The 55,648-nt window shown below is 70.8% G+C and carries 48 protein-coding genes and 1 pseudogene (1 of these 49 cut by a window edge); 24 read left to right on the forward strand and 25 right to left on the reverse strand.

Annotated elements, in window-relative coordinates; all coding sequences use genetic code 11:
• Window positions 1-151: 151 nt before the first annotated feature.
• From DFQ15_RS09740 to DFQ15_RS09755, 4 genes are all read right to left on the reverse strand, one after another.
• Entirely contained in the window at window positions 152-1,009 is an 858-nt protein-coding gene (locus DFQ15_RS09740; protein ID WP_110465799.1) for a creatininase family protein, read from the reverse strand.
• Window positions 1,010-1,031: 22 nt separating this feature from the next.
• Window positions 1,032-2,000 (reverse strand): magnesium and cobalt transport protein CorA, encoded by a 969-nt coding sequence (locus tag DFQ15_RS09745; RefSeq protein WP_110465800.1) that lies wholly within the window; start codon window positions 1,998-2,000, stop codon window positions 1,032-1,034.
• An 84-nt stretch (window positions 2,001-2,084) separates the two neighbouring features.
• A complete protein-coding gene (locus DFQ15_RS09750; protein WP_146228713.1) occupies window positions 2,085-2,909 on the reverse strand; it encodes a hypothetical protein in 825 nt (274 codons plus the stop codon).
• Entirely contained in the window at window positions 2,902-4,680 is a 1,779-nt protein-coding gene (locus DFQ15_RS09755) for an FMN-binding glutamate synthase family protein (protein ID WP_110465802.1), read from the reverse strand. Before DFQ15_RS09755 ends, DFQ15_RS09750 begins: the two co-directional genes overlap by 8 nt.
• Window positions 4,681-4,919: 239 nt before the next feature.
• Between DFQ15_RS09755 and DFQ15_RS09760 the strand changes: the two genes are divergently transcribed.
• The gene (locus DFQ15_RS09760; RefSeq protein WP_110465803.1) at window positions 4,920-5,768 is read left to right on the forward strand and encodes a YecA/YgfB family protein; all 849 of its coding nucleotides are present in this window, start codon (window positions 4,920-4,922) and stop codon (window positions 5,766-5,768) included.
• Window positions 5,769-5,868: 100 nt separating this feature from the next.
• Here the strand turns inward: DFQ15_RS09760 and DFQ15_RS09765 are convergent, their stop codons facing one another.
• Complete coding sequence (locus tag DFQ15_RS09765) at window positions 5,869-6,807, reverse strand: alpha/beta fold hydrolase (RefSeq protein ID WP_110465804.1); 939 nt, start codon at window positions 6,805-6,807, stop codon at window positions 5,869-5,871.
• Window positions 6,808-6,899: 92 nt separating this feature from the next.
• Here DFQ15_RS09765 and DFQ15_RS09770 point away from each other — a divergent pair, with 92 nt between their 5' ends.
• The 5 genes from DFQ15_RS09770 (at window position 6,900) to DFQ15_RS09790 (ending at window position 14,989) form a co-directional block, all read left to right on the forward strand.
• Entirely contained in the window at window positions 6,900-7,538 is a 639-nt protein-coding gene (locus DFQ15_RS09770) for a LysE family transporter (RefSeq protein WP_110465805.1), read from the forward strand.
• A 10-nt stretch (window positions 7,539-7,548) separates the two neighbouring features.
• Window positions 7,549-8,802 carry a nucleoside recognition domain-containing protein gene (locus tag DFQ15_RS09775; protein ID WP_110465806.1) on the forward strand — a complete coding sequence of 418 codons (1,254 nt, stop codon included), beginning with the start codon at window positions 7,549-7,551 and terminating at the stop codon, window positions 8,800-8,802.
• A 67-nt stretch (window positions 8,803-8,869) separates the two neighbouring features.
• Entirely contained in the window at window positions 8,870-9,853 is a 984-nt protein-coding gene (locus tag DFQ15_RS09780; RefSeq protein ID WP_110465807.1) for a Bug family tripartite tricarboxylate transporter substrate binding protein, read from the forward strand.
• Between the two features lie 250 nt (window positions 9,854-10,103).
• On the forward strand, window positions 10,104-12,341 hold the full coding sequence (locus DFQ15_RS09785) for a protein-disulfide reductase DsbD family protein (RefSeq protein WP_110465808.1): 2,238 nt from the start codon (window positions 10,104-10,106) through the stop codon (window positions 12,339-12,341).
• 167 nt (window positions 12,342-12,508) lie between these two features.
• Window positions 12,509-14,989, forward strand: a complete 2,481-nt coding sequence (locus tag DFQ15_RS09790; protein ID WP_110465809.1) for a PAS domain-containing protein — start codon at window positions 12,509-12,511, stop codon at window positions 14,987-14,989.
• 60 nt (window positions 14,990-15,049) lie between these two features.
• Here the strand turns inward: DFQ15_RS09790 and DFQ15_RS09795 are convergent, their stop codons facing one another.
• From DFQ15_RS09795 to DFQ15_RS09805, 3 genes are read right to left on the reverse strand one after another with little or no spacing between them, the layout of a single operon-like run.
• Window positions 15,050-16,018 (reverse strand): threo-3-hydroxy-L-aspartate ammonia-lyase, encoded by a 969-nt coding sequence (locus DFQ15_RS09795; protein ID WP_110465810.1) that lies wholly within the window; start codon window positions 16,016-16,018, stop codon window positions 15,050-15,052.
• 49 nt (window positions 16,019-16,067) lie between these two features.
• Entirely contained in the window at window positions 16,068-17,039 is a 972-nt protein-coding gene (locus DFQ15_RS09800; RefSeq protein WP_199399852.1) for an ornithine cyclodeaminase family protein, read from the reverse strand.
• A 7-nt stretch (window positions 17,040-17,046) separates the two neighbouring features.
• The gene (locus tag DFQ15_RS09805) at window positions 17,047-17,682 is read right to left on the reverse strand and encodes a helix-turn-helix transcriptional regulator (RefSeq protein ID WP_110465812.1); all 636 of its coding nucleotides are present in this window, start codon (window positions 17,680-17,682) and stop codon (window positions 17,047-17,049) included.
• 78 nt (window positions 17,683-17,760) lie between these two features.
• On the opposite strand from DFQ15_RS09805, the gene DFQ15_RS09810 reads away from it, so the two are divergent.
• From DFQ15_RS09810 to priA, 4 genes are all read left to right on the forward strand, one after another.
• Entirely contained in the window at window positions 17,761-18,927 is a 1,167-nt protein-coding gene (locus tag DFQ15_RS09810; protein ID WP_110465813.1) for an alanine racemase, read from the forward strand.
• A 67-nt stretch (window positions 18,928-18,994) separates the two neighbouring features.
• Entirely contained in the window at window positions 18,995-20,011 is a 1,017-nt protein-coding gene (locus tag DFQ15_RS09815; RefSeq protein WP_158529045.1) for an asparaginase, read from the forward strand.
• Window positions 20,012-20,164: 153 nt separating this feature from the next.
• Entirely contained in the window at window positions 20,165-21,274 is a 1,110-nt protein-coding gene (hemE, locus tag DFQ15_RS09820) for a uroporphyrinogen decarboxylase (protein WP_110465815.1), read from the forward strand.
• Window positions 21,275-22,365: 1,091 nt separating this feature from the next.
• On the forward strand, window positions 22,366-24,462 hold the full coding sequence (gene priA, locus DFQ15_RS09825) for a replication restart helicase PriA (RefSeq protein ID WP_110465879.1): 2,097 nt from the start codon (window positions 22,366-22,368) through the stop codon (window positions 24,460-24,462).
• A gap of 249 nt (window positions 24,463-24,711) precedes the next feature.
• On the opposite strand, the gene DFQ15_RS09830 is transcribed toward priA, so the two are convergent.
• Window positions 24,712-25,668, reverse strand: coding sequence for an AEC family transporter (locus DFQ15_RS09830; protein WP_110465816.1), 957 nt, complete (start codon window positions 25,666-25,668; stop codon window positions 24,712-24,714).
• A 382-nt stretch (window positions 25,669-26,050) separates the two neighbouring features.
• Between DFQ15_RS09830 and DFQ15_RS09835 the strand changes: the two genes are divergently transcribed.
• The 3 genes from DFQ15_RS09835 to DFQ15_RS09845 all read left to right on the forward strand — a co-directional run bounded on the left by DFQ15_RS09835 (window position 26,051) and on the right by DFQ15_RS09845 (window position 29,872).
• Window positions 26,051-26,929: a DODA-type extradiol aromatic ring-opening family dioxygenase gene (locus DFQ15_RS09835; RefSeq protein ID WP_110465817.1), complete on the forward strand. Its 879-nt coding sequence runs from the start codon at window positions 26,051-26,053 to the stop codon at window positions 26,927-26,929.
• A 56-nt stretch (window positions 26,930-26,985) separates the two neighbouring features.
• Entirely contained in the window at window positions 26,986-28,074 is a 1,089-nt protein-coding gene (locus tag DFQ15_RS09840; RefSeq protein WP_110465818.1) for a pirin family protein, read from the forward strand.
• 178 nt (window positions 28,075-28,252) lie between these two features.
• Window positions 28,253-29,872 carry a methyl-accepting chemotaxis protein gene (locus DFQ15_RS09845; RefSeq protein WP_110465819.1) on the forward strand — a complete coding sequence of 540 codons (1,620 nt, stop codon included), beginning with the start codon at window positions 28,253-28,255 and terminating at the stop codon, window positions 29,870-29,872.
• Between the two features lie 268 nt (window positions 29,873-30,140).
• Here the strand turns inward: DFQ15_RS09845 and DFQ15_RS09850 are convergent, their stop codons facing one another.
• Together DFQ15_RS09850 and yjjJ are read right to left on the reverse strand one after the other, a co-directional pair.
• The gene (locus tag DFQ15_RS09850) at window positions 30,141-32,813 is read right to left on the reverse strand and encodes an outer membrane protein assembly factor BamB family protein (RefSeq protein WP_233504396.1); all 2,673 of its coding nucleotides are present in this window, start codon (window positions 32,811-32,813) and stop codon (window positions 30,141-30,143) included.
• A 289-nt stretch (window positions 32,814-33,102) separates the two neighbouring features.
• Window positions 33,103-34,407 (reverse strand): type II toxin-antitoxin system HipA family toxin YjjJ, encoded by a 1,305-nt coding sequence (gene yjjJ, locus DFQ15_RS09855; protein ID WP_110465821.1) that lies wholly within the window; start codon window positions 34,405-34,407, stop codon window positions 33,103-33,105.
• Between the two features lie 165 nt (window positions 34,408-34,572).
• Between yjjJ and DFQ15_RS09860 the strand changes: the two genes are divergently transcribed.
• From DFQ15_RS09860 to DFQ15_RS09870, 3 genes are all read left to right on the forward strand, one after another.
• Window positions 34,573-35,049 carry an FKBP-type peptidyl-prolyl cis-trans isomerase gene (locus tag DFQ15_RS09860; RefSeq protein ID WP_110465822.1) on the forward strand — a complete coding sequence of 159 codons (477 nt, stop codon included), beginning with the start codon at window positions 34,573-34,575 and terminating at the stop codon, window positions 35,047-35,049.
• 138 nt (window positions 35,050-35,187) lie between these two features.
• Window positions 35,188-35,751 carry an antitoxin Xre/MbcA/ParS toxin-binding domain-containing protein gene (locus DFQ15_RS17830; protein ID WP_233504398.1) on the forward strand — a complete coding sequence of 188 codons (564 nt, stop codon included), beginning with the start codon at window positions 35,188-35,190 and terminating at the stop codon, window positions 35,749-35,751.
• A complete protein-coding gene (locus tag DFQ15_RS09870; protein ID WP_110465823.1) occupies window positions 35,748-36,254 on the forward strand; it encodes an RES family NAD+ phosphorylase in 507 nt (168 codons plus the stop codon). The genes DFQ15_RS17830 and DFQ15_RS09870 overlap by 4 nt, the downstream gene beginning before the upstream one ends.
• A 91-nt stretch (window positions 36,255-36,345) precedes the next feature.
• On the opposite strand, the pseudogene DFQ15_RS17835 reads toward DFQ15_RS09870, so the two are convergent.
• Window positions 36,346-36,522 (reverse strand): annotated as a pseudogene (locus DFQ15_RS17835) (amidohydrolase); the annotation flags it as partial.
• A gap of 100 nt (window positions 36,523-36,622) precedes the next feature.
• On the opposite strand from DFQ15_RS17835, the gene DFQ15_RS09880 reads away from it, so the two are divergent.
• Both DFQ15_RS09880 and DFQ15_RS09885 read left to right on the forward strand, forming a co-directional pair.
• Window positions 36,623-36,988, forward strand: a complete 366-nt coding sequence (locus tag DFQ15_RS09880) for a translation initiation factor Sui1 (RefSeq protein WP_110465824.1) — start codon at window positions 36,623-36,625, stop codon at window positions 36,986-36,988.
• Window positions 36,989-36,990: 2 nt separating this feature from the next.
• On the forward strand, window positions 36,991-37,299 hold the full coding sequence (locus DFQ15_RS09885) for a putative quorum-sensing-regulated virulence factor (protein ID WP_110465825.1): 309 nt from the start codon (window positions 36,991-36,993) through the stop codon (window positions 37,297-37,299).
• On the opposite strand, the gene DFQ15_RS09890 is transcribed toward DFQ15_RS09885, so the two are convergent.
• Together DFQ15_RS09890 and DFQ15_RS09895 are read right to left on the reverse strand one after the other, a co-directional pair.
• A complete protein-coding gene (locus DFQ15_RS09890; RefSeq protein ID WP_110465826.1) occupies window positions 37,218-38,231 on the reverse strand; it encodes a tripartite tricarboxylate transporter substrate binding protein in 1,014 nt (337 codons plus the stop codon). The genes DFQ15_RS09885 and DFQ15_RS09890 overlap by 82 nt on opposite strands.
• Before the next feature lie 79 nt (window positions 38,232-38,310).
• Window positions 38,311-39,408: a tartrate dehydrogenase gene (locus DFQ15_RS09895; protein WP_110465827.1), complete on the reverse strand. Its 1,098-nt coding sequence runs from the start codon at window positions 39,406-39,408 to the stop codon at window positions 38,311-38,313.
• A 127-nt stretch (window positions 39,409-39,535) separates the two neighbouring features.
• Between DFQ15_RS09895 and DFQ15_RS09900 the strand changes: the two genes are divergently transcribed.
• Window positions 39,536-40,459, forward strand: a complete 924-nt coding sequence (locus DFQ15_RS09900) for a LysR substrate-binding domain-containing protein (RefSeq protein ID WP_110465828.1) — start codon at window positions 39,536-39,538, stop codon at window positions 40,457-40,459.
• A 49-nt stretch (window positions 40,460-40,508) separates the two neighbouring features.
• Here the strand turns inward: DFQ15_RS09900 and DFQ15_RS09905 are convergent, their stop codons facing one another.
• The 4 genes from DFQ15_RS09905 to DFQ15_RS09920 form a co-directional block, all read right to left on the reverse strand.
• A complete protein-coding gene (locus tag DFQ15_RS09905; RefSeq protein ID WP_110465829.1) occupies window positions 40,509-42,080 on the reverse strand; it encodes a methyl-accepting chemotaxis protein in 1,572 nt (523 codons plus the stop codon).
• A gap of 258 nt (window positions 42,081-42,338) precedes the next feature.
• Window positions 42,339-43,118 (reverse strand): general secretion pathway protein GspB, encoded by a 780-nt coding sequence (locus tag DFQ15_RS09910; RefSeq protein WP_110465830.1) that lies wholly within the window; start codon window positions 43,116-43,118, stop codon window positions 42,339-42,341.
• A 3-nt stretch (window positions 43,119-43,121) separates the two neighbouring features.
• On the reverse strand, window positions 43,122-45,017 hold the full coding sequence (locus DFQ15_RS09915; RefSeq protein ID WP_110465831.1) for an ExeA family protein: 1,896 nt from the start codon (window positions 45,015-45,017) through the stop codon (window positions 43,122-43,124).
• 380 nt (window positions 45,018-45,397) lie between these two features.
• Window positions 45,398-47,788 carry a catalase gene (locus DFQ15_RS09920; RefSeq protein WP_110465832.1) on the reverse strand — a complete coding sequence of 797 codons (2,391 nt, stop codon included), beginning with the start codon at window positions 47,786-47,788 and terminating at the stop codon, window positions 45,398-45,400.
• A 415-nt stretch (window positions 47,789-48,203) separates the two neighbouring features.
• Between DFQ15_RS09920 and DFQ15_RS09925 the strand changes: the two genes are divergently transcribed.
• Window positions 48,204-48,647, forward strand: coding sequence for a flavin reductase family protein (locus DFQ15_RS09925; protein WP_233504402.1), 444 nt, complete (start codon window positions 48,204-48,206; stop codon window positions 48,645-48,647).
• Window positions 48,648-48,811: 164 nt separating this feature from the next.
• Complete coding sequence (locus DFQ15_RS09930; protein ID WP_110465834.1) at window positions 48,812-49,516, forward strand: glutamine amidotransferase-related protein; 705 nt, start codon at window positions 48,812-48,814, stop codon at window positions 49,514-49,516.
• Window positions 49,517-49,540: 24 nt separating this feature from the next.
• Here the strand turns inward: DFQ15_RS09930 and minE are convergent, their stop codons facing one another.
• From minE to minC, 3 genes are read right to left on the reverse strand one after another with little or no spacing between them, the layout of a single operon-like run.
• The gene (gene minE / locus DFQ15_RS09935; protein WP_110465835.1) at window positions 49,541-49,804 is read right to left on the reverse strand and encodes a cell division topological specificity factor MinE; all 264 of its coding nucleotides are present in this window, start codon (window positions 49,802-49,804) and stop codon (window positions 49,541-49,543) included.
• A 5-nt stretch (window positions 49,805-49,809) separates the two neighbouring features.
• A complete protein-coding gene (gene minD / locus DFQ15_RS09940; RefSeq protein WP_110465836.1) occupies window positions 49,810-50,622 on the reverse strand; it encodes a septum site-determining protein MinD in 813 nt (270 codons plus the stop codon).
• Between the two features lie 52 nt (window positions 50,623-50,674).
• On the reverse strand, window positions 50,675-51,406 hold the full coding sequence (minC, locus tag DFQ15_RS09945; protein ID WP_110465837.1) for a septum site-determining protein MinC: 732 nt from the start codon (window positions 51,404-51,406) through the stop codon (window positions 50,675-50,677).
• A 209-nt stretch (window positions 51,407-51,615) separates the two neighbouring features.
• Here minC and DFQ15_RS09950 point away from each other — a divergent pair, with 209 nt between their 5' ends.
• Both DFQ15_RS09950 and aroQ read left to right on the forward strand, forming a co-directional pair.
• On the forward strand, window positions 51,616-51,834 hold the full coding sequence (locus DFQ15_RS09950) for a hypothetical protein (protein WP_110465838.1): 219 nt from the start codon (window positions 51,616-51,618) through the stop codon (window positions 51,832-51,834).
• A 217-nt stretch (window positions 51,835-52,051) separates the two neighbouring features.
• The gene (gene aroQ / locus DFQ15_RS09955; protein WP_110465839.1) at window positions 52,052-52,498 is read left to right on the forward strand and encodes a type II 3-dehydroquinate dehydratase; all 447 of its coding nucleotides are present in this window, start codon (window positions 52,052-52,054) and stop codon (window positions 52,496-52,498) included.
• Between the two features lie 114 nt (window positions 52,499-52,612).
• Here aroQ and asd read toward each other — a convergent pair whose 3' ends face one another.
• From asd to DFQ15_RS09970, 3 genes are all read right to left on the reverse strand, one after another.
• Window positions 52,613-53,461, reverse strand: coding sequence for an archaetidylserine decarboxylase (gene asd, locus DFQ15_RS09960; protein ID WP_110465840.1), 849 nt, complete (start codon window positions 53,459-53,461; stop codon window positions 52,613-52,615).
• 101 nt (window positions 53,462-53,562) lie between these two features.
• Window positions 53,563-54,060: an SH3 domain-containing protein gene (locus tag DFQ15_RS09965; protein ID WP_233504400.1), complete on the reverse strand. Its 498-nt coding sequence runs from the start codon at window positions 54,058-54,060 to the stop codon at window positions 53,563-53,565.
• Between the two features lie 64 nt (window positions 54,061-54,124).
• The gene (locus DFQ15_RS09970; RefSeq protein WP_110465841.1) at window positions 54,125-54,457 is read right to left on the reverse strand and encodes a hypothetical protein; all 333 of its coding nucleotides are present in this window, start codon (window positions 54,455-54,457) and stop codon (window positions 54,125-54,127) included.
• Between the two features lie 127 nt (window positions 54,458-54,584).
• Between DFQ15_RS09970 and DFQ15_RS09975 the strand changes: the two genes are divergently transcribed.
• Window positions 54,585-55,451 (forward strand): MT-A70 family methyltransferase, encoded by an 867-nt coding sequence (locus DFQ15_RS09975; protein WP_110465842.1) that lies wholly within the window; start codon window positions 54,585-54,587, stop codon window positions 55,449-55,451.
• Here the strand turns inward: DFQ15_RS09975 and DFQ15_RS09980 are convergent.
• Window positions 55,442-55,648: the 3' portion of a BglII/BstYI family type II restriction endonuclease gene (locus DFQ15_RS09980; RefSeq protein WP_110465843.1), read on the reverse strand. 495 nt of this gene lie beyond the right edge of the window; 207 of the gene's 702 nt are visible here — the last part of the coding sequence; its start codon lies off the right edge, out of view; the stop codon is at window positions 55,442-55,444. The genes DFQ15_RS09975 and DFQ15_RS09980 overlap by 10 nt on opposite strands.

Below are 55,648 nucleotides of genomic sequence, written 5' to 3' on the forward strand. Positions count from 1 at the left end.
GGGGGGTGTTGGGGGGGGGTGGGGGGGGGGGGGGGGGGGGGGGGGGGGGGGGGGGGGGGGGGGGGGCCATTCGGTCCCTATGCGGTGGCGGGCCTGCGCCGCGGCATGCGGGTGCCGTCGTTCAGCCGTCCGGGCGCCTGGCAGGCTGGTGTCAGCCTTCGTCGCCGAGGTCGGGCGACGCGACCAGCGTAGACAGCGGCAGCGACGCGATCTCCTGCAGCAGCAGCGCTAGCTGCCAGCCCGCCGCCGCGACCGTCGCCGCGCCCTTTTCGGCCGTCGCCGCCGCCGCGTTGCCCGCCGCCCCCTGGCGGTTGTAGTCCTGCATCTGCCAGCCCAGCTTCGCGCTGCGGCCGTCGCCTAGGATCCGGTGCCGCGCGGCGCGGTCTTCGGAGCTGGAGCGGAAATCGCGGGCCTGCTCCATGGCGACCCGCTCCGGGTGCAGGTGCAGCATCATCGAGGTCTCGATGTCGCCGGCATGGATGCCGAAGCGGTGCTCGTGCGGCGAGAACAGCCCCTGCACCGCATCCGGCAGCGGCAGTGAGAACCAGCTGCTGGAGTAGACGATCAGCCCGCATCGCGCCCGCAAATCGCGCGCCACCAGGTCCATCGCCCCCACCTGCCCCCCGTGGCCGTTGAGCAGCAGCAGCCGGCGGATGCCGGTGCGGGCCACCGCCTCGCCGATCTCGGTCCAGATGCGGATCAGGGTCTCGGCGCTGAAGCTCAGCGTGCCGGGGAATGCCAGGTGCTCGGGGCTGAAGCCGACCGCCTGGGTCGGCAGGAACAGGGCGTGCAGCGTGGGCGGCAGGTGCGGCAGCGACGCGGCGATGACGCCCTCGACCAGCGCGCTGTCGACGCACAGCGGCAGGTGCGGACCGTGCTGCTCGGTGGCCGCCACCGGCAGGACGGCGACCGCCTGCGCCGCGGCGCCGCTGGCCCGCAGGCGTGCGAAGTCGGTGGTGCGCCAGTGGGACCAGTGGCGGGAGGCGGGAAGCGGGGCGGCGACGGTCATGGCGGCATCTTAGCGAGAGACCTCACAGCCACCCGGCCCGCCGGAAGCGGAAGTACAGGTACCCGCACACCACGAAGATCAGCCCCAGCGCCACCGGGTAGCCGTACTGGAATTTCAGCTCCGGCATGTGCTCGAAGTTCATGCCCCAGACTCCGGCGAAGGCGGTGCAGACCGCGAAGATGCTGGCCCAGGCCGCCAGCCGCTTGGTCACCTCGCTCTCCTCGGTGACCATCGACAGGTTCACCTGGATCGCCGTGCCGATGGTGTCGCGCATCGCGTCGATCGATCCGTTGATGCGGCTCAGGTGGTCGATCACGTCGCGGAAATAGTCCTGCGCGCCCATGCAGATCTGCGGCACCCGGCCGCCGTGCAGCTTGCCGACGGCCTCCAGCAGGGGCGCCACCGCGCGCTTCAACACCAGCGCGCGGCGCTTCAATTCGTACAGCCGGCGGATGTTGTTGTAGGGCGCACCCTTGGTGAAGATCTGCTGCTCGATCGTCTCCAGCTCCACCTCCAGCGCGTCGATCACCGGGAAGTAGCGGTCGACCACCGCGTCCATCAGCGCATACAGCACGAAACCCGATCCGGTCTTCAGCAGCTCGGGCTGGCGCTCGCAGCGCTCGCGCACGCCCAGGAAGCCCAGCTTGCTGCGGTTGCGCACCGAGAGCACGTAGTTCCTGCCGACGAAGACGTCGACCTCGCCGACGTTGACCTCGCCGTGCTCCGGGTCGGGCTCGACCAGGTGGAAGACGGCGAAGAGCGAATCGCCGTACTCCTCGATCTTGGGCCGCTGGTGGCCGTGGCGGGCGTCCTCGACCGCCAGCTCGTGCAGGCCGAACTCCTGCTGCATCTCGTCCAACTCCTCGGGCGTGGCGTCGGCCAGCGCCACCCAGACGAAGCAGCCGGGCAGCGAGACGTACTCGCTGATGTGGTCCACGGAGATGTCGGCCAGCTTGGCCCCGGCCTGGTAGGCAACGCAGTTGATCAGCATCGGGCGGATTCCGGCTCGTGGGGAGAAGGGGCGGCGATCTTGCCACGGCGCACCGACGCTGCGGCAAACCGGTACCGACGGCGGTCAGAGCACCTGCGCCGCCAGCGCCCAGGCCATGCGCGCCCGCAGCAGGTCGCGGCCGCAGCGGCGGTCGGCGGGCAGGCGGCGCAGCAGGCGCAGCCGCCGCACCGCCGTCGCCACCAGCGCCCGCACGGGCGGCGGGCGCAGCGCCAGCCAGCGGGCGAAGAGGGGCCGGGCGGCGTCGAAGGCGGCGGCTTCGTGCAGGTGCAGCGCGGCCGAGTGCAGGTAGCACAGCACGTCGCGCGCCTGGCAGTGGGCCAGCGGCAGCACGGCGGCCGGGTCGTCCTCGAAATCGACATACGCCACCGTGCCGTCGGGGCAGCGCACCAAGTTGCGGGCGAAGGCCTGGCTCAGGCAGGCGCCGGCGTCGTGGGCGATGGCCAGGGCGTCCAGGCCGAGCGCGAACAGGCGCAGCATCGTCTCCGGCGGCCGGGCCGTGGCCGCGTGCATCTCCACCGCCAGCGACGGCGTGTCCTGCCCGGGCGCGGCCAGGTGGCCCATCAGCAGGCCTTCGGGGCCCTCGGCCAGCACCGGCGGCACCCGCAGGCCGAGCGCGGCCAGCGCGCGCAGGCGGCGGGCCTCGGTGTGGATGGCCGGCGCGCCGCCCAGGTTGGGCACCGACCGCAGCAGCGGCAGCCGCGCGGCGCGGGCCATGGCGCCCAGCACCCAGTAGGGCCAGCGGGCGTTGCGGGCGCCGGCCTTCTTCAGCCAGACCTGTTCGCCGTCCAGGTCGTAGTGCGCCAGCGGCCGCGGCTGGCCGGGCGCGGTGGCCTGCAGGAACTGCCGGTAGTGCGCGGCGCGGCCAGGGCTCGCCACTGACTCAGACATGCTCGTCCACCGGCGCCCGGTACACCGTCTGGGCCGCGGCGCCCGGCGCCGAGGGCACTAGCGGCGGCGGCTCGGCCGCGCGGAAGCTGTGGGCGCTGGCCAGCGCCCAGTAGCGCCTGAAGACCTGGTGCTGCTCCGACAGGTCGCCCAGCAGCGCGCCGGGCTCCACCCGCATGATCAGGTTGGCCAGCAGCCGCACCTCGGTGTCGGTCAGGCGCCGCACGATGTGGTGGGCGGTGATCTCCTGCGGATGCTGCAGGCCGGCGGCCTGCACCAGTTCCTGCAGCGCATGCAGGGTGTTGCGGTGGAAGCTGGCGACGCGGGTGGCCTTGTCGGGCACCACCAGCGCGGTCTGGCGCAGGGCATCCTGCGTGGCGACGCCGGTGGGGCAGTTGCCGGTGTGGCAGGTCTGGGCCTGGATGCAGCCCAGCGCCATCATGAAGCCGCGGCCGGCGTTGCACCAGTCGGCGCCCAGCGCCATGAAGCGGGCCAGGTCGAAGGCGGTGATCACCTTGCCGGCGCAGCCCACGCTGATCCGGTCGCGCAGGTTCACGCCGATCAGGGTGTTGTGCACCAGCAGCAGGCCCTCCTGCACCGGCGCGCCGACATGGTCGGTGAACTCGACCGGCGCGGCGCCGGTGCCGCCCTCGGCCCCGTCGACCACGATGAAATCGGGGGTGATGCCGGTGGCCAGCATCGCCTTGACCAGCGCGAACCATTCCCACACATGGCCCACGCAGAACTTGAAACCCACCGGCTTGCCGCCCGACAGGCGCCGCAGCCTGGCGATGAACTGCATCATCTCGACCGGGGTGGAGAAGGCGCTGTGCGAGGGCGGCGAGATGCAGTCCACCCCCACCGGCACGCCGCGCGCATCGGCGATCTCGACCGTGACCTTGGTGCCGGGCAGGATGCCGCCGTGGCCGGGCTTGGCGCCCTGGCTCAGCTTCACCTCGATCATCTTGATCTGCGGGTCGGAGGCTTGGGCGGCGAACTTTTCTTCGCTGAAGTCGCCGTCCTCGTTGCGGCAGCCGAAGTAGCCCGAGGCCACCTGCCAGACCAGGTCGCCGCCGTGCACCCGGTGGTGTTGGGAGATGGAACCCTCGCCGGTGTCGTGGCAGAAGCCGCCCAGCCTAGCGCCCTGGTTCAGCGCCAGGATGGCGTTGGCCGAGAGCGAGCCGAAGCTCATCGCCGAGATGTTGAACACGCTCGCCCGGTAGGGCTGGGTGCAGGGCTCTACCGAGGCCGAGGGCGCGCCCGGCCGGCCGCCGATCCACACCCGGAAATCGTGCGAGGCCAGGCGGGTCGGCGCCATCGAATGGTTGATCCATTCGTAGCCCTGCACGCCCACGTCCATCTGGGTGCCGAAGGGCCGGTTGTCGGGATCGCCCTTGGCGCGCTGGTAGACCAGGGAGCGCTGGGCGCGGGAGAAGGGCAGCGTCTCGGTGTCGCCCTCGATGAAGTACTGGCGCATCTCCGGGCGGATGTACTCCAGCAGGAAGCGCACATGGCCGATCACCGGGTAGCTGCGCAGGATCGCGTGCGGCGTCTGGCGCAGGTCGTGCAGGCCCACCAGCGACAGGGCGCACGCCGCCAGCGCGGCCAGCCCCACCGCCACCGGATGCGCCGCCCAGGGCAGCCAGGCCACGCAGAGCACGCACACCAGCAGGCACAGGCCGAGGGTGGCGTAGCGCAGCGGATAGCGGCCGGCGCCTCGGCGTGCGCCGTGGGTCGAGGTGCGCGGATGCGCGGGCGCGTCGGGTGTCGGCATCGGGGAGCTACTCCAGGTGAGCAACGGTGTTGTTCGGGGTGGGCGCGGCCCGCGCGGCTAAACTGCGGGGCCCTCTGCAGCGCGCTGCCTGCCGCCTCCTGTCCGCAGGCGCGCCGCGCGCGCATCGATCATAGAAGCTCGGCCGCCCTGCGCGGCACCCGCCGCCGGCCCCTGCGCCGGCCGGGCCGGGCACTCCCGACCGCCACCACCTCCGCCGCCCGCCACCTCCGCCGCCCACCATGTCCGACACCCCCGACACCCCCGACACCGATCCCGCGCCGAACGCCGCCTCCGCCACCGCGCTGGCGCCGGCAGACTTCGACGCGCTCGACGACATCCTCGACGAACTGCGCACCCGCGACGACGAGGTGCCGCAGTGGGAGTTCTGCGAGGGCTACATGGCCGCCCTGGTCTGCTGCCGCCGGGCGATCCCGCGGGAGGAGTACCTGGCCGTGCTGCTGGGCGACGGTGCCGCGCCCGGTGCCGACGACGCGCCGATGGACGGCGACGGCCTGGGCGCGTTCTCGGGCGTGATCCAGCAGCGCCGCTTCCTGGAGCTGTGGCAGCGCCGCTGGGACGACATGGTCGCCACGCTGGACACCGAGGTGCAGTCGCTCGACGCGCCCGACAGCTTCCAGCCCGAAGTGCTGGACGTGCGCGGCTCGATCGCCGCCCTGCCGCCCGAGGAGCGCCCCGAGATCGCCGAGGAGGACATTCCCTCGATCGCGCAGGTCTGGGCCCTGGGATTCATCTACGCGGTCGAGAACTGGCCCGAGGACTGGACCGCCCCGCGCGACAAGGAAGCCGCCCGGTGGCTCGACGAATCGCTGCAGACCATCGTCGCCCTGACCGAGCCCGACACCGGCAAGCCGACCATCGGCTTGTTCAGCGAGGACGGCCCGCCCAGCATGAGCGAATCGCGGCTGGACGCCTACGGCGCCGCGATCTGGGCCGTCTACGACCTGCGCCGCCTGTGGAAGAGCATCGGCCCCCGGGTCGAGACGGTGCGCCGCGCCGAGGTGCCGGGCCGCAACGATCCATGCTTCTGCGGCAGCGGCAAGAAATACAAAAAGTGCCACGGCGCCTAGAAGGGGGGAGATTTTTCCAGATCCTTTCGAGCAGCTTGCAGTTGCTATTTAATTGATAGCCACTGGTCGACGTGCTGCGCCGCCTAGAGGCACTTTTTATTCAGAGTTTCGCTTCGCCGGCCTGCAGCCACTCCAGCAGCAGCGCATCGGTCGCCCCGGGCCGCTCGTACTGCATCCAGTGGCCCGCATCGGGCAGCAGCCGCCAGGTGCAGCCGTTGCGGCCGGCGGCCACCGCGGGGGCGGTCTCGGCCGGGGTGGCGGTGACGTCGTGAAAGCCCCAGGCCAGCAGCACCGGCACACCGTCCGCCGCCAGGGCGTCCAGCGCGGGGCCGATCACCGCGCAGCTCGCGTAGGCCTTGCTGACGAAGCGGGTCTGCAGGCAGGCCTGGCGGTGCAGGGCCAGCGCCAGCGGGTCGAGGGCCGCCGGGTCGTGCAGCATCAGCGCCATCAGGTTGTGGGCCAGGCGCCGGTCGCGCTCGGCCGGATCGTCGGCGACGTCCTTCCAGTCGAGCATCCGCAGCCGCTCGCGCCGCATGCTGCCGTGGCCGCTGGTGCCGAGCAGCGCCACCCGGCGCACGCTGCCCGCCGTGTGCTGCAGCCGCAGCGCCGACATGTGCGCGGCCACCAGCCCGCCGAACGAGAAGCCCGCGACGTCGAGCGGCGTATCGGCGCCCAGCACCTGCGCCACCGCGTCGGCGAGTGCGCCGGCCAGGTGCTCCAGCGTCGGCGGATCGGCCAGCGTGCCGGAGTCGCCGTAGCCCGGCATGTCCACCAGCCACACGCTGCGGCGCCGGGCCAGCGCCGCGATGTTCTTCGCCCAGTGCAGCCAGCAGCCGTGGCCGCCGTGCACCAGCAGCAGCGGCGGTCCAGTGCCGGTGCGGCGGAAGACGACGTCGCGGCCCTCGACCGTCGCCCGGTGGTGGTCGAGCGACGCGTCGAGGGCGGCGATCATGGCGCGGGCCTCGGCATCGGTGGTGGGCGAGGAAAATGACGAGGGCAAGAGCGTGGCAGGCAGGTCGGTGGGATGTGCAGCGGGCATGCCCCGATTCTGCCGACCGCCGCTGTCCGACAATGCCGGCTTTGCCCGCGCGCCGCTCCTTCCCCGCGGCGCGCTACTGTGGAGTCGCTTCGATGTCCCTCGCCGTCTGGATCACCTTCTTCGCCGCCGCCTGGGCGATCAGCCTGTCGCCCGGGGCCGCCGCGGTGGCGGCGATGGGCAGCGGCCTGCAGCACGGCGGCGCGCGCGGCAGCCTGCCGCTGATCGCCGGGCTGGTGCTGGGCCTGTGGACCCAGGTGGCGGTGGTGGGCATCGGCCTGGGCGCGGTGATCGCCGCGTCGGCCACCGCCTTCCACGTGGTGCAGTGGGCGGGCGTGGCCTACCTCTGCTGGCTGGGCGTTCAGCAGTGGCGCGCCCCGGCCCATGCCCTGGTCGCAGCGGCCGGCGAGGCGCCGGGCCTGGCGCCCGCGGCGCTGGCCCGGCGCCTGTTCTGGCGCGGCTACGCGGTCAACGCGCTCAATCCCAAGGGCACCGTGTTCCTCCTGGCGGTGCTGCCTCAGTTCCTGAACCTGGCAGCGCCGCTGCCGATGCAGTACCTGGTCGCCGGCGCCACCCTGGGCCTGACCGAGGGCTGCGTCATGGCCGGCTACGCCGCGCTGGCGCTGCGGGTGCTGCGCCGCCTGCGCACCGAGCGGCAGGTGCGCTGGGTGCAGCGGACCTTCGGCACCCTGTTCATCGCGGCCGGCGCCGCATTGGCGGCCGTGCGCCGATAAGCCGGACCGCATGGCGCTGAACCTCGTCTGGCTGGGCTTCTTCGTCGTGGCCTTCGCCACGGCCTGCGTGCGGCTGCTGCAGGGCGACGTGGAGATCTTCGCCCGGCTGCTGGCGGCGCTGTTCGATGCGGCGCGCAGCGGCTTCGACATCGCGCTGGGCCTGACCGGGATGATGGCCCTGTGGCTGGGCCTGCTGCGGATCGGCGAGAAGGCCGGCATGGTCGACCTGCTGGCTCGCGCCGCCGCGCCGCTGCTGCGCCAGCTGTTCCCCGGCGTGCCGGCCGGCCACCCGGCCCAGGGCGCGATGACGATGAACCTCTCGGCCAACCTGCTGGGCCTGGACAACGCCGCCACGCCCCTGGGCCTGAAGGCGATGCGGGAGCTGGAGACGCTCAACCCGCGGCCCGGCACCGCCAGCGATGCGCAGATCATGTTCGTGGTGCTCAACACCGCGGGCCTGACGCTGATCCCCACCTCGGTCATCGCGATCCGCCAGAGCCTGGCCCTGCGCCAGGGCGTGCCAGACTTCAACGCGGCCGACATCTTTCTGCCGACCCTGCTGGCCACCTTCGCCTCGTGCCTGGCCGGCCTGCTGGCGGTGGCGGTGTGCCAGCGGCTGCCGCTGTGGCGGCCGCGCTTCCTGCTGCGGCTGGCCGGTGTGCTGGCGCTGCTGGCGGCCCTGCTGGCCGGGCTGGCGCGGCTGCCGGCCGAGCAGGCGGCGCGCATCACCGGCATGGCCGGCGCGTTCTGCATCCTGGCGCTGGTGGTCGCGTTCCTGGTGGCCGGGGCCTGGCACCGGCTGCCGGTGTACGAGACCTTCGTCGACGGCGCCAAGGAGGGCTTCGGCGTGGCGGTGCAGATCGTGCCCTACCTGGTCGGCATGCTCTGCGCCATCGCGCTGTTCCGGGCGGCTGGCTGCATGGACTGGCTGCTGGCCGGCGTGGGCCGCGGCGTGGCGGCGCTGGGCTGGAACACCGCCTTCCTGCCGGCCCTGCCGGTCGGGCTGATGAAGGTCCTCTCGGGCGCCGGGGCGCGCGGCCTGATGGTGGACGTGATGCAGACCTACGGCGTGGCCTCCTTCCCCGGCCGGCTGGCGGCGGTGATCCAGGGCTCGACCGAGACGACGTTCTACGTGCTGGCGGTGTACGGCGGCAGCGTGGGGCTGCGCACCATGCGCTACGCGCTGGGCTGCGCGCTGGTGGCCGACGGGGTGGGGGTGGTGGCGGCCGTGGCGGCGGCGTACTGGTTTTTCGGGGGCGGGTAAACCGGCGTCTTGCCGCACGCCATCCGCCACTACCATTGCCCTCGCCTCGAAAAATCCGGAGACGTCCATGCCCACCCGCCGCCATCTCCTCGCCGCCACCGGCGCGCTCGCCGCCGGCAGCCTGCTGCCCACCCTCGCCGCCGCCCAGGCCGCCGCCTGGCCCGCCAAGGCGATCCGCTTCGTGGTCCCGTTCGCGCCGGGCGGCAGCTCGGAGATCGTCGCGCGCTCCACCGCGGCGGAGCTGTCCAAGACGCTCGGCCAGAGCGTCTTCGTCGACAACAAGCCCGGCGCGGCCGGCAACATCGCGATGGCCGAGGTGGCCCGGGCCGACGACCAGCACACGCTGATCCTGGGCCACATCGGCACGCTGGCGGTCAACCCCTACATCTTCGACAAGCTGCCCTGGGACCCGAACAAGGACTTCAAGCCGGTCAGTCTGCTGGCCAAGGTGCCGAGCCTGTACGTGGTGCACCCGGACGTGCCGGCCAGGAACCTCGAGGAATTCATCGCCTACGCCAAGGCCCGCCCGGGCAAGCTCAGCTACGGCTCGGCCGGCAACGGCAGCGCCGGGCACCTGGCGTTCGAGTACCTGAAGATGACGGCCGACGTGTTCGTGCTGCACGTGCCCTACCGCGGCACCGGCCCGATGCTGACCGACCTGATGTCGGGTCGGCTCGAGGCCTCGGCCATCGGCGCGGCGGCGATCATCCCGTTCATCAAGTCGGGCAAGGTGCGCTGCATCGCCACCGGCTCGGCCCGGCGGCTGCCGCAGCTGCCCGACGTGCCCACCGTGGCCGAGCAGGGCTTTCCCGGCTTCGAGATGACCCAGTGGTACGGCATGCTGGCGCCGGCCAACCTGGCTCCGGCACACCTCGACAAACTGGCCGCCGAGACCGCCGGGGCGGTGAAGGCGCCCGAATCGCTCAAGCGCCTGGGCGGCGACGCCGCCGAGGCGATCGGCAGCACGCCCGCGCAGTTCGCCCAGTTCATCGCGGCCGAGCAGGCGCGCTGGAAAACCGTGATCGCGCGGGCCCGGATCAAGCCGGATTAGCGGACGGCATCCCCCCGGGCAGCTGCGCCGCCTCCCCCCTTCTCTCGCTACGCGGGAAGGGGAGCGCAGCCGGTGGACCGGAGGCGCCGGATCCACGGGTGCCCTGACGGGGGCTTCGCTGCGCTTGCCGCAAGAATGCATCGGTCAGTGAAGTAAGCTGCCAACGCGATCCCGCAGCCACTCGGTGCGGGACATCAGACCGCGGGCAAGCGCAGGAACTCCCCGCGCCGCGCCCGCTCCCACCCTCGCCATGCACGCCGCCCCCCTTTGCCCTCCCCTGTCCGCATGGCGCAGCCGCTGGCCGGCTATTGCTACTTTTTTTATAGCTGGCAGCCAGTGCGTGGTGCCGGCCAGCGCCCAGTTTTCCTTCCAATCCCCTGCCGAGAAGACGGCGCCCGCCCGGATCGCCACGCCGCATGTGGAGGCCGAGCTGGTGGCCCATGCGCCCCAGGGCGTGGAGCCCGGCGCCACCGTCTGGGCCGGCCTGCGCATCGCCCACCAGCCCGGGTGGCACACCTACTGGAAGAACGCGGGCGACTCCGGCCTGCCGACCACGCTGGCCTGGACCCTGCCCCCGGGCCTGTCGGCCGGCGCCATCGACTGGCCGGTGCCTAGGAAGATCCCGATCGGCACCCTGGCCAACTACGGCTACGAAGGCACGGTGCTGCTGCCGGTGCCCTTCGCCGTGGCGGCCGATTTCCAGCCGCCTGCCGGTGCAGCCACCGTCACCCTGCGGCTGCACGCCGAATGGCTGGTCTGCCGCAAGGAGTGCATCCCCGAGCAGGCCGACCTGGCGCTGGCGCTGCCGGTGCACGGCAGCACCGCCGGCTTCGGCGCCGAGTTCGAGGCGGCGCGCGCCGCACGGCCCACGGACCTGCCGGGCCGGGCGCAGGCCACGGTCGACGGCGACCGGCTGACGATCGCCGCCACGGCGCTATCCGCCGCCCTACGCGGCCGGCCGCTGGAGCTGCTGCCCGAAACACCCAACATCGTCGTCACCGCCGCCACGCCCGAACAGGCCTGGCAGGGCGCCGCCTGGACCGCCCGGGTGCCGCTGGACCCGCACCGCAGCGACGCTCCCGCCACCCTGCCCCTGGTGCTGGTCGCCACCGGCGCCGACGGCGCCCGCACCGGCTGGCGCATCGAGGCCGACCTGCAGGGTGCCTGGCCCGCCACCGCCGTGCCCGCCGCGGTGTCGCCCGCGCTGGAGGCGGCGCTGCAGGCCGACGCGGCCGGCGCCGCGACCGCCGGCCCGCCCGCCCCGCCGCCGCAGCCCGCGCCGCTCGGCACCTGGCTGGCGGCCCTGGCCGCGGCGCTGCTCGGCGGCCTGCTGCTCAACCTGATGCCCTGCGTGTTCCCGGTGCTGGCGGTCAAGGTGGTCGGCTTCGCCCGGCACGGCGCCGACCGGCGGGCGCACCGGGCCGCCGGGCTGGCCTACACCGCCGGCGTGGTGGTGTCCTTCGTCCTGCTGGGTGCGGTGGTGCTGGGGCTGCGGGCGGCCGGCGCGCAGCTGGGCTGGGGCTTCCAGCTGCAGTCGCCGGCGGTGGTGGCGGCGATGGCGGTGCTCTTCACCCTGCTGGGCCTGAACCTGGCGGGCGTCTTCGAATTCGGCATGTGGGCGCCGCGCGGCCTGGCCGGCACCGCCCTGCGCCATCCGGTGGCCGACGCGTTCCTGTCGGGCGTGCTGGCGGTGGCGATCGCCTCGCCCTGCACCGCGCCCTTCATGGGCGCCTCGCTCGGGCTGGCGCTGGGGCTGCCGGCGGCGCAGGCGCTGCCGCTGTTCGCGGTGCTGGGCCTGGGCATGGCCCTGCCCTACCTGGCCGCCAGCTGGCTGCCCGCGGTGGCCCGCCTGCTGCCGCGGCCCGGAGCGTGGATGGACGTGTTCCGCCGCGCGATGGCCTTCCCGATGTTCGCCACCGTCGCCTGGCTCACCTGGGTGCTGGGCCAGCAGAGCGGCATCGACGGCGCCGGCACGCTGCTCGCGTTGCTGGTGACGCTGGCGGCGGTGGTCTGGTCGCTGACGCTGCGGGGCCGCGCCCGGGTGGGCGTGGCGCTGCTGTCGGTCGCCGCGCTGGCGGGGGTGGTCGGGGGCTGGGGCTACAACCTGGTGCGCTACGCGCCTGTCACCACCGCCCTCGCCCGGGCCGGCGAGCGCTGGGCGCCCTGGAGTCCGGCCCGGGTGGCCGCGCTGCAGGCCGAGGGCCGGCCGGTGTTCGTCGATTTCACCGCCGCCTGGTGCGTGACCTGCCAGGTCAACGAGCGCGGCACCCTGGCGCGCGACGACGTGCTGGCCGCCTTCGACGGCAAGCGCGTCGCACTGCTGCGCGCCGACTGGACCCGGCAGGACCCGGCCGTCAGCGCCGCGCTGCGGGCGCTGAGCCGCAGCGGCGTGCCGGTCTACCTGCTGCAGGCCCCCGGTCGCCCGCCGGTGGTCCTGACCGAACTGCTGGGCGTCGACGAGGTGAAGGCGGCGGTGGCCGCGCTGTAGAGCGTGCGGCAGAAGTCTTCGATGCGCCTGCCAGGCGGTCTCCCGACACACCGCTGTCGCCGACAGCCTGCGCGGCGGCGCCGAAAACGGGACAATGCTCTGCGCCCCCGGCATGCCGCCGGGGATGCGCACGCCACTGCCCCACCACCTCGCCCTGTTGCCGCCGCATGTCCACCCTGCTCGTCCGTCCCTCGCTGGAATCCATCGCGCGCGCCGAGGAGCGTCTCCAGCTGGCCCTGGATGCGGGCGCGGTGGCCGGCACTTGGTTCTGGGACGTGGTGGGCGACCGCGTCACCGGGGATCGCCGCTTCGCCCAGTGCTTCTCGCTCGACCCCGACCGGCTCGACGCCGGCGTGCCGCTGGCCGAGGTGGTGCAGTGCATCCACCCGGAGGACGAGCCCGAGGTGCAGCGGCTGATCCAGCGGGCCCTCGCGAACGGCGGGCCCTGCCGCGCCGAATACCGGGTGCGGCAGCCGGACGGCAGCTACCGCTGGATAGAGGCCAACGGCGCCGTCACCCTCGACGCGCAGGGCCGGGCGCTGCGCTTTCCCGGCGTGCTGGTCGACATCCACACCCGCAAGCAGGCCGAGATCCGCCAGGGCGCGCTGCTGGCGCTGGGCGACCGGCTGCGCGGGCTGGACGACGTCCTCGACATCGTCGCGGCTGCCGCCGAGATCTGCGGCCGGACCGTGGGCGCGATGCGGGCCGGCTACGGCACCATCGACGCGGCGCAGGAGCATGCCGACGTCACCCGCGACTGGAACCGCGACGCCGGCGCCCACACCGTGGCGGGCCGCTACCGGTTCGTGCACTTCGGCTCCTTCATCGAGGACCTGCGCCGCGGCGAGGTGGTGGCGATCCCCGACGTGGCGCAGGACCCGCGCACCGCCGGCCAGGTCGAGCAGCTCTGGCACCTGCGGATTCGGGCCCTGCTCAACGTGCCGTTGATGCGCGACGGCGCACTGGCGGGCCTGTTCCTGCTGCACGACGACGTGCCGCACGCCTGGACCGCCGACGACATCGCCTTCGTGCGCGGCGTGGCCGACCGCACCTGGTCGGCGATCGCGACCGCGCAGGCGGTGGCCGAGCTGCGAGCCGTCAACGGCGCGCTGGAGCGAGAGGTGCAGGCCCGCACCGCCGACCGCAACCGCCTCTGGAACCTGTCGAACGACCTGATGCTGGTCGCCCGCTTCGACGGCGAAATCCTGGCAGCCAATCCCGCCTGGGAACGGGTGCTGGGCTGGACCGAGCCCGTGCTGGTCGGACGCCGGCTGTTCGACCTGGTCCACCCCGACGACCTGGAGCACACCCTGGCCGGCGCGCAGATGCTGGCCGCCGACGCCGGCATTCCGGTGATCGACAACCGCTACCTGCACAAGGACGGCAGCTACCGGTGGATTTCCTGGAGCGCGAGCCCCGGCGACGGCCTGATCGTCGCCGCCGGGCGCGACGTGTCGCAGGTCAAGGCGCAGGCCGAGTCGCTGCGCCGTGCCGAGGAGCAGCTGCGCCAGAGCCAGAAGATGGAGGCGGTCGGCCAGCTCACCGGCGGCATCGCCCATGACTTCAACAACCTGCTGGCCGCGATCGGCGCCAGCCTGCAGGTGCTGCAGGCGCGGCTCGACGCCGGCCGCACCGAGGGCGTGCTGCGCTACATCACGCTGGGCCAGGAGTCGGTCCGCCGGGCGGCGGCGCTGACCCACCGGCTGCTGGCCTTCTCCCGCCGGCAGACGCTCGACCCGAAGCCGGTCGACGTGCGCCGGCTGGTCGACGGCATGGAGGAACTGATCCGCCGTACCGTGGGCCCGACGGTGGCGCTGGAGGTGGTGGGCGACACGGCGCTCTGGCCGAGCCGGATCGACGCGTCGCAGCTGGAGAATTCGCTGCTCAACCTCTGCATCAACGCCCGCGACGCGATGCAGCCGGCGGGCGGCCGCCTGACGATCGAGACGACCAACGTCCGGCTCGACGCGCAGGCGGCGCAAGACCGCAACGTGCCGCCGGGCGACTATCTCTCGCTCTGCGTGACCGACACCGGCTGCGGCATGGCGCCCGAGGTGGCGGCCCGCGCTTTCGACCCGTTCTTCACCACCAAGCCGCTCGGCCAGGGCACCGGCCTGGGCCTGTCGATGGTCTACGGCTTCGCCCGGCAGTCGGGCGGCGACCTGCGCATCCGCAGCGACGTCGGCGCCGGCACCACGCTCTGCATGCTGCTGCCGCGCCATGCCGGCCCGCTCGAGGACGCGCAGGACCCCGTCGCGACGCCGGCACTGCAGCCCGGCGAAGGCGAGACGGTGCTGGTGGTCGAGGACGAGCCGACCCTGCGCATGCTGCTGACCGAGATGCTGCAGGAGCTGGGCTACCGGGTGCTGGTGGCCGAGGACGGGCCCGCCGGCCTGCGGCGGCTCGAAGCCGCCGGCCGGATCGACCTGCTGGTGACCGACGTCGGCCTGCCCGGAGGCCTCAACGGCCGGCAGGTGGCCGACGCGGCCCGCACCCGCCGGCCCGGGCTGAAGGTCCTGTTCATCACCGGCTATGCCGAGAACGCGGTGGTCGGCAACGGCCAGCTGGACCGCGGCATGGCCGTGATCACCAAGCCGTTCGACATGGCGGCGCTCACCGCGAAGGTGCGGGCGATGGTCGAGGGCTGAAGCCGGTCGGCCTGTCGCCGACGCGCGCGGTGCCGCCGCGCCGGCACCGTGCCGGGGCGACTACTGCGCGAGCAGGCTGCAGAAGCGCGCGATGTCGATGTTGCCGCCGCTCAGCACCACCCCCACCCGCTGGCCGCGCAACCGGTCCTGCATGTTGCGGGCCGCGGCCAGGCCCAGGCAGCCGGTGGGCTCGACCACCATCTTGAGCCGCGCGGCCAGGAAGGACATGCATTCGACCAGCTCCGCATCGCTGGCGGTCAGCACGTCGTCCACCTCGCGCCGGATGATCGGGAAGGTGATGTTGCCCAGGTGCTGGGTCTGCGCGCCGTCGGCGATGGTGTGGGGCGTGTCGATGTGCACGATCTCGCCCGAGCGGAACGAGCGCTGGCCGTCGTTGCCCGCCTCGGGCTCGACGCCGTAGAGCCGGCACCGGGGCGACAGGGCCCTGGCCGACAGGGACGATCCCGACAGCAGCCCGCCGCCGCCGAGCGGCACGAAGAGGGCGTCCAATTCGCCCACCTCCTCGAACAGTTCCTTGGCAGCGGTGCCCTGGCCGGCGATCACGTCGGGGTGGTCGTAGGGCGGGATCAGGGTGAAGCCGTGCTTGGCGGCCAAGTCGCGGCCGATCTGCTCGCGGTCGTCGGTATAGCGGTCGTAGAGCACCACCTCGGCGCCGTAGCCGCGGGTGGCCTCGATCTTCACCGCCGGCGCGTCCTGCGGCATGACGATGGTGGCCGGCATCCCCAGCAGCCGGGCCGACAGCGCGATCGCCTGCGCATGGTTGCCCGACGAGAAGGCCACCACGCCCGCCGCGCGCTGTGCCGGCGTGAACTTCGACAGCGCGTTGAAGCCGCCGCGGAACTTGAAGGCGCCCATGCGCTGCAGGTTCTCGCACTTGAGGAATACCTCGGTGCCGAGCATCTCGTTCAAGGTGCGCGAGGTGAAGACCGGGGTGCGATGGGCATGACCGGCGATGCGTGACGAGGCGGCGACGACGTCTTCGTAGGTGGGCAGTGCAGGTGCGTTCATGGTACGGAAATGCCGAAGCAACAACGACGGCGCATGGGCGAACCGACGGCTACCAAGGCCAGGCGACGGCGGTGCCGGTCCCGGCCGCCAGTGCCCGCTGGTGGACCCGGCGCGCGACGGTCAGGTCCTGGAGCGCCAGACCGGTCATGTCGAACACGGTGATGTCGCCGGGCGCGCGTTCGAAGGCGACGCGGCCGTCGAGCAGGTCGCCGATCTCGTCGCAGGGCAGTGCGGGTGCCCACTGCATCTCGCCGATCTGCGTGGCCTGGGCGTGGTCGTCCACGAACCGGCGGGCGCGCGGCAGCAGACCTTCGGGCAGTTCGCGCTTGCCGCAGGTGTCGGCGCCCACGCAGTTGACATGGGTGCCGGGCCGCACCGCCGCCGCGTCGAACAGCGGGCCGCCGCCGGGCGTGGCGGCGATGACGACATCGGCCGCGGACACGGCTGCATCGGCGTCGGCCGCCGGCGCGATGCGGCAGCGGCCGGCGAAAGCGGCCTCGAAGCCAGGATCGCTGCGGCCTCCGTGCGCGACGTAGGCGACCGTTCGCAACACCGGCAGCAACCGCAGGGCGTAGTCGAGCTGCACCCGCGCCTGCACGCCGGTGCCGAAGACGCAGGCCCGGGCGCTGTCGGGCCGTGCCAGCCGCTGCAGGCCGATGCCGCCGGCCGCGCCGGTGCGGGCGGTGGTGATCGTGTTGCCGTCGATCACGCAGAGCGGCCGGCCGGTCAGCGGGTCGATCAGCAGGATCGTGGCCTGGTGAGGCTCGCCGCCGGCCGCCCGGTTGGCCGGCCAGAATCCCGCGGCCTTGAAGCCCAGCAGGCCCTGCGCCGGCACGTCGCCCGACTTGATGCCGAAGATGCCGCCGGTGGGCAGCGGCTCGCGCACCACCGGGAACACCCGGCCCTCTCGCCGGCTGTGCAGCACGAAGGCCTCGCGCACCGCCTCCAGCACGTCGGCCGGCTGCAGCAGCGGCGCCACCGCGGCGCCGTCGATCAACAGAAGGCGGGCATCGTTCGGCAGCATGGGTTCACTTGGCATAGGCATAGACGGAGGCGCGCGACACGCCCAGGTGCGCGGCGATGGTGGCCATGGCGCGGCGCACGTCCAGCAGGCCGGCGGTGCGCAGCTCGCTCAGCAGGGTGCGGCGGTCGTCGGCCCGCAAGGAGCGCGGCGTGGTGGCCAGCCGCGCGGCGAACTGGTCGATCCGCTCGCGTATCCGGTCGGCACCGGTCGGGTCGAGCGACTCCTGCACCGCTGCCTGCGGATCGATGCCGACGAAACGCGCCATCGCCGTCTGGAAGCCGTGGAACAGGGTCAGGTCGACGTTCATGCACAACGCGGCGATGTAGCGGCCGTCCGCGTCCTTGATGCCGACCGAGGTGCTCTTGGCCCGGCGGCCGTCGGCGAAGGTGTTGGCATAGTTGGCGATGATCGGCGGCATGTCCGGGTCTTGGATGCGGGCCAGGCCCAGCTCGGTCGTCGGCGCGCCGACGGCGCGACCCGACAGGCTGTTGTGGATCGCGAGGATCGAGCGCTTCGGGTCGAGCAGGTCGTGCACCACCACCTCGCAGAAGGGGGCGAAGGTCTCGCCCAGGCCCTGCGCGATCCGGCGAACCTGGTCGAGCAGCAGCTTTTGCTCGGGGCTGCGTCGGGTTTTCGGCATCTGGATAGTCTGTCCAGTTCTGGATAGACTGTCAAATATTCGACAATCCGTCCATACCGCCCCACGCCCAGGATGCCCATGCGCCCTCCCGCCGACCTCGAAACTCCCCTGCTCCTGCTCGACGAAGCGCGGATGCAGCACAACATCGACCGGATGCAGTCGCGCATGGACGCGCTGGGCGTGCGGTTCCGTCCGCATGCCAAGACCAGCAAGTGCGCCGAGGTGGTGCGCCGCCAGATCGCCGCCGGCGCGCGCGGCATCACCGTCTCGACGTTGAAAGAGGCCGAGCGATTCTTCGCCGCCGGCATCGACGACATCCTGTACGCGGTGGCGATCGCGCCGGCCAAATTCGCCCATGCGCTGCGGCTGGCGCGCGCCGGGCTTCGGCTGACGCTGCTGGTCGAATCGGTCGCCGCGGCCGAGCAGCTCTCGGCCTTCGGCATGGCCGAAGGCCACGGCTTCGACGTGTTGATCGAGGTGGACACCGACGGCCACCGCTCCGGCATCGCGCCGCAGGATCCGCGCCTGCTGGCGGTGGCAGCCGCCCTGCGCACCGACGCCGCTGGCCACGGTGCGCGGCTGGCGGGCGTGCTGACCCATGCCGGCAGCTCCTACGACCTGCGCACGCCCGAAGCGCTGGAGGCGATGGCCGAGCAGGAGCGCGCCGGCTGCGTCACCGCGGCCGAGGCCCTGCGCGCGGCCGGCCATGTCTGCGCGGTCGTCAGCGTCGGCTCCACCCCCACCGCGCTCAGCGCCCGTCACCTGGAGGGCGTGACCGAGGTCCGGGCCGGCGTCTACGTGTTCTTCGACCTGGTGATGGCCGGCACCGGCGTCTGCCGGCCCGACGAGATCGCGCTGTCGGTGCTGTGCACCGTGATCGGCCACCGGGCCGAGAACGGCTGGGTCATCACCGACGCCGGCTGGATGGCGATGAGCCGCGACCGCGGAACGCAGAAGCAGGCGCACGACTACGGCTACGGCCTGGTGTGCGATGCGGACGGACGCCCGCTGCCCGGCCTGGCGTTCGACGCGGCCAACCAGGAGCACGGCGTGCTGCAGTGGGCCGGCGGCGACGAAGACGACGGCCGCGCGCTGGCAGAGCGCTTCCCGCTGGGCGCGCAACTGCGCATCGTGCCCAACCATGCCTGCGCCACCGGGGCGCAGCATCCGGCGTACCACCTGCTGCCGGCCGCAGGCGGCGCGGGCGACGAACTGCCGCGCTGGGAGCGTTTCAGCGGCTGGTGATCCTGTACCGTCGGGCCCTCGCGCGTCCTGCGCGCCACCGCCCTGCGCTCCTTTCCTGCCGACACCCATGACCGCCCTGCCACCGACGCCCGCCCGCAAGCCCCGCATCGCGCTGCTCGCCACCGGCGGCACCATCGCCGGCGCGGCCGCGTCGGCCACCAGCACCAGCGCCTACACCTCGGCCGTCACCGGCGTCGATGCGCTGCTGGCCGCGGTGCCGCAGATCGCCGACCTGGCCGCGGTACACGGCGAGCAGGTGCTGCAGATCGGCTCCGAGAGTTTCGACAACGCCCGGCTGCTGACGCTGGCCCGCCGGGTGGCGGCGGTGGCCGCATCGCCCGAGGTGGACGGCATCGTGATCACCCACGGCACCGACACGATGGAAGAGACCGCCTACTTCCTGCACCTGACGATCCCCACCGCCAAGCCCATCGTGATGACCGGCGCGATGCGCCCCGGTACCGCCCTGAGCGCCGACGGCCCGCTGAACCTGCTCGACGCGGTGACCGTCGCCGCGCATGCCGACTCCGCCGGCAAGGGCGTGCTGCTGGTGATGGACCAGCATATCCACAGCGGCCGCGACGTGGCCAAGACCCACGCCAGCCGCACCGACGCCTTCCGCTCCGAATACGGCCCGCTGGGCACGGTGGCGGACGGCCGGGTGCGCTTCTACCGCATGCCAGCCCGGCCGCACACGCTGGCGAGCGAATTCGACATCGCCCGGATCGACACCCTGCCCGAGGTCGGCATCGTCTACGCCCACGGCAACACCAGCCCCGCGCCGTACGAGGCGCTGGTCGATGCGGGCGCACGCGCCATCGTCCACCTGGGCTTCGGCGGCGGCACCGTGCCGGACTACCTGGAAGCGACCCTCAAGGCGGTGCAGGCCCGCGGCGTGACGGTGGTGCGCGCCACCCGCATGGCCGGCGGCGCGGTATCGCGCAACGGCTCGGTCGACGACGACGCCCTCGGCTCGGTCGCGGCCGACGACCAGAACGGGGTGAAGGCGCGGCTGCTGGCGGCGCTGGCGCTGTCGCAGGGGTGCGATGCGGGGGCGATGCAGCAGGTGTTCTGGCGGTATTGAGCCTGCGCGGTGCGGCCTAGAGCGTGCTATGCACTGTGACCCACCCGCGTGGCACCCACACTTCGGGAAAGCCGGGGAGAGGCCCGGCGGCAAGGTGCAGGACGCGCCGCTGTCCTATCGCGCCGGATACCACCGCCTGCCACAATCCGGCGCATGTTTGCCCCCCTCCAGAACGACAGCTTCCTGCGCGCCTGTCGGCGCCAGGCCACCGACCACACCCCCGTCTGGCTGATGCGCCAGGCAGGCCGCTATCTGCCCGAATACCGCGCCACGCGTGCCCAGGCCGGCAGCTTCATGGGGCTGGCCACCAACCGCGACTACGCGACCGAGGTCACGCTGCAGCCGCTGGAGCGCTATCCACTCGACGCGGCCATCCTCTTTTCGGACATCCTGACCGTGCCCGACGCGATGGGCCTGGGGCTGTCGTTCCAGCTGGGCGAGGGGCCGAGGTTCGCCCATCCGGTGCGCGACGAGGCCGCGGTGGCCGCGCTGGAAGTGCCCGACATGCACAAGCTGCAGTACGTGTTCGACGCGGTCTCTTCGATCCGCCAGGCGCTGGGCGGCCGGGTACCGCTGATCGGGTTTTCGGGCAGTCCGTGGACACTGGCCTGCTACATGGTCGAGGGCGCGGGCTCGGACGACTACCGGCTGGTCAAGACTATGCTCTACAGCCGGCCCGACCTGATGCACCGGATGCTGGCCATCAACGCAGACGCGGTCGCGCGGTACCTCGACGCCCAGATCGACGCCGGCGCGCAGGCCGTGATGGTCTTCGACAGCTGGGGCGGCGTGCTGGCCCATGCGGCCTTCCAGGAGTTCAGCCTGGCCTACACCGCCCGGGTGCTGTCCCAGCTCAAGCGCACCGGCCCCGACGGACAGGACGTGCCCCGCATCGTCTTCACCAAGGGCGGCGGGCTGTGGCTGCAGGACATGGCCGCGCAACTCGACTGCGAGGTGCTGGGCCTGGACTGGACGGTGAACCTGGGCGCCGCCCGGGTGGCGGTCGGCGGGGCCGTGGGCGGGCCGGGCAAGGCCCTGCAGGGCAACATCGACCCCAACGTGCTCTTCGCCCCGCCGGCGCAGATCGATACGCAGGTGGCGCGGGTGCTGGAGAGCTTCGGCCGCCCGCACACCGACACCACCACCACCGGCCCCACCCACATCTTCAACCTGGGCCACGGCATCAGCCAGCATACGCCGCCGGAGCACGTGACGGCCCTCGTGGAAGCGGTGCATCGGCACTCGCGGCGCCTGCGCGCCTGAGCTTGCCGGGGCTGCGCGGGGCCCCCAAGTGGTGCGTACCCCGCGTTTTGCGTCGGCTGTTATGCACAAAAAGTGCTGTGCGGCGGCGCAGCAAGGGCCGCGCGTTCATCGGCCGGGTACATTGCCGGTGCATCGCGCAAGTGGTTGATTCATAAAGATTTGTCCCACTGCTTTTTTGGCAGGCATCCTAGGGAAACCCACCTTTCATGCGGGTCGGCGGCGATCGCCACAAAGCTATCAAAAAATTTATCCACATAAAAATGGAACTGTGCTGCAAAACCTTTTCAGATCAAAGACTTAGCGCTTTCTCAAGAGGAAGCACAGCAAATTCGGCAGCTAGAGAGGCCCTGGATGCCGCTCGTCGGGCAGACCGCCGTCCCGTCGGCATTCGAAAAAGCGGGCGCGATACTGCCGCACGGCTGTAAGCCGCGCCATTGCTGGCTCCGCTGCTACCTTCGCTGAAAAAACGAAGCATTGCGAAGCCGAAACTGCGGCTGTAAAGCAAAAAATTATGGTGCGGAGGCTTGCTTATGCACACAAACCGTGAAAGTGCTTTCGGTCGGGGTTTTGCAGGTCTCGATCGCCCACTCCCTGCGATCCATCATGCAAGTGGTTGATTCATATGGAATTGTCGGCGTGCCTGTTTTGCGGGCAAACCTTGTAAAGCCATGCGGGACGCGGGCTTAGCACGGTCCGACACCTCCTATCAACAAAGTTATCCACATATCCGGCGCACAACGCGGGAACGCCGTAAAAGCGAAACGCGGTGCGGCCGCGGCCGTGGCATGCACGCCGGCGGCCCCGGTCTTGTACACAGGCCCGGCCGAGCGGCTAAGGCACAATAGGCCTCTGCCTCGTTCATCAGATTCCACCTCCGGTTATGCATGGCAATTCGTTGATATACAAGGACTTTTTCAACTCCTGTACGCGACGCCATGGATGACGCGCTTGCGACCCGCCCGCGGCCCTCCCCACCATCCGATCGTCTGTCAACAAAGTTATCCACAGAAATGGCCTTTCGTTGCCGAAAGTGCTTCTGAATCAAGTCTTTGGAATACGCTCTGCAAAACCCACCTGAACTCGGCACCGGCATGGTCGTATCGGTGCTGGTGCAGACTCCCGCGCACAGCGCCATCGCCGGCCCGTTGAGCTACCGTGCTGCCGGGCCGTTGGCGCCCGGGACATTGGTGCGGGTGCCGCTGGGCAGCCGGGAAACGCTGGGGATCGTGTGGGACGCGGCCGAGGGCACGGAGCTGCCCGCCGAGACCGCGCTGCGGCCCCTGTCGGCGGTGCTGGATGCGCTGCCGCCGCTCGGCCCCGGCTGGCGGCGGCTGGTCGAGTTCGCGAGCCGCTACTACCAGCGCGGCGCCGGCGAGGTGGCCCTGGCCGCCCTGCCGCCGGCCCTGCGGGGGCTCGACCCGGTGCAGCTGGCGCGCCGGTTGAGGCACAGCCCCGGCACGGCCGCGCAGATCGCTTTTGCTCCAAAAACCATAGCACCAAGTCGGGAGCAGGCCACGGCCATCGCCCGGCTCGATGCGGAAACCGGCCCGTTCCTGCTGTTCGGCGCCACCGGTAGCGGCAAGACCGAGGTCTACCTGCGCTGCGTGCAGGACGCGCTGCAGGCCGACCCTCTCGCCCAGGCGCTGGTGATGGTGCCCGAGATCAACCTCACCCCGCAGCTGGAAGAGCGCTTCCACGCCCGCTTCCCCTCCGCCGACCCCGACGGCGCCCCTGCGGTGGTCTCGATGCACAGCGGCATGACGCCGCCGCAGCGGCTGCGCAGCTGGATCGCTGCGCACACCGGCCGCGCCCGCATCGTGCTGGGCACCCGGATGGCGGTGTTCGCCTCGATGCCGCAGCTGCGGCTGATCGTGGTCGACGAAGAGCACGACCCGAGCTACAAGCAGCAGGAAGGCGCCCGCTATTCGGCGCGCGATCTGGCGCTGTGGCGCGGCCGCGAGGAAGACGCCAAGGTGGTGTTGGGCTCGGCCACGCCGTCGCTCGAGAGCTGGCATGCCAGCCGCCCCGCCACCCAGGACGACCCGGGCGGCCGCTACGCCCGGCTGGAGATGCCGGCCCGCATCGGCGCCGGCGCGCTGCCCAGGGTGCGGCTGGTCGACATGAACCACCAGCCCCGGCGCGCGGTGATCTCGCCGCCGCTGCTGTCGGCCATCGGCGAGCGCGTCGCCCGGGAAGAGCAGGTGATGGTCTTCCTGAACCGGCGCGGCTACGCCCCGGTGCTGCACTGCCCCGCCTGCGGCTGGAAGAGCGACTGCCCGCACTGCAGCGCCCACCAGGTGTTCCACAAGATCGACCGCACCCTGCGCTGCCACCACTGCGGCACCACCTCGCGGGTGCCGCGCGCCTGCCCGGCCTGCGGCAACGTCGACATCGCGCCGCTCGGGCGCGGCACCGAAAAGCTGGAGGAGCACCTGTCGGAGCTGCTCGAAGGCGTCCGCCGGCCCGACGGCGGCCGGGTGCGCATCGCCCGGATCGACGCCGACACCACCCGCGCCAAGGGCGCGCTGGAATCGCAGCTGGCCCAGGTGCATGCGGGCGACGTCGACGTGCTGGTGGGCACCCAGATGATCGCCAAGGGCCACGACTTCCGCCGCATCACCCTGGTGGCCGCCGTGAACCCCGACGGGGCCCTGTTCTCCAGCGATTTCCGCGCGCCGGAGCGTCTCTTCGCGCTGCTGATGCAGGCCGGCGGCCGCGCCGGGCGCGACGCCGCCCACAGCGCCGGCAGCGAGATGTGGATCCAGACGGTGCACCCCGCGCACCCGATCTTCGCCGCTCTGAAAGCGCACGATTTCCCCGCCTTCGCCGCCCAGCAGATTGAGGAGCGCCGGTCGGCCGGCATGCCGCCCTTCGCCGCCCAGGCCCTGATGCGGGCCGAGGCGCGCACCCAGGAGGTCGCCCAGGCATTCCTCACCGCCGCCCGCCAGGCCGCCACGGATGCCGGCCTGGACGCCACCGGCGAGGTGGTCGCCTTCGGCGCCGTGCCGATGGCGATGCAGCGCGTCGCCAACGTCGAGCGCGCCCAGATGCTCCTGGAAAGCTCCTCCCGCGGCGCCCTGCAACGCTTCCTGGCAGCCTGGCAGCCCCTGCTGCACACCACCCGCGCCGACCCGGCGCACAAGGGTTTGATCCGCTGGGCGGTGGACGTGGATCCGCTGGCGATCTAGCGATCAGCGAGCGGCGGTCGCGGTCGGCGCGAGACTCCGGGCAAGAAACACCGGGACTGGCATCGGCCCCTCTCCCCTCTCCCCTCTCCCTGCGGTGGAGAGGGCCAGGGTGAGGGCCGGCGCCCAGCCGCCACGCTTTCTCGGCAGGCCACCCGCATATCCGCCCCACCACCGATGCCCCACCGAATCGCTACAGAATCTATAGCTATAAGCCGGTACAGTACGCCGGCTACAGCCCTTTTTCGCTCTTTAAACCCGCCATGCCACCGCCGCCGAGAAGCTCAGGAACGCCAGCACCGTCGACACCAGGATCACCCGCGCGATCCGCCCGTTGTGCGCGCCGAAGCGCTCGGCCAGCATCGACACGTTGCTGGCGCTGGGCAGTGCCGCCACCAGCACCAGCGCCGTCAGCGCCAGCGGCTCGAGCGGCGCGCCGAGTGCCGCCGCCACCGCACCGGCGCACAGCACCAGCGCCGGATGCAGCAGCAGCTTGGCCAGCGCCAGCAGCACCGCGCCGCGCCACGGCGCAGGGCCCGCCGCACCGTCCATGCCCGCGCGGGCCAGCACCGCCCCGATGGTGAACAGCGCCACCGGCGACGCCGCATCCGACAGCAACGCCACCGTCTGCTCCAGCGGCCGCGGCACCACGAATCCCGCGGCCGAGGCCCCGATGCCGAGCGCGATCGACCACGGCATCGGGTTGGTCGCCATGCCGCGCAACGCACGCCGCAGCGCCTCTAGTGCACCTGAAGCGCCCGCACCGTCCAAGCGCGACAGCGCCACGCAGAGCGAGGTGGTCAGCACCATGTCGATCGCCATCGTCTGGATCACCGGGCCGGCCGCCGCGGGCCCGAGCAGCGCCGCCAGCAGCGGCACGCCCATGAAGCCGGTGTTGGGGAACGCCGCCACCAGCGCGCCGAAGGCCGCATCGTTCCAGCCGACGCCCGCGCGCCGCGACATCGCCATCACCAGCGCCACCATCGCGACCGCGCAGGCCAGGTAGACGGCCGCCACCCGCAGGTCGAGCAGCTGGTGGATCGGCGTGCGCGCGCCGAAGCGATAGAGCATGCAGGGCAGCGCGAAGAACAGCACGAAGCCGTTCAGCCCCGGGATCGCCGCCAGCGGCAGCAGGCCGCGCCGCGTCGCCAGCCAGCCGCAGAAGATCAGCGCGAAGAACGGAAAGTTGACGGCGAGGATGGCGAGCACTGTCCGATTCTCGCAGCGGGCAGCCCGACCGGCCTGTCCGACGTGCCGCCGACGACAGGCAAAAAAACGGCCTGCACCAAGGCAGGCCATGAAGAGAGACACCCCAAAACAATCCACGGATGCACCGCCGGCCCCCACGGTAGCGATGCGCCCGCCACCCCCTTCCAGGTTCGCCGTCCCGGCGCCTGGGAGCCGGGACAGTCCGCCTTCGCAGCGGGTGCAGGTGGACTTTAGGCGGGCGGCGAGGACGCGGGAAGCGATGAAAACGCGGCTGCTTATCCGGTGGCCATATAAGTCCGCATGCCTCCACGCCGGCAGCCCTTGCCATAAGCCCCTAGAGTCGCAATCTTCCCTGCACCCCCAGCGCAGACGAGGACCCGACATGACGCATTCCGCACCCGACAGCCGCCTGCCCACCTACTTCATCTCCCACGGCGGTGGGCCGTGGCCGTGGATGCTCGACCGGATGGGCGGCACCTACGACCTGCTGGCCGCGTCGCTGCAGGACATGCCGCGGCAGCTGGGTCGCACGCCCGCGGCGGTGCTGGTGGTGTCGGGCCACTGGGAGACCGATGCGGCCTATGCGGTGATGGCATCGGCCCGGCCGCCGATGCTCTACGACTACGGCGGGTTCCCGCCGCACACCTACGAGGTGCAGTACCCGGCGCCGGGTGCGCCGGCGCTGGCCGAGCAGGTGCGGGACCTGGTCGCCGCCGCCGGCCTGCCGGTGGGGCTGGACCACCGGCGCGGCTTCGACCACGGCACCTTCTCGCCGCTGGCCGTCGCGTTTCCAGCGGCCGACGTGCCGGTGCTGCAGCTCTCGATCCGCAGCCACTACGACCCGGCCGAGCACCTGGCGCTGGGCCGGGCGCTGGCGCCGCTGCGCGACCAGAACGTGCTGATCGTGGGCAGCGGCCTGAGCTACCACAACCTGCGGCATTTCGGCCCGCAGGCGCGCGACGTGTCGCGTGCGTTCGACGACTGGCTGGAGCGGACGCTGGTGCAGACCGACCCGGCCGCCCGCAGCGCGCACCTGCTGCACTGGGACGCCGCCCCCGCCGCCCGCATCGCCCATCCGCAGGAAGACCACTTGGTGCCTCTGATGGTGGCGCTGGGCGCGGCCGAGCAGGAGCCTGCGGTGCGGGTCTACCACGAGGACGCGTTCATGGGCGGGCTGTCGGTGTCGAGCTTTCGCTTCGGCGCCGCGCCGGGCGATGCGGGCGCGGCCACGGCGACCGCCCCGGCGCTGGCCGCCGCCTGACCCGCGCGGCCGACACCTCCGCCGCACCCGCACGCACCGACTTCGGATCCATCGCCATGCCCCACGACACCCCCGCCCATCCCGTCCTCGCCGTGAAGCCGCTCGGCTTTCCGTGGGAGACGGCCGACCCGTTCCTGTTCTGCGTCTACCACGACGACGCCTATCCGCAGGCCACGCCGCGGATGGGCCCCGCCGCCTCGCTGGCCGGCCGCGACATCGGCCAGGACTTCAGCCGCAAGGACGGCTGGAGCATGTACCACGGCGAGACGGTGCCGGGCTTTCCTGCGCACCCGCACCGCGGCTTCGAGACGGTGACCATCGTGCGCAAGGGCCTGGTCGACCATTCGGATTCGCTGGGCGCGACGGCACGCTTCGGCCAGGGCGACGTGCAGTGGCTCACCGCCGGCGCGGGCGTGGTGCATGCCGAGATGTTCCCGCTGCTCGACGCCGCGCGGCCCAACCCGCTGGAGCTGTTCCAGATCTGGCTGAACCTGCCGGCGCGCAGCAAGATGTCGCCGGCGCATTTCACGATGCTGTGGTCGCACGCGATTCCACGCCGGGTGTTCGCCGACGACGCGGGCCGCCGCACCGAGGTGGCGGTGATCGCCGGCCGGCTGGCGCCGGTTGAGGATGCTGCCTCCACGCCCACCGATGCGCTGGTGCCGCTGGCCCCGCCGCCCGATTCCTGGGCCGCCCAGGCCGATGCCGACGTCGCCATCTGGACGGTCCGCATGGCGCCCGGCGCCCGCTGGACGCTGCCCGCCGCGGCCGAAGTCGATACCAACCGCCGGCTCTATTTCTTCAAGGGCGACGGCGTGGCCGTCGGCGGCCAGGCCATCGGTGCGCACGCGGCGATCGCGCTGCACCCTGCAGTGCCGGCGGAGCTGCGCAACACCGGTGCCACCGAGGTCGAGTGCCTGCTGCTGCAGGGCCGGCCGATCGGAGAGCCGGTAGTGCAGCACGGCCCGTTCGTGATGAACAGCCAGGCCGAGATCCGCCAGACGGTCGACGACTACCGACGCACCCAGTTCGGCGGCTGGCCCTTCGCCGACGCCGCGCCGGTGCACGGCCGCGACCCCGCCCGGTTCGCGCGGCATGGGGACGGGCACGAGGAACGGCCGGTGGCCGTGGAACCGGTCCGCTGATACCGCGGGCTGGGCCGCGCGACAGCCCGGTACCCGCTGTTGCGGGGCCGATGCAACAGATCTCATCCGGCCCGACACGCCTGCCCACTCGATGGTCACAGCCTGTATGCCAACGGTTACCATGCGTAACGCGCGGTGAATATGGCGTGCTTGTGTAGTTGAACAGGAGTGCCATTCCATGGTCGCAGACAAACAAATCAAGGTGTCCACCCGCATCGGGCTGGGCTACGGTATCGCGCTGGTGCTGTGTTTCGCCGGTTTTATCTTCGCCGCGTCGACGATGCGGTCGCTGGCCCGCAACGTCGATGTCGTCGCGAGCGACCGGCTCGCCAAGGTGGCGCAGTTGCAGCAGATGCGCAACAACTTCAACGCCCAGGGCCACCAGGTCCGCAACATCCTGATCAGCGACGACCGCGCGTTCCAGGATGCGGAGCTGAAGAAGATCGTCAACATCAAGTCGCTCAATGGCGACATCGTCACGAAGCTCCGGGCGACCGAGCAGGACGCGGATGCCATCGCTCTGCTCAAGAGCGTGGCCGAGTTCTCGCAGCCCTTCTACCAGGCCATCGACCGCACGGTCGCCCTGGCCTACGAAGGCAAGGCCCCCGAGGCGCGCGAACAGCTGATCGGCGAGATGCGCAACCGCCAGATGCCGCTGTTCAAGGCGGTCGACGATTCGCTCATCCTGCAGATGGATTCTTCCCGCCAGCTGGCGACCGCGGCCATCGCGGATGCGGGAGCCGCCGCCTGGGGCATGCTGCTGATCGGCTTGGTGGTGGCCGTGGCGGCGGTGGTGGTCTGCCTCTGGACGGCGCGCTGGATCACCCGCGCGCTCGGCTCCGAGCCGGCCGCGCTCGGTGCGGCGGTACGCCGCTTCGCCGATGGCGACCTGAGCGCCGCGCCGGGCGCCGGCGCGGCCGTGCCCGGCAGCGTGCTGGCGGCCATCGGCACGATGCAGGCCAACTGGGCGCGCATCGTCGGCCAGGTGCGGGCCAGCAGCGACAGCATCGCCACCGGCTCGGCCCAGATCGCGATGGGCAACGCCGACCTCAACCAGCGCACCGAGGAGCAGGCCGGCAGCCTGCAGCAGACCGCGTCGTCGATGGAGCAGGTGGGCGCCACGGTGCGCCACAGCGCCGACACGGCGGGCGAGGCGAGCCGGCTGGCAGCAGACGCGGCCGCCGCCGCCGCCCGCGGCAGCGAACTTGTCGGCCATGCGGTGCTCAGCATGCAGGGCATCGCCGATTCGTCGAAGAAGATCGGCGACATCATCGGCGTGATCGACGGCATCGCGTTCCAGACCAACATCCTGGCCTTGAACGCGGCGGTCGAGGCGGCGCGGGCCGGCGAACAGGGCCGCGGCTTCGCGGTGGTGGCCAGCGAAGTGCGCAGCCTGGCGGGCCGATCGGCCGATGCGGCCAAGGAAATCAAGTCCCTCATCCAGGCCAGCGTGCTCAAGGTGGAAGACGGCCTGCGCGAGGTGAACGACGCCGGCGCGTCGATGGCCGGCATCGTCTCGCAGGCACAGGGGGTCGACCGGATGATCACGGAGATCTCCACCGCGGCGGTGCAGCAGTCGCGCGGCATCGTCCAGATCGGCGAGGCGGTCGACCAGCTCGACCGGATGACGCAGCAGAACGCTGCCCTGGTCGAGGAAAGCGCTGCCGCGGCCGACAGCCTGCGGCGCCAGGCGGCCTCGCTCGCCTCGGTGGTCAGCGCCTTCAAGCTCGACACGGGTGCCGGCACCGCCGGGTACGAGGACGGCGTGGGTGGCGTGGTGCTGCTGCCGGCCGCCTGAAAACCGTAGCGCCGTGGGCGCTCGTGAAATGACGCACCCTTCTTCGGGACGCCTGGCACGGCCAGGGCGGCCTCGTGGTCGCGCAGCAGCGGGCTGGTGCGGGTGAACGGAGTTGGGTACTACCCGAGAGACGATCAAGCCCAAGGCGCTCGCGCGCGCGCACTCCACCAGCCACGGCGTCGCGCCCTGCGACAGCGGCTGCCGTCCGTCGGAACATTGGACGAGCACGCCCGGTGTCGGCGCCGGATGCCCGTCCCCACACTCCCCGCTACCGGGCAGTCTTGGCCGCCGGCAGGGCGTAAGCGATCACGTAGTCGCCCACCTTGGTGCCGAGCGAGCCGTGGCCGCCGGCCACCACCACCAGATATTGCCGGCCGTCGGTGCCGGTATAGGTCATCGGTGTGGCCTGGCCGCCGGCCGGCAGCCGGTGCTGCCAGAGCTGGCGGCCGTCGGCCATGTCGTAGGCCCGCACGAAGTAGTCGATCGTGCCCGAGAGGAAGGCCACGCCGCCGGCGGTGGCGATCGGGCCACCCAGATTGGGCACGCCCATCCTGAACGGCAACGGCACCGGCGCCTGGTCGCGCACCGTGCCGTTGCGGTGCTGCCAGGCCACCTTGCCGGTCGCCAGATCGACGCCGGCCACGTAACCCCACGGCGGCGCGATGCAGGGAACGCCGAGAGGCGAGACGAAGGGCCCCAGCCTGATGGCGAACGGCGCGCCGAAGTTCTCGTTCAAGGCCGGCAGCGCGCCCTGCGGCGGCGAGCCGCCCTGCACCAGCTGCGAGGTGGCGTCTGCGCGCGGCACAAGCGTCGAGACGAAGGGCAGGTAAGTCGGCGTGGCGAACATGGCTCCGCGCTGCGGATCGACCGCCACGCCGCCCCAGTTGAAGACGCCGAAGTTGCCGGGATAGATCAGCGAGCCGCCTGTCGAAGGCGGGGTGAAGCGGCCGTCGTAGCGCAGCCGGTGGAAAGCGATGCGGCAGTACAGTTGGTCGAACACGGTCGCGCCCCACATGTCGCTGCCGGCCAGCCGCGGAGGATCGAACGACAGGGCCGAGCGCGGCTGCGTAGGTGCCGTGCGGTCGCCCGTGGCGGCGCCCTGCGGCGCCGGGTCTTCGGTGACCGGCAGCACCGGGGTGCCGGTGCGGCGGTCGAGCACGAACAGCTCGCCCTGCTTGGTGGGCTGCACCAGCGCGGGTACCGTGGCGCCGTTCACCTTCAGGTCGACCAGGCTCGGCTGGGCCGGTACGTCGTAGTCCCACAGGTCGTGATGCACCGTCTGGAAGTTCCAGCGTACCTTGCCGGTCGCCAGATCCAGCGCGACGACCGAGGACGAATACTTCTCCACCGACGGGCTGCGCTTGCCGCCCCACTGGTCGGGCGGCTGGTTGCCGAGCGGCACATAGACCATGCCGAGGGCCTCGTCCACGCTGGAGATCGACCAGCTGTTGGGCGAGTTGACGGTATAGCGCCCGTCCGGGCCGATCGGCGCGGTGTCCTCGGGGTTGCCCGAGTCCCAGTTCCAGACCAGCGCACCGGTGGCGATGTCGAAGCCGCGGATCACGCCCGACTGCTCCTGGGTGGAGACGTTGTCGAGCACCGTGCCGCCGACGACGATCAGCTTCTGCGTCAGGACCACCGGCGAGGTGGAATAGTAGCTGCCGGGATTCAGGTTGGGCATGTGGGCCCACAGGTCGATCTGGCCACGGCCCTGACCGAAATCGGTACACACCGCCCCCGTCTCCGGATCGAGCGCGATCAGCCGGCCGTCGGCCGTGGGCATGAAGAGCCGCGCCGGGCACCGGGCGACGGTACGGGCGCCGTCGGCCGCGGCGACCGGCTGGGCCGACTGGCCGAGACGGGCGGCGGGCTCGGTCGGGGCGACTGCGGCGGTGGCCGACGCGGGAGCCGGGTCGGATGGGGCGGCAGGCGACGGCGAGACGACGGCGGCCGGTGCTGCGGCGGGGGCCGTGTCGGCAGCCGGAGGAGCCGCGACCGGTGCGGGCGCAGCCGCACCGGCGACCGCATCACCGGCCACCACAGGTGCCACCGCGCTCGTACCGGCGGCGGCGGGGGTGGAGGCCGCTATGCCGGCCGCGGCCTGGTACGACAGGCCGCGGCAGGTCAGGTGCTGCAGCGCCAGTTCGCCCTGGATCCTGGGGTCGTAGCGCCACAACTCGGCGCCGGTGGTCGCATCCAGCGCGATCACCGACTGGTGCGGCGTGCAGAAGTACAGGCGGTTGCCTACCTTGAGCGGGGTGGCCTCGAAGGTCGTCTCGACCGGATCGCCCGGACGGCCGCGCACATCGCCGGTGCGGTACTGCCAGGCGACCTCCAGGCCGTCGACGTTGGCGGGCGTGATCTGTGCCAACGGCGAATAGCGCTGGCCGAAGCCGGTGCGGCCGTAGGCATGCCATTCGCCCGGCGGCACGCCGTCGGTCGCAGGCGCGGCGGCGGCGGTGTCTGCCGACGGCAGCGTGCCGGCGATCTCGTGTTTGTCGACGAACCACGAGGCCACGCCGATCGCCGCGAACAGGGCCAGCGCCGCGCCCAGCGCCGCACCGCCGCCACGCCTGGCCGACGGCACCGCGCCGGAGCCGGCCAGCAGACCGCGCCGCGCCCAAGGCGTGAGCATCAGCACGCCCAACACGAACAGCACGTCGCCGCGCGCGGCCAGCGGCCACCAGTCCAGGCCAACCTCCCACAGCGACCACGCCAGCGTGGCCGCCACCAGCGCGGCCATCAACCCCAGCGCAGCCGGCCGGCGGCGCAACATCAGCACGCCCACCGCCAACAGCGCCAACCCGGCCGGCAGGTAATACCAGGAGCCGCCCAGCACCACCAGCCACAGCCCCGCTCCCGCCAGCACCGCCCCGGCCAGTGCCGTCAACACCCCCAATACGATAGGAAAACGGGAGCGGTTGGGCATGTGGGGAGCCATGGGATTCCTTGGTTCAGCGCGGGGCAGCGGCTGGTCGGCACGAGCCCGCACGTTGACGGACGGCAGTGCGCACGCGCTTAAGCTCGCGGCGCTTTCGGATGTAGGAGAGCGGACGGAGATGAACTCGTCAGACGTCTTGCTACAACTTTAATAGCACGAAGTCCGCGTTTATCAATGGCTGGAACCACTTTTCATACGAAAATGAAATGCGTGCGGTTCGAGGGCTCGGGCGGCGACGGCCCGCCGCCTCGGCACCGAGCCGACCGAGCACGGTTGACCAAGCTCCCGCCTACCGCCGCAGATGCCGCAGGTTGTCCGCCGCGATCCGCCGGAAGCCGGCCGACACCCGTGCGTCGCCCGCCACCGCGTCCCAGAACACCGTGGCCAGCGCGCGGGCCCGGTCCCATTCGGCCAGCGTGGCGGCGGTAGGCTGCAGCCCGCGGGCGGCGAAGTCGCGCGAGACCAGTTCGTTGCCGACCGGCGCGTAGAGCATCGGCAGCATGTCGTAGGTGGGCGAGAGCACCCAGTCGTCGTCCTCCAGCAGCAGCGAGATGTTGCCGTAGTGCCGGTCGGTGTTGGCGATCAGGATGCCGTAGGCCTCCAGCAGCCGCAGGTGGGCGGCGTCCGCCGCGGTGAGCAGGCCACGCGCCACCATGCGGTTGGCGGTGGCGGCCCAGTTGTCCATCTCCCCGACGTATTCCGAGTCGTAGACCAGCAGCGACACCATGCCGATGCGGCCGTGCGCGGTGCGGTCGAAGCGCTCGGCCTCGAAGAACACCCGGCCCGCCCCTGTATGGATGCGGGTGCGGGCCGCAGGCAGGCCGGCATCGGCCAGCACCTGCAGCGCCAGGTGCTCGCAGACCAGCAGGTCGCGAGTGCGCTGGTCGGCCGGGCCGTCGCCCGCCGGCGAGAACTTCACGATCACATGCCGGCCGCCGACGATAGTGCAGAACTTGGGCTGCTCGCCGCCGGCCGACGAACCCGGATGCGTTCCCTGCATCGCCCGCTCGGCCAGCGCCGGATAGGCATCGGCCGCATCCACCCGGCCGGCGCGCGCCGGCAGCGTGTGGAAGCGCCGGAACGCCGCCTCGCCCACCACCAGGTTGCCCGGCAGGTCGTCGCCGAAGAGCGCCAGCGCACGCAGCACGTCGTCGTCGCTCCAGTGGCGCGGGTCGGTGCCCAGTTGCAGTTCGGGGTGGGCATGGGCGAAGGTGCGGCCCATGAAGCCCTGCGGCCGCATGTCGTTCAGGAACCAGGGCAGGCCGTCGTGCCGCTGGCTCAGGCCGTCGGCCTCGTCGGCCCAGAGCGCTCCGCCTTCGAGCGGCACCAGCCGTGCGAAGGGCGAGGCCCGGCCCTGCGCGTCGATCCGCATCGCCGGGATCTCGCGGCCGATGCCCGCCAGCGTGCGCGGCAGCACGTAGCGCCGGGAGCGGGCGGCGCCGACGGCCAGCACCTCGCCGGACTGCAGCAGCGGCGCCAGCGCGCGCGAGACGGTCGACTGGCTCACGCCCAGCATCGCCTGCAGCTCGGGGCTGGAGAGCACGCCGCCGGCACGGCGCAGCAGTGGAAGGACGTCAGTGGAAGCGGAAACCATTCCGGAATATTAAAGTGAATAGATATTTTCGAATACTTTTCATGCGTATCAACGACTTGCAAACGCTGATGAATGGATAGCCCACCCGCCACTACAGCCCGTCACCTCCGCCGGCGACCCCTCGGCGAAAATCATGTGCTTTGCACCACCCTCCCGAAAGCCGCCATGAAGATCGAGAAGAACACCGCCGTCACCCTGCGCTTCAAGGTGGCCGATACCCAGGGCAGACTGATCGAGCAAAGCGCCGAGCCCAGCGCCTACCTGCACGGCGGCTACCAGAACACCCTGCCGAAGATCGAGGAGGCGCTCGAAGGCCGGGAGGTCGGCTACACCACCACGCTGGCCCTGCAGCCCGCCGACGCCTTCGGCGAGCGCGACGAATCCCTGGTGCGCACCATCCCCAAGAGCGAGTTCCCGCCCGGCGTGAAGGTCGGCGGCCAACTGGAAGGCACGACCGACGGCGGCACGCCGCACGTCTTCCACGTGATGAGGATCAAAGGCGCCGAGGTGCTGCTCGACGGCAACCATCCGCTGGCCGGCAAGGCGCTGCGGTTCACCATCACCGTGACCGGCGTGCGGGCGGCCTCGGCCGAGGAAGTGGCGCACGGGCATGTGCACGGGGCGCACGGGCACCACCATTGAAGACCGCGTGGTACAGGCAAGGCCGACCGGTGGTGTGCGCACGCCGCGTTCACCCAAGTGGGTCATAATGAAAACCCAAAGGAGCGCACCATGTCCACCATACGAGCCAAAGCCACTGCGCAGAAGCGAATCGCACCCGTGGCGTTCGCGGGCTCCCGGGTCGATGCGAATGCCGGGCCCGCCAAGCGCATGCGGTCCGTCGGGGCGGCAAAGCCGCCGTCCGCCAACAGCACCGCGATCTGGATCGAAAAAAGCCGAACGGTCACCCTGCGCAACGCGGATTACATGCACCTGTTCAAGGAGGACCCGCTTGCCCAGGTCGGGCTTGTGAAGCAAGGCGTGGCGCCCATGGTGATCGACGGACTGGCCGGCGGGATGAAGGTGTCGCGGGACAAGCTCCTCGCCACGCTCGGCCTCAAGCGCGAAACCATCCGGCGCAGGGCCAAGGAGAACCAGGCCCTGTCCATCGAAGAATCCTCTCGGGTCCTGGGGATCAGCCGCCTGATCGGCCAGGTGCAGGCGATGGTCGAGGCATCGGGAAACCCCGACGGCTTCGACGCGGCGGCCTGGGTCGGCAGATGGCTGGACCAGCCGCTGCCCGCCCTGGGCCACCAACGCCCTGCCGAGCTGATGGATACCGCCGAGGGCCAGGCGGTCGTGGCCGACATGGTCCTGCGTTCGCAGAGCAGCGCTTACGCATGACGGTTTCGCTCTGGCGGATCGCCACCGACACGCCAGACTACACGGCGGACGACATGCGCGAAAGAGGTGCGGAGACCACGGGCGGCCGATGGAACCGCGCCGGTATGCCTGTGGTCTACGCGGCGACGAACATCGCGCTCGCGACCCTCGAAACCATCGTGCATTTCAATACCGCCGACCTCCCGCTCAACCGTGTCCTGGTCCGGCTGGATGTTCCGGAGAAACTCTGGGCGGCGCGGAAAATTCTTGCGCTCGACGCCGCACCGGTGGGATGGAACGTCTTCCCGGCGGGCAGGGTGTCCCTCGACCTCGGCGACGCCTGGCTGCGCAGTGCCGCCTCCGTCCTGATGGAAGTGCCGTCGGCGATCGTGCCCGAAGAATCGAACGTTCTTGTCAATCCGAGACATCCGGACGTCGCCGCGATCGCCGTCGCGCGGACCCGCACGTTCGCCTGCGACCCGCGCCTGCTGCCCACCGGCACGCCGGCCAGACGCAAGAAGTAGCACGCATCGCGGGCGAGACCGCCAGCCGCCTCCCGTGCCGAACGGCACCACCATGCGGATGATCCGCGTCTGCCGGGCGCGGGCGCCGCCGGCCAGCGCGGTCCGTGCCGGCGATGCCGCGATGCACCGCGATGCCCCACTCCTGCAGCAGCCCGGCGGCGATGTCGGAAGTGCGGTGTTCCTCGAAGCCGAGTTCGGGGTGGGCATGGAGGTCGCGGCGGAGCGCGACGAAACGGGCGACATCGGCAATAGCGTCGGTGGGGTGCATGGCGGGCGGGATTTCGAGCGATGGGGAAATCCCTTCTGGCGCAGGATCGACAATCTCGGATCCCCGATCCGATACGTCCTTCCCACACCCCCTTCGCACCATGAGAAGCCCACACGCCCGCGGCGGCCTCGTCTACTCCACCGACACCGGCCGCACCTGCCCCGTCTGCCGCCAGGCCGCCGCCGACTGCCACTGCAAGGCCCTGGCCGCGGCCGCCGTGCGCGGCGACGGAAAGGTGCGGGTGCTCTACGAGACCAAGGGCCGCGGCGGCAAGGGCGTGACCGTGGTGCGCGGCCTGCCGCTCGCACCCGACGCGCTGGCCGCGCTCGGCAAGCAGCTGCGCACCGCCTGCGGCGCCGGCGGCACCGCCAAGGACGGCGTGCTGGAGATCCAGGGCGACCACCGCGACTTGGTGATGGCCGCGCTGGAGAAGCAGGGCCACGCGCCGAAGCGGGCGGGCGGCTGACAGTGAAAGCGGCAGACCTGCAGACGGTGGCGACCCGCGAGATACCCGTCGGCAAGCACCGGGGCTGCCCGATCGCCAACCTGCCGGCCCACTACCCGCACTGGTTCACTCGCGAGGGCTTTCGGCCGGGCCGGATCGGCCGGCTGCCGGCGCGAATGTTCGAACTCGGCCACAACGGCCCGCGCGACCTGCCGGCCCCGCTGCGCCCCGCAAGGCCGCACGGCGACTACTACTCGATCGTCACCTTGCCTTCCTTGACCAGGCGGGCGAATTTGGCGGTCTCGTCGGCGATCTGGCGCGCCATCTCCTGAGGACTGTCGCCGCGCGGCTCGGCGCCGATCGCCTGCATCCGCTGCGCGAACTCGGGCGATCGGATGATCTTCACCATGTCGGCATTGAGCCGGGCGACCAGCTCGGGCGGGGTGCCGGCCGGGGCCAGCACGCCGAACCATGTGCCGATGTCGAACCCCTTGAGCCCGGCCTCCTCCATCGTCGGCACGTCGGGCAGCACCGAGGAGCGCTTGGCGGTGGTCACCGCCAGCGCGCGCAGCTTGCCGCTCCTGACGTGCTGCAGCACCGGGGTGATCGTGTCGAAGGACATCGCCACCTGGCCGCCCAGCAGGTCGACGGCGAGCGGACCGCTGCCCTTGTAGGGCACGTGCAGCAGCCGGATGCCGGTGCTGGCCTGGAACTGGGTGCCGATCAGGTGCTGGGCGGTGCCATTGCCGTTGGAGCCGTACGACAGCTCGGTGGGCGAGGCCTTGGCCAGGGCGACCAGCTCCGCCACGTTCTTCACCGGCGTATGCGCGGGGTTGACCACCAGCACGTTGGGCACCATTGCCACCGTGGTGATCGGCGCCAGGTCCTTCCGGAAATCGTAGGGCAGCTTCTTGTAGACGCTGGTGGCGATGGTGTGGTGCACCGCGCCCATCAGCAGCGTGTAGCCGTCGGGCTTGGCCTTGGCCACGTAGTCGGCGCCCAGTGTGGCGCCGGCGCCCGGCTTGCTCTCGACCACCACCGGCTGACCGAGCGCGTGCGACAGCGGCTCGGCCAGCGCGCGGGCCAGCACGTCGGTGGTACCGCCCGCCGGGAAGGGAACGATCAGGCTGATCGGGCGGCTGGGATAGGCGCCCTGCGCCACCGCGAAAGATGCCGCCGCCGCCAGGCAGGCCGCGAACACGCAGCGCTGCAGGGCGGTGCGGCGGCGAACCTGCCGCGGCACGGGAGTGAGAAAGGTGGGCATGTTTGTCTCCGGAATCGTTGTTGTCGTGCAGGAAATCCGTCCGCCGCGCGGACCGCGGCGGTGCGGTGGGAGCGCCGGCTCAGGCGGCGCGCAGCGCGGCGGGCCGGGCTGCCAGATGCTCGCAGACCGCGCGCGTCACCTGCTCGGTGGTGGCGCTGCCGCCCAGGTCGCGCGTGTGCAGCGCCGGGTCGGCCGTCACCCGCTCCACCGCCTGCATCAGGCGCGCCGCGGCGGCCGCCTCGCCCAGATGCTCCAGCAGCATCACCGCCGACCAGAAAGTGCCGACCGGGTTGGCCAGGCCCTTGCCCATGATGTCGAAGGCCGAGCCGTGGATCGGCTCGAACATGCTCGGGTAGCGGCGCTCGGGATCGATGTTGCCGGTGGGCGCGATGCCCAGGCTGCCGGCCAGCGCCGCGGCCAGGTCGCTCAGGATGTCGGCATGCAGGTTGGTGGCGACCAGGGTGTCGAGCGAGGCCGGCCGGTTCACCATGCGGGCGGTGCAGGCGTCGACCAGCTCCTTGTCCCAGGTCACGTCGGGGAACTCCTTCGACACCTGCACCGCGATCTCGTCCCACATCACCATCGCGTGGCGCTGTGCGTTGCTCTTGGTGACCACCGTCAGCAGCTTGCGCGGACGCGACTGGGCGAGTCGGAACGCGAAGCGCATGATCCGCTCCACGCCGGCGCGGGTCATCATGCTCAGGTCGGTGGCGGCCTCGATCGGGTGGCCCTGGTGCACCCGGCCGCCGACGCCGGCGTATTCGCCCTCGGAGTTCTCGCGCACGATCACCCAGTCGAGCTGGGCGGGCGTGCAGCGCTTTAGCGGGCCGTCGATGCCCGGCAGGATGCGGGTCGGCCGCACGTTGGCGTACTGGTCGAAGCCCTGGCAGATCTTCAGGCGCAGACCCCAGAGCGTGACGTGGTCGGGGATGTGCGGATCGCCGGCCGAGCCGAACAGGATCGCGTCCTTGTCGCGCAGTGCGTCCAGGCCATCGGCCGGCATCATCTCGCCGTGGGCGCGAAACCAGTCGCCGCCCCAGCCGAAGTCCTCGAACGCGAACTGCAGGCCGCCGCCCTCGGACGCGGCCAGGGCCTCCAGCACGCGGCGGCCGGCGGGTATCACTTCCTTGCCGATCCCGTCTCCGGGAATGGTGGCGATGCGGTAGGGGCGGTTCATACGGAATCCTTGCAGAGGCTGTGTGGAAAGAGTCGGAGGTGCAGAGTTGCACTGTAGGATGGTCCCGCACGATAGACACGCCCCTGAAGTGAAGCCATCGTTAACCTGTATTCAACAATCCGCTGCCATGAGCGCCTCGATCCAGCCTGCCGACCTGGGCTTCTTCTCGACCCTGGCGGGTGCCGGCAGCCTGAGCGCGGCGGCCCGCGAGATCGGGGTGACGACACCCGCGGTGAGCAAGCGGCTCGCCGCGATGGAGGCGCGGCTGGGCGTGGCGCTGGTCAACCGCAGCACCCGGCGCATGGGCCTGACACCGGAGGGCGAGCTGTACCTGGAGTACGCCCGGCGCATCCTCGGCGAGATCGACGACCTGGCCCAGCTGCTGGGCAGCACCCAGGCCGAGCCGCAGGGGCTGCTGCGGGTCAACGCCCCGCTGGGCTTCGGCCGCAGCCACGTGGCGCCGGTGATCTCGAAGTTCGCGCGTCGGCATCCGCAGGTCGAGGTGCAACTGCAGTTGTCGGTCAACCCGCCCGCGCTGACCGACGACGCCTTCGACGTCTGCGTGCGCTTCGGCGCGCCGCCCGAGGCACGGGTGGTGGCGCGGCGGATCGCGTCGAACCGTCGTCTGCTCTGCGCATCGCCCGCCTACCTGGCGCGGGCCGGCGTGCCCAAGGTACCGCACGACCTGGTGCGCCATGCCTGCATCGGCATCCGGCAGGGCGACGAGGCCTACGGCGTGTGGCGGCTGGCCCTGGGCCGGGCCGCCGCCAGCACCGCCGAGGCGGTCAGGACCCGCGGCACGCTCAGCACCAACGACGGGGCGATCGCGGTGCTGTGGGCACTCGAAGGCCACGGCATCCTGCTGCGGGCCGAATGGGACGTAGCCCACCACCTGCAGGCCGGCCGGCTGGTGGAGGTGCTGCCGCAGTACCGCACGCCCGACGCCGACATCTACGCGGTGTACCCGCACCGCCACCAGATGTCGACGCGGGTGCGGGTGTTCATCGATTTCCTGGCGGCGGCGCTGGCGAAAAAGCAGCCGGGGGCGTGAGGACGCGGATGCCGGCGCCTCGGCACTGCGGCCACGCGTCCTGTGCGCCTCAGGCCGCGAGCCGCGGCGCGCCTTCGTGCCGCAGCCGGAACACCGCCACCGCGGCCACCAGCTGCGCCGCCTGCGATTCGAGCGAGCCGGTGGCGGCCGCGGCCTCCTCCACCAGCGCGGCGTTCTGCTGCGTGACCTGGTCCATCTGCGTGATCGCCTGGTTGACCTGCTCCAGACCGGTGGTCTGCTCCTGGCTGGCCGAGGTGATCTCGCCGACGATGTCGGTCACCCGGCGCACGCCCTGCACCACCTCGCGGATCACGCCGCCGGCCTCTTCCACCAGCCGGTTGCCGGCATCGACGCGCTGCACCGAGTCGTCGATCAACCCCTTGATCTCGTGCGCGGCCGAGGCGCTGCGCTGGGCCAGGGTACGCACCTCGCCGGCCACCACCGCGAAGCCGCGACCCTGCTCGCCGGCGCGCGCCGCCTCCACCGCGGCGTTCAGCGCCAGGATGTTGGTCTGGAACGCGATGCCGTCGATCACCGAGATGATGTCGACGATCTTGCGCGAGGCAGTGTGGATCTCGGCCATGGTCGAGACCACGTTGCCGACCACCACGCCGCCGCGCGTCGCCAGGTCGGAGGTGGACTGCGCCAGCTGGTTGGCCTGGCGGGCGTTGTCGGCGTTCTGGCGCACGGTGGCGGTCATCTGCTCCATCGACGCGGCCGTCTGCTGCAGGGCGCTGGCCTGTTCCTCGGTGCGGGTGGAGAGGTCGAGGTTGCCGCTGGCGATCTGGCTCGACGCGGTGGCGATGCCGTCGGCGCCGTGACGCACCTGGCCGACCGTCTCGCGCAGCCGCTGGCCCATCACGTCGAGGGCCCGCAGCAGCCGACCGGTCTCGTCGCGGCCGGTGGCGCCGACATCGGAGGTGAGGTCGCCCGCGGCCACCGTCTGCGCCACCGTCAGGGCCCGGCCCAGCGGCCGGGTGATGCTGCGGGTGATCATGAAGGCCAGCACCGCCGCCACCAGCAGCGCGACGGCGCCCAGCACCAGCATCTGCGCCAGGCCGCGCTCGTAGCCATGGCGCACGCTCACAGCGGCCGCGTCGATCGCGGCGCGTTGTTCGTCCAGTAGTGCGCGCAAGCCCTTCAGGTACCCGACAGCGGCCGGCTGGTACTCGGCCGTGAAGATGCGATTGGCCTCGTCCGTCTGGCCTTCGAGCTTTTTCTTGCTGATGGCGTCGCGCGTGGCGATGTAGGCCATGCGGTTCTTCACCAATGCGGCAAACAGCGCTTTCTCGGTGGGCGACTGCAGCAATGCCTCTACCCTCTTCTGCTGCTCGTTGGAGTTGCGCGTGGCCTGGGTCATCTCTTCGGCGAAGAACGTACCCAGCGACATGTCGCTGGTTTTGGCGACGGCCGTGACCCGCTGCACGCTGGCCTGAATAGCGCTGTACCAGTCCGACACCACGCGCTCCTTGGCCAGCGGCAACGCCATCATCTCGGCCGATTCCTGAGCCACGGCCCGCAGACGCAACACCCCGACGGCAAGAATGGCGGCGGTCAGGAGGATAAGTGCGCCAAAGCCCAGGGCAAGGCGGACACCGATGTTGAGGTCTTGAATTCGCATGACTAGATCCGGTAGTGGTGACTCTATATCGGCACCGATGGCCTGATCTGATGCGTTTTTTTAATAAAGTCTTTCTCGGCGCGCAAGAGCGGCACGTCGGACAGCGGCGACGTACGGGCGCTTTCCCTCTTTACAGCACAAAAGGGGCCGGTAGCCGGCGATCGACGCCGACTTTCAGCTATAACTTTAATAGCAAAAACCAGATCCGAATCGCGCGTTCCGCCGGTTGCAGAGCACCTGCACCCTGGGTCGCACGGCTCAATACGGCACCGAGAACGGCTGGCCCCGGAACCGCAGCACCGCCGCCCTGGGCTCGATCCGCTCCAGCACCACGTCCGCCCCGGCCGGATCGCCCTCGCTCAGCACCTGGCCGTTGACGATCACCATGCGGTAGCGCGGATTGCTCGAATAGGTGGCGCCGCTGACCGCCAGCGGCGGCAGCTGGCGCCGCACCGATTCGGGCAGCTCGGCCAGGGCGGGGACGCGGGGGACGGGTGCCGGGGCCGATGTCGGGGCGACGGCGGGGGCCAGGACCTGTGCGACGGTCCGTTCGCGGCTGCCGGGCGCGGGTGTCGCGGTGGCAGACGGGGCGGGGGCCGAGGCTCGTGCGGCCGTGGGTGCCGGTGCCGGTGCCGGTGCCGGTGCTACGCCCGCCCCGGGCGGAGAGCCGGCGACCGGCACCGCGGCCGACGCGCGCGGCGCCGTGACCGACGGCGCGTAAACCTCTGCAGCAGCCGACAGCGACGCGGAAGCGGCAGGCGCAGCGGGCGCCGGAGCGATGCCCGCAGGGGCGGACGCCACCGGCGTCGCGGGCCCCACACCGCCGCGCGGCGCATCGTCGCGCAGCCACAGCCAGCCGCCGGCGGCCAGCACCGCCGCGCCGGCGGCGAGCGCCACCACCGTCGCGGCGGTCCGTGGGCCGGCGCCGGAACCGCCCTCGGTCGGCGGGGTGGAAGCCGCGGGCGTGTGCAGCCCGGGGACGGCACCGCGACCGCGTTCCGCGTCGGCGCGCCGCAGGGCGTCGAGGATGTAGGACATGCGTCAGGTTCCGGGGGTCAGGCGCGGCTCGGCCACGCCGGCGGCGCGGTTGAGCAGCATGAAGGTGAGCGGGCCGGCCACGCCGTCGGGCTTCAGGCCCTGTGCCAGCTGGAAGCGGTAGATGCGCGCGCGCCGCTCGGCGGCCGGTACATCGTCGTTCGCCGCCGCGCCGTCCGGCTGCAGGGCGGTCAGTTGCGCGTCGAGCCAGGCCCCGGCCGGGCCGGTGGCGGCCTCGGCCTGCGCGGGCGTGGCACCGGGCGGAATGCGCCACAGCGTGGTGAAGTCGCCGCGCCACCAGCGGGCCAATTCGGCCAGCGGAACGCGGCGCGGCGCGCCGTCCACCACCAGGGTGGCATGCTGCGCATCCAGCCCGGCGAGCGGTACGACCGACGTGCGGCCGTCGTCGCCCACCAGGGTCAGCAGGCCCGGCCGGTCGATCTGGCGCACCAGGTTCAGGCCGGTGCGGCTGCTGCGAAAGCACGGCAGGCCCTCGCGCGCCAGCGCCGGGCAGGCGGCCCCGGCGGCCAGGCCGTCGGCCGGCACGCCCCAGCCGGCGGCCAGCGCCCGCAGCGCGGCGTCTTCGTCGCGGGGCAGGCCGGGCAGTGCGGCGCGCAGGTCGAAAGAGGCACCGTCGGCCGCCGCCGCGCTGGTCGCCGCCGTCGATCCATTGCCGGCCGTACCGGTGTCGGCCGCCGACGGTGCGGACGCGGTGGCGGCCACGCCGGTCGCAGCCGACAGGGGCGACGCCGGCACGGCCGATGCCGGCGTGCCCAAACCGACTTTGGCGCCAGACGTGGCGCCACCCTGTGCCGCGGAGCCGGTGGCCGCAACGGCGGAACCGGCTCCAGGCACAACCGCCGTGCCGGCGCCTGCCACCGCCCCGGCCACCGGCGTGCGCCGCGCCAGGTACCAGCCTCCTGCGATGCCGACGCACAGCAGCACCACGGCCGCCACCACCGCCGGGCCGGCCAGCGCGGAGCGCGCAGCGGCCGGCGCCCGTGGTGCCGCGGGTGCGCCGGCGGCCGGAGCAGCGGCCGGAACCGCGGCCGGCCGCGGCGCGGCGGGGGTGCGGCCGGTGGGCTGGAAGAACACCTCGCGCGCCGCCTTGTCGACGATCCGCGCGGTCACCACCCGGGCGCCGGTGGCGTATCCGCCCAGCAGCGCGCGGTCGCAGAGCAGGTTGATGCGCCGCGGCACGCCCCGCGCGGCGGCGTGGATGCGGCGCAGCGCCCCGCGGTCGAACGGCATCGGTCCCTGCAGGCCCGCCACGCCCAGTCGGTGGGCGATGTAGTGTTGCGTCTCCACCGGCGTCAGCGCGTCCAGGTGGTAGCGGGCGATCACCCGCTGCGCCAGCTGCTCCAGCGCCGGCCGGGCCAGCATGCCGCGCAGCTCGGGCTGGCCGATCAGCACGATCTGCAGCAGCTTGCGCTCGTTGGTCTCCAGGTTGGTCAGGAGCCGCAACTGCTCCAGCACGTCGGCCGAGAGGTTCTGCGCCTCGTCGATGATCAGCACGCTGCTGCGGCCCTGGGCGTGCGCCGCCAGCAGGTAGACGTTGAGCGGGTCGATGTAGTCCTTGACCGTCTCGCCGCCCGGCCCGGCCGGCCGGGTGGCGATGCCGAACTCGCTGCAGACCGACTGCAGCAGTTCGCCCACGGTGAGCTTCGGGTTGAAGATGTAGGCGACGTTGCAGGTGGCGGGGATCTGCTCCAGGAAACAGCGGCAGACCGTCGTCTTGCCGGTGCCGATCTCCCCGGTCAGCAGCACGAAGCCGCCGCCGCTGCCCACGCCGTAGAGCAGGTGGGCCAGCGCCTCGCGGTGGCGCTCGCTCATGTAGAGGTAGCGCGGGTCGGGCGCGATCGAGAACGGATCCTGCCGCAGGCCGAAGAAAGAGGCGTACATATCGCCTAGAGGATACCGGCAGCGTGCGGCAGCGCAGCCGGCAGGGTTTGATGCTATTTTTAGAGCGGCTAACACAACCCTTCTGGCGTCGTTGCCGCACCTTGTCGTACTACTCGTACTGTCTGCGATGCGGCGCCTAGCCAGAACCGCTTCGCTGGGTTGTGTTAGCCGCTCTTAATAGCTACCGGCCGTCGTCGCACGCCGGCCGCGGGCACTTTCGACTCGGCAACTCACTCGGCGTACCGCACGGGCGGTATCACGCCCGCAAGGCCCTGCCATGTCGGCTGCGCATGCGCGCGGGCAACAAAGCCACCAATCATTCGGTCAGGGGGCGGCCTTGCGCGCTCGCTCGATGCGGGCGTCTGCACGCCTTTCTTCGCTCACACCAGCGGCGGATCCTGGTCGCGCGCCATGTGGCGGTGCTGCGCGACGGCGGCGATGAAAGCCGCCGCGACCTTCCTGGCGTCGGCACCGTCGGCGAACAGCACGCCGGGGTCGGTCTCGCCCGATGGCAACTCGGGCAGGATGCCCGCCTTGTCGGTCAGGGCCTTCGCGGCACCCAGCACCAGCAGCGTCTTGCAGTGGCGGTAGGTGTTGACGACGAACTCGGCGGTGTTGCCGACGCGGGCCAGCAGGTCGACGCCGGCCTTTCCGTCGGGCAGCACCACAGCGTCGAACAGCACCGGCGGCGTGTTCTCGAGCGATGCGTCGGCCTCGAGCGTGGTGCCGTCGGCGCACTTCACCGTGCCCAGGCGCGGCGCCACGATGCGCGGCACGGCACCGGCGTCGAGCAGCGCGGCCTGCAGGGCGGCGATCGGCTTGCCGTCGACGCCGTCGGCGGCCAGCAGCGCGATCTTGCGGGTGCGGATGCCCCCCTCGCCGGGGTGGCCGGTGAGCGAGAGGGCAGCCGACATGAGCACCTCGGCGGGGATCGGCGTGTGGATCGCCTTGGGCATGGCGGCGGGCACCGGCATGCCCAGGCCGTCGGCCACGCGCCGGGCCAGCTCGGGTGCCACGTTGACCAGGCCGGAGAGCATGCGCTCGCGGATCGCGGGCACGGTGAGCTTCGACAGCTCGAAGCGGAACCCGCCGACGATGTGGGCCTTCTCCCAATCGGTCTGGCTGTTCCAGAACAGGGTGGCCTGCTGGTAGTGTTCGGCGAACTTCTCGGGCTTGCCGCGCACCTTGTCGCCCTCCAGCGTTTCGGGAAAGGACACGAAGCCGGCGGCACCGGCCTGGTAGGGCGAGCCGCCCGCCAGCGAGTTGGGCTCGTACGCCACCCGGCCGCGGTGCAGGGCCTGGCGCTTGATGCCGTCACGCTGGTTGTTGTAGACCGGCACGACCGGCGCGTTGATCGGAATCTCGTGAAAGTTGGCGCCGCCCAGCCGGGTGATCTGCGTGTCCTTGTACGAGTGGATCCGGCCGGCCAGCAGTGGGTCGTTGCTGAAGTCGATGCCCGGGATGACGTGGGCGGTGCAGAAGGCCACCTGCTCGGTCTCGGCGAAGAAGTTGTCGGGGTTGCGGTCGAGCACCATGCGGCCCACGATGTGCACCGGCACCAACTCTTCGGGGATCAGCTTGGTCGAGTCGAGGAAGTCGAAGCTCCAGTCCTGCGCTTCTTCGGCGGTGAAGACCTGCAGACCCAGTTCCCACTCGGGATATTCGCCGGCCTCGATCGATTCCCACAGGTCGCGGCGGTGGAAGTCGTTGTCGGCGCCCTGGATCTTGGCCGATTCGTCCCAGACCAGCGAATGGGTGCCGAGCAACGGCTTCCAGTGGAACTTGACGAACTTGCTCTGGCCCTGGGCGTTCACCAGACGGAAGCTGTGGATGCCGAAACCTTCCATCATCCGGAAGCTGCGCGGCAGGCCGCGGTCGCTCATCGCCCACAGCATCATGTGGGTGGATTCGGGACTCAGCGAGATGAAGTCCCAGAAAGTGTCGTGCGCGCTGGCGGCCTGCGGCATGCCGTGGTGCGGCTCGGGCTTGACCGCGTGGACCAGGTCGGGGAACTTCATCGAATCCTGGATGAAGAACACCGGGATGTTGTTGCCCACCAGATCCCAGTTGCCCTGGTCGGTGTAGAACTTGACGGCGAAGCCGCGTACGTCGCGCGCGGTGTCGACCGAGCCGCGCTCGCCGGCCACGGTGGAGAAGCGCACGAACACCGGGGTGACCTTGCCCTTCTCCTGGAAGGGTGCGGCGCGGGTCAGGTCGGTCAGCGCCTCGTAGGCTTCGAAGTAGCCGTGGGCAGCGGAGCCGCGGGCGTGCACGATGCGCTCGGGGATGCGCTCGTGGTCGAAGTTGGTGATCTTCTCGCGGAGGATGTAGTCCTCCAGCAGGGTCGGGCCGCGCAGGCCGGCCTTGAGCGAATTCTGGTTGTCGCCGATCGGCACGCCCTGGTTGGTGGTGAGCACCTGGCCGCCGCCGTCGACCCGCACCCGGTCGAGCGAGCCGGCCAGAGCGTTGGTGCCGGGGGCCGCGCCGCTGCCGGTCTTGGCGGTGGGGTTGGCTTCGCTCAGCGTGCTGGCGGTGACGGCCGCGTTGGCCGGCTCCGAGGTCTCGCCCTGCGGCGGTGCGACGGCATAGTCGCGTCCGTTGTCGACCAGCGCGGTCTTGTTGTAGGGCATCGAGGCGACGAGGGCCTGCGTGTCGGCGGCCTGCTGCGCTAGCGGATCGTCGCCCGGGTTGCCGCCCTCGGCCGGACGGCTGGCGGTGTTGCGGGCCGCGGCCTTGGTGGACGCGTCGGGGGTTTTTTTGATGGGACTCATAGGGTGTTTCGCAGGGTGGAGAAGCAGGAGACGACCATCGACGCGGCCGTGAAAAGCCTCTCAACATAGGGTCCGGCCTGCCGCGTCGCTGTGGGACAAGATGCCATCGCATGCAGGACAGCACCGCACTTGCAACCGCTATCGAAGCGGGGCCGTCCGAAGCCGCCACCGCGCGTGCGCACCGGCAGAATCGCGGCGCCCTCCGGCCGTCCGCGACCCCCTCATAATGGCCGTCCCCGAGCACCGCCCCAGTGGCACAGGCAATCGCCTTTGCATGGGTTTTCGCCCCGCCACTACTTGCCCCTCATCCCCTGCAGCCGCATCGCTGCCGATATCCGCCGTGACCTCCACCGCCCCTTTGCGCCAGGCGCGCCACCCCGCTTTCTCGGCGCCCGAGTTCCGCAACGCGCTGGGCATGTTCGCCACCGGCGTGACGATCGTCACCATGCGCACCGCGGCGGGCGAGCTGGTGGGGCTGACGGCCAACTCGTTCAACTCGGTGTCGCTGTCGCCGCCGCTGGTTCTGTGGAGCCTGGGGCAGTCGGCCTCGTCGATGCCGGCCATGGCCGCGGGCACGCACTACGCCGTCCATGTGCTGGCGGTCGACCAGAAGCCGCTGGCCGAGCGCTTCGCCGGGCCCAAGGCCGAGCGGTGGACCGGCGTGGCCTTCCACGACGGGGTGAGCGGCGCGCCGGTGCTCGACGGCGCGGCGGCCGTCTTCGAATGCTTCAACCGCAGCCGCTACCCGGAGGGCGACCACACGATCTTCGTCGGCGAGGTGGAGGCCTGCAGCCACCGGGCCGGCGCCTCGCCGCTGCTCTACCACGGGGGTCGGTTCTTCACCGAGCACCCGCTGTAGCCGGGCTATTCTTAAGAGCCGAACAGGGCTCCAGCCGGCGCGGATCGCCGGCTACCAGCTATTAAATCGATAGCACCCGTCTGGCGCCGTCCTTCACGTCCGAGCGACCGCGCCCCGTAAGCTGCCCGGCCCATCCGCCCCTCCTTTCCTACCCCGACCGCCCCATGAAAAACCTCCTGATCCTGCGCCACTCGCCGCTCGACGGCCCCGGCAGCCTGGAGCCGTACTTCCGCAACGCCGGCTGGAACATCGAGACCGTCGATGCCGCCCACGCCGACCTCACGGCCATCGACCCGCTGGCCGCCGACCTGGTGATGCCGCTGGGCTCGGCGCTGAGCGTGTACGACGAGGCGCTGTTCCCGTTCATCACCGCCGAGCGCACCCTGCTGGCCAAACGGCTGGAGGCCGACCGTCCGGTGTTGGGCATCTGCTTCGGCGCGCAGCTGATCGCCTCCGCCCTGGGCTGCCGCGTCTTCAAGGCCGCCGAGCTGGAAGTCGGCTGGTACCCGCTGGAGCTGACCGCCGCCGGTGCCGCCTCTCCCCTGCGCGCCCTGGGCCCCGAGCGGGCGCCCGCGGTGATGCACTGGCACCAGGACACCTTCGACCTGCCGCCCGGCACCGAGCGGCTGGCCCGCAGCGCCCTGTGCGAGAACCAGGCCTTCGCCCGCGGCACCCAGCTGCTGGCAGTGCAGTTCCACCCCGAGGTGACCCGCAACGGGGTCGAGGCCTGGCTGGCCGACGCCTCCTTCACCCCCACCACCCGCGCCGAGCGGATCGCCACCATCCGCGCCGGATCGGCCCGGCACCAGGCGACGATGCAGGCGCAGATCGTGCTGTGCCTGGACGACTGGCTGGCCGGGCTGGTCTAGCGAAAAAGAGCCGGAGCGGATGCGCTACTTCGCGACCGCCTCCGGCAGTTCGATCTTGACTTCGAGCACATCGAAGTTGTCCTGGTGCTCCAGGTTGACCTTGATGTCGTGGGGATTGATGGACACGTACTTGGAGATCACCGCGATCAGTTCGCGCTGCAGGTCGGGCAGGTAGCTGGGCTTCTTGCTGTTGCCGCTGCGTTCGTGCGCCAGGATGATCTGCAGGCGCTCCTTGGCCACGCTGGCCGTTTTCTTCTTCTCCCCCATGAGGAAGCCGAGCAGGGACATGTGCCTTACCTCCCGAAAATGCGCTTGAAGAAGCCGGGCTTCTGCGCATCGACGAAACGCATCGGCCGGTCCTCGCCGAGGAAGCGGCTGATCACGTCCTTGTAGGCTTCCGACACGTCGGTGCCCTGGGCGTGGATCGCGGGCGTGCCCTGGTTGGACGACTGCAGCACAGTCTCGGACTCGGGGATCACCCCGATCAGCGGGATGCGCAGGATGTCCTGGATGTCCTGAAGCGACAGCATGTGGCCGTCTTCCACCCGGTTGGGGTTGTAGCGGGTGATCAGCAGGTGCTCCTTGATCGGCTCCTTGCCTTCCACCGCGCGCTGGGTCTTGGAGCCGAGCATGCCCAGGATGCGGTCGGAGTCGCGCACCGAGGAGACCTCGGGGTTGGTCACCACCAGCGCCTCGTCGGCGAAGTGCATCGCCATCAGCGCGCCGGTCTCGATACCGGCGGGCGAGTCGCAGACGATGTAGTCGAAGCCCTGGGTACCCAGGTCCTTGAGCACCCGCTCGACGCCGTCCTGCGTGAGGGCGTCCTTGTCGCGGGTCTGCGAGGCGGCCAGCACGAACAGGTTGTCGCACTGCTTGTCCTTGATCAGCGCCTGGTGCAGGTTGGCTTCGCCGTGGATCACGTTGATCAGGTCGTACACCACGCGGCGCTCGCAGCCCATGATGAGGTCGAGATTGCGCAGGCCGACGTCGAAGTCGATCACTGCGGTCTTGAAGCCGCGCAGCGCGAGGCCGGAGGCGAAACTGGCGCTGGTCGTGGTCTTGCCCACGCCGCCCTTGCCGGAAGTCACCACGACGATCTTGGCCATGTGTTGCTGTCCTTCGGTTGAAGAGATATTGAGTGAATGCGGTCGTGCGCGGTCAGAGCGCCTCGATGACGAGCTTTTCGCCGACGAGCTGGATTTTCGCCGCCCGGCCGGCGATGTCGGCCGGCAGCGGCACTTCGGTCGTGCGGTAGATGCCGGCGATCGACACCAGCTCGGGCTCCATGCAGGTCGCGAAGATGCGCGCCTGGGTGTTGCCCCGGGCGCCGGCGATCGCCTTGCCGCGCAGCGGCGCGTAGACGTGCACATTGCCGTCGGCGATCACCTCGGCGCCATTGCTGACCGCGGCCAGCACGATCAGGTCGGCGTTGCGGGCATACACCTGCTGGCCCGAGCGCAGCGGCCGGTCGATCACCATCGTGGCCACCGCGACGGGCACCGGCGGCGGCACTGGCGCCGGCGGGCGCGGCGCCGTCTCGCGGGCGGGCGGGGGCAGCGGCACGTCGGGCGCCTCGGCCAGGCCCGCGCCGCGCGCCGCGGCCAGCTGCGGGCCGACCGCGCCGCGCACCGCCACCGGCACCACCCGCAGCCGGCGCAGCAGCGCGACCAGGGCCACGAAGTCGACGGCCGCGGCGCCTTCGCCGAGCTGGGTCAGGTCGATGACGACCGGATCCTGGTCGAAGAAATCGGGGGATTCCTGCAGCCGCCGGTCGAGTTCGGCGGTCAGCGCCGCAAGGTCGGGGGTCTTGAGCACCACGGCCAGCAAAGGCAGAGTGGCGCTTTTCAGCTCGAAGCTGGCGCGAGCAGAGCCTGGTGGTACGGCGGCCATGGGGATGCTGTTTTGCAAAGTGAGCGAGTTTAGCGTGCAGGTGTGCGCCTACGAGCGCACGCGGCAGGGCTTACCGATGGGTACATCTGCCGCGCCGGCGCCGGTCCCCCCGCCTCCGACCTTGACCTCGCTTTCTTTGGCACCATGTGGTCAGGCCAGCCCCCGGCTTTCGCGCACGTGCGCCGTCCCCCGCAACCAACGACACCAAGATGAAGACCATCGACGAAATGCTGTACCTGGACCTGCTCACCCCCGGCCAGCACAGCGAAATCAGCCAATGGATCTCCCGCTCCGCCTCGCCCGAGGAAATCCTGCAGATGCCCGCCCCCCTGTGGGCCGCGGTGCAGCGCGCCAGCCAGACGATGGGCATCGACGAGGATCTGCTGCGGCCTCCGGGGTTCGATGCGGGCAATGCCGTATGGGGTTGACGGGCCGGTAAGCATGTGAATCCATCGGTGGCGGGGGCATACGCCGCTGACGAACAGACGCTCTGCATCTTGGTAGAAAGTTTTGGAAAAGCAGCGTCACGAAGGCACGGATTGAAAACGCCTCTGCGCCGTATCCACCGCGGGTTCCCGCGCCGTGGTCCACCAGGCGGCAGAATTCGATGTCCTCTCCCATTCTTCCCCGTCTATCGGCACGCCCGTGAAAACCATCCTTGTCCTGAACGGCCCCAACCTGAACCTGCTCGGCATCCGCGAGCCCGGGGTGTACGGATCGGCCACCCTGGCCGATGTCGAGCGTCTGTGCGCCGAGGCCTGCGCCGCCCACGGCTTCGCACTCGATTTCCGGCAGAGCAACCACGAAGGCGTGCTGGTCGACTGGCTGCACGAGGCGGGCCGCGCCGAGGCCGCCGGCACGCTGGCCGGCGTGGTGTTCAACGCCGGGGCGTACACCCATACCAGCGTGGCGCTGCACGATGCGATCAAGGGCGCCGGGGTGACGGTGATCGAGCTGCACATCTCGAACGTCCACGCGCGCGAGGCGTTCCGGCACCACTCGTACCTGTCGTCCGCGGCGAAGGCGGTGATGGCGGGGTTCGGGGTAAAGGGATATGGGCTGGCGATCGCCGGGGTGGCGGGGCTGGGGTGAAGCCGGCATGCGATGCAACCCCGACTTTCCCAGACACTACAAAATTGATAGCTAGAGGTCGGCGCTCTAAGCCGGCTAGAGGCACCTTTCATTCACACCCCAACGATCCGGCCATCACCCCGCCTGCGCCATCGGCTCTCCCAGCCGCACCGCCCCCCCCGGCACCCACGCCGGATCGAACCGCACGCCCGCCGTCTTCGAGAACAGCATCACCACGGTAGACCCGAGCAGGAACCGCCCCATCTCCGCCCCCTTGGCGATCCGCACGTCCTGATCCTCGTAGTTCCAGTTGCGCACTTCCTTGCTCCGCGACGCGTTCACCGTGCCGTGCCACACCGTCTCCATGCTGCCGACGATCGTCGCACCCACCAGCACCAGCACGAAAGGGCCGAAGGCGGTGGAGAACTCGCACACCACCCGCTCGTTGCGGGCGAACAGGCCGGGCACACCCCGCGCCGTGAGCGGATTGACCGAGAAGAGCGCGCCGGGCACGTACACCATGCGCCGCAGCCTTCCGTCGCAGGGCATGTGGATACGGTGGTAGTCGCGGGGGCTCAGGTACACCGTGGCGAAGCTGCCGTGGGTGAACTGCGCGGCCAGCGCGGCGTCGCCGCCGACCAGGGCGGTCGTGCTGTAGCTGTGGCCCTTGGCCTGGAAGATCTGGTCGTCCTGCACCGCGCCGAACTGGCTGATCGCGCCGTCGACCGGGCAGACCAGGGGCGCATCGGCGATCGGGCGGGCGCCGGGCTTGAGGGCGCGGGTGAAGAAATCGTTGAAGGTGGCGTACCGGGTGATGTCGGGCTGCAGCGCCTCGTCCATGTTCACCCGGTACTTGCCGACGAACCAGCGGATCAAGCCGGTGGTGGTGCGGCCGCGCTTCCTGGATGCGACCCAGCCGGCGAAATCGGTCAAACCGCGTTTGGGCAAGGCGTACTGAGGCAGGACTTTGAAGCGGTCGGACATGTCTCGTTCTTCGGGCGTGGGGACAGCGGCCCATTCTAGGCAGCGATACCTGCCGCCCGCCACGCGCACTAACCCGTTACCGCCGGCCACCGCCGGCCGCGTTACCGGGGGTCGGGCCGGGGGCCGCCCATCCAGTGCGGCTGCGGCGGGCGTGGCTGCACGTAGCGCGGCGGCGGCGGCGGGTGGCCGCCCCAGTAGCGATGGTCGCCGTAGAACGGCCGGTCGCGGTAGTGCGCGCGCCAGTAGTTGCCGATGGCGAAGCTGATCAGCGGAATGCCCACCGCGGCACCGTACTGCGCCACCGGTGCCGGCCGGCCCTGGTAGGGATACGACAGGCTGGAGGCGTAGACCCAGCCGCGCGGGCCGCCGGGCAGCACCACGTCGCACCACTGGTACCCGGCGGTGCAGCCTGCCGCGCCCAGGTGGGTGCCGGGGGCCAGCTGCGCCACCACCGGGTAGTGGTTGCCGGGGCCGGCACGCAGGTTGGCGCCGGTGTTGGTGACCGCCTGGCTGGCGGGCTGGGCCTGCGCCGCGGCCGGGAACAGCACGATGCACAGAACGCCCATACAGGCGATCTTGGCGAGAGGGTTGATTTCCATGGGCACTCCTGGCCCCGAAATGCCAGGACCGATGGGCCACCTTAGTCGCGTATTTATGCCAGGGTCAATCGAATGGCATCTTCTTTGCTTGCGCGATGTTCCCCGGCAACCCGCGCTTTATAACCGTGACAGCGCATGACGCAGGCTGTGCCAGAAGGCAGTGGTTCAACAGAAAGCAAGCCCGGACGGGGCCGCTGTTGATGATCAGCGGCGGCCGCTCGCCGCTGGCCTCGAAGTACTCGTCAACAGCGAACAGCGCGGCCTTGGCATTGAACGAGTTGAAGACCGACTCGACCAAGATCGCCTGGTTGGTGCCGCGCCGCTGCGTGACGTCGCCTACAGTTGCAAGCCCGCAACCGCTACTGCTTTTTCGGCGGCAGCTCTCAATGCAAGCCATCGCCTGACGCAGCAGCGCGGTTTTTGGACTGAGAAAGACGGCTTGGTCGTGCGCTACCCACCCATAAATTCATGCTTTTTTCAGAAGAGATCTATTTTTAGATCTTTGTGAACTACACTCATTGGCGATGAACACTCCGACTTTGCGACCAGAACTCGATCCAGCGCCGCTGCCCAAAACAGTCGGCGGCTTTTCAACCGTGCTTGCCGATCCACCTTGGCGATTTGCCAATCGCACCGGCAAGGTCGCCCCGGAGCACCGGCGGCTTGATCGATATTCCACGATGTCGCTGGACTCTATCAAAGCCTTGAAAGTTTCCGAGGTGCTGGCCCCAAAAGCACATCTTTACCTGTGGGTACCCAATGCCCTGCTCCCCGACGGCCTGGATGTGATGACTGCCTGGGGATTTCGTTATGTCAGCAACGTGGTATGGGCCAAGCGTCGAATAGATGGAGGCCCCGACGGACGCGGTGTGGGTTTCTACTTCCGGAATGTCACGGAGTTGCTGTTGTTCGGTGTGCGCGGTTCCATGCGGACCCTTGCGCCTGGCCGATCTCAAGTCAATATGATCGAAACACGTAAGCGTGAACACTCCCGAAAGCCGGACGAACAATACGATTTGATCGAATCTTGTTCTCCAGGAGCGTATTTGGAAATGTTCGCTCGGCATCCTCGACAAGGCTGGACGGTCTGGGGCGACGAATCCGATAACGAAGTGGTACCACGCGGCGCGGTACACAAAGGCTATGAAGGCGGCCCAATTCTGCCTCCTCTGTTGCCAAACGAACATGTCGATCTGGCACGCGCAGAGATGCTGGGCGAAAAACTTCGCGCGATGTACCAATCCGGCATGAGTGTCCGACAACTGGCTGATGAAACGGGCTATGCGATTCAACGCATTCGGGGCCTGCTTCAAGCTGCAGGGACGAACATGCGTCCGCGAGGCCGCACAGCCCAAACTTGGTCGTCTGGGGCCGACCTTTTTCAAACGTAGGGTTGACCGTTCCATGTGCTCCGTGTCGCGGCAACAATCAAGAGCGGACACGTTCCCATCACCCCACGCCGCACCCTCAACGCCGCCTTTTCTAGGTTCGTAGTAGTGGATGTCGAAAGATCGATGGGAAGTCTTGCGTTTGATTGGTGGGCCGGCAAGGTGGCTTGGTAGCTTACCCACAGTTCTTCGGCCAAGGC

The organism is Xylophilus ampelinus, assembly GCF_003217575.1.
GTDB lineage: Bacteria > Pseudomonadota > Gammaproteobacteria > Burkholderiales > Burkholderiaceae_C > Xylophilus > Xylophilus ampelinus.

Bases quoted from the DNA above. Each gene is read 5' to 3' on its own strand.
- DFQ15_RS09740 (WP_110465799.1), bottom strand. From the start codon at position 1,009: ATGACCGTCGCCGCCCCGCTTCCCGCCTCCCGCCACTGGTCCCACTGG.
- DFQ15_RS09745 (WP_110465800.1), bottom strand. From the start codon at position 2,000: ATGCTGATCAACTGCGTTGCCTACCAGGCCGGGGCCAAGCTGGCCGAC.
- DFQ15_RS09750 (WP_146228713.1), bottom strand. From the start codon at position 2,909: ATGTCTGAGTCAGTGGCGAGCCCTGGCCGCGCCGCGCACTACCGGCAG.
- DFQ15_RS09755 (WP_110465802.1), bottom strand. From the start codon at position 4,680: ATGCCGACACCCGACGCGCCCGCGCATCCGCGCACCTCGACCCACGGC.
- DFQ15_RS09760 (WP_110465803.1), top strand. From the start codon at position 4,920: ATGTCCGACACCCCCGACACCCCCGACACCGATCCCGCGCCGAACGCC.
- DFQ15_RS09765 (WP_110465804.1), bottom strand. From the start codon at position 6,807: ATGCCCGCTGCACATCCCACCGACCTGCCTGCCACGCTCTTGCCCTCG.
- DFQ15_RS09770 (WP_110465805.1), top strand. From the start codon at position 6,900: ATGTCCCTCGCCGTCTGGATCACCTTCTTCGCCGCCGCCTGGGCGATC.
- DFQ15_RS09775 (WP_110465806.1), top strand. From the start codon at position 7,549: ATGGCGCTGAACCTCGTCTGGCTGGGCTTCTTCGTCGTGGCCTTCGCC.
- DFQ15_RS09780 (WP_110465807.1), top strand. From the start codon at position 8,870: ATGCCCACCCGCCGCCATCTCCTCGCCGCCACCGGCGCGCTCGCCGCC.
- DFQ15_RS09785 (WP_110465808.1), top strand. From the start codon at position 10,104: ATGCACGCCGCCCCCCTTTGCCCTCCCCTGTCCGCATGGCGCAGCCGC.
- DFQ15_RS09790 (WP_110465809.1), top strand. From the start codon at position 12,509: ATGTCCACCCTGCTCGTCCGTCCCTCGCTGGAATCCATCGCGCGCGCC.
- DFQ15_RS09795 (WP_110465810.1), bottom strand. From the start codon at position 16,018: ATGAACGCACCTGCACTGCCCACCTACGAAGACGTCGTCGCCGCCTCG.
- DFQ15_RS09805 (WP_110465812.1), bottom strand. From the start codon at position 17,682: ATGCCGAAAACCCGACGCAGCCCCGAGCAAAAGCTGCTGCTCGACCAG.
- DFQ15_RS09810 (WP_110465813.1), top strand. From the start codon at position 17,761: ATGCGCCCTCCCGCCGACCTCGAAACTCCCCTGCTCCTGCTCGACGAA.
- DFQ15_RS09815 (WP_158529045.1), top strand. From the start codon at position 18,995: ATGACCGCCCTGCCACCGACGCCCGCCCGCAAGCCCCGCATCGCGCTG.
- hemE (WP_110465815.1), top strand. From the start codon at position 20,165: ATGTTTGCCCCCCTCCAGAACGACAGCTTCCTGCGCGCCTGTCGGCGC.
- priA (WP_110465879.1), top strand. From the start codon at position 22,366: ATGGTCGTATCGGTGCTGGTGCAGACTCCCGCGCACAGCGCCATCGCC.
- DFQ15_RS09835 (WP_110465817.1), top strand. From the start codon at position 26,051: ATGACGCATTCCGCACCCGACAGCCGCCTGCCCACCTACTTCATCTCC.
- DFQ15_RS09840 (WP_110465818.1), top strand. From the start codon at position 26,986: ATGCCCCACGACACCCCCGCCCATCCCGTCCTCGCCGTGAAGCCGCTC.
- DFQ15_RS09845 (WP_110465819.1), top strand. From the start codon at position 28,253: ATGGTCGCAGACAAACAAATCAAGGTGTCCACCCGCATCGGGCTGGGC.
- DFQ15_RS09850 (WP_233504396.1), bottom strand. From the start codon at position 32,813: ATGGCTCCCCACATGCCCAACCGCTCCCGTTTTCCTATCGTATTGGGG.
- yjjJ (WP_110465821.1), bottom strand. From the start codon at position 34,407: ATGGTTTCCGCTTCCACTGACGTCCTTCCACTGCTGCGCCGTGCCGGC.
- DFQ15_RS09860 (WP_110465822.1), top strand. From the start codon at position 34,573: ATGAAGATCGAGAAGAACACCGCCGTCACCCTGCGCTTCAAGGTGGCC.
- DFQ15_RS09870 (WP_110465823.1), top strand. From the start codon at position 35,748: ATGACGGTTTCGCTCTGGCGGATCGCCACCGACACGCCAGACTACACG.
- DFQ15_RS09880 (WP_110465824.1), top strand. From the start codon at position 36,623: ATGAGAAGCCCACACGCCCGCGGCGGCCTCGTCTACTCCACCGACACC.
- DFQ15_RS09890 (WP_110465826.1), bottom strand. From the start codon at position 38,231: ATGCCCACCTTTCTCACTCCCGTGCCGCGGCAGGTTCGCCGCCGCACC.
- DFQ15_RS09895 (WP_110465827.1), bottom strand. From the start codon at position 39,408: ATGAACCGCCCCTACCGCATCGCCACCATTCCCGGAGACGGGATCGGC.
- DFQ15_RS09900 (WP_110465828.1), top strand. From the start codon at position 39,536: ATGAGCGCCTCGATCCAGCCTGCCGACCTGGGCTTCTTCTCGACCCTG.
- DFQ15_RS09905 (WP_110465829.1), bottom strand. From the start codon at position 42,080: ATGCGAATTCAAGACCTCAACATCGGTGTCCGCCTTGCCCTGGGCTTT.
- DFQ15_RS09910 (WP_110465830.1), bottom strand. From the start codon at position 43,118: ATGTCCTACATCCTCGACGCCCTGCGGCGCGCCGACGCGGAACGCGGT.
- DFQ15_RS09915 (WP_110465831.1), bottom strand. From the start codon at position 45,017: ATGTACGCCTCTTTCTTCGGCCTGCGGCAGGATCCGTTCTCGATCGCG.
- DFQ15_RS09920 (WP_110465832.1), bottom strand. From the start codon at position 47,788: ATGAGTCCCATCAAAAAAACCCCCGACGCGTCCACCAAGGCCGCGGCC.
- DFQ15_RS09925 (WP_233504402.1), top strand. From the start codon at position 48,204: ATGTTCGCCACCGGCGTGACGATCGTCACCATGCGCACCGCGGCGGGC.
- DFQ15_RS09930 (WP_110465834.1), top strand. From the start codon at position 48,812: ATGAAAAACCTCCTGATCCTGCGCCACTCGCCGCTCGACGGCCCCGGC.
- minE (WP_110465835.1), bottom strand. From the start codon at position 49,804: ATGTCCCTGCTCGGCTTCCTCATGGGGGAGAAGAAGAAAACGGCCAGC.
- minD (WP_110465836.1), bottom strand. From the start codon at position 50,622: ATGGCCAAGATCGTCGTGGTGACTTCCGGCAAGGGCGGCGTGGGCAAG.
- minC (WP_110465837.1), bottom strand. From the start codon at position 51,406: ATGGCCGCCGTACCACCAGGCTCTGCTCGCGCCAGCTTCGAGCTGAAA.
- DFQ15_RS09950 (WP_110465838.1), top strand. From the start codon at position 51,616: ATGAAGACCATCGACGAAATGCTGTACCTGGACCTGCTCACCCCCGGC.
- asd (WP_110465840.1), bottom strand. From the start codon at position 53,461: ATGTCCGACCGCTTCAAAGTCCTGCCTCAGTACGCCTTGCCCAAACGC.
- DFQ15_RS09965 (WP_233504400.1), bottom strand. From the start codon at position 54,060: ATGGAAATCAACCCTCTCGCCAAGATCGCCTGTATGGGCGTTCTGTGC.
- DFQ15_RS09970 (WP_110465841.1), bottom strand. From the start codon at position 54,457: ATGGCTTGCATTGAGAGCTGCCGCCGAAAAAGCAGTAGCGGTTGCGGG.
- DFQ15_RS09975 (WP_110465842.1), top strand. From the start codon at position 54,585: ATGAACACTCCGACTTTGCGACCAGAACTCGATCCAGCGCCGCTGCCC.